Annotated in this window: 50 protein-coding genes and 2 tRNA genes (1 of these 52 cut by a window edge); 36 read left to right on the top strand and 16 right to left on the bottom strand. The window is 62.8% G+C overall.

All coding sequences use genetic code 11. The annotated features are described in order from the left end of the window. On the top strand, positions 1-208 hold the end of the coding sequence (locus B0E55_RS24700; RefSeq protein WP_080910650.1) for an enoyl-CoA hydratase. The gene continues 569 nt to the left of window position 1, outside the view; only the last 208 of its 777 coding nucleotides appear in the window; its start codon lies off the left edge, out of view; it ends in the stop codon at positions 206-208. Between the two features lie 93 nt (positions 209-301). Here the strand turns inward: B0E55_RS24700 and B0E55_RS24705 are convergent, their stop codons facing one another. Then, positions 302-835 (bottom strand): MarR family winged helix-turn-helix transcriptional regulator, encoded by a 534-nt coding sequence (locus tag B0E55_RS24705; RefSeq protein WP_020970065.1) that lies wholly within the window; start codon positions 833-835, stop codon positions 302-304. Positions 836-920: 85 nt separating this feature from the next. On the opposite strand from B0E55_RS24705, the gene mraY reads away from it, so the two are divergent. Beyond that, entirely contained in the window at positions 921-1,997 is a 1,077-nt protein-coding gene (gene mraY / locus B0E55_RS24710; protein ID WP_003941316.1) for a phospho-N-acetylmuramoyl-pentapeptide-transferase, read from the top strand. On the opposite strand, the gene B0E55_RS24715 is transcribed toward mraY, so the two are convergent. Next, the gene (locus B0E55_RS24715) at positions 1,994-3,280 is read right to left on the bottom strand and encodes a multidrug effflux MFS transporter (RefSeq protein ID WP_108912733.1); all 1,287 of its coding nucleotides are present in this window, start codon (positions 3,278-3,280) and stop codon (positions 1,994-1,996) included. The genes mraY and B0E55_RS24715 overlap by 4 nt on opposite strands. A gap of 222 nt (positions 3,281-3,502) precedes the next feature. On the opposite strand from B0E55_RS24715, the gene B0E55_RS24720 reads away from it, so the two are divergent. Together B0E55_RS24720 and dcm are read left to right on the top strand one after the other, a co-directional pair. After that, positions 3,503-3,573: transfer RNA gene (locus B0E55_RS24720), tRNA-Cys, on the top strand. 159 nt (positions 3,574-3,732) lie between these two features. Further along, complete coding sequence (gene dcm / locus B0E55_RS24725) at positions 3,733-5,028, top strand: DNA cytosine methyltransferase (RefSeq protein ID WP_021334279.1); 1,296 nt, start codon at positions 3,733-3,735, stop codon at positions 5,026-5,028. Between the two features lie 82 nt (positions 5,029-5,110). Here dcm and B0E55_RS32495 read toward each other — a convergent pair whose 3' ends face one another. Then, on the bottom strand, positions 5,111-5,236 hold the full coding sequence (locus tag B0E55_RS32495) for a hypothetical protein (protein ID WP_255246884.1): 126 nt from the start codon (positions 5,234-5,236) through the stop codon (positions 5,111-5,113). A gap of 394 nt (positions 5,237-5,630) precedes the next feature. Next, positions 5,631-6,278: a TetR/AcrR family transcriptional regulator gene (locus B0E55_RS24730; RefSeq protein WP_019749202.1), complete on the bottom strand. Its 648-nt coding sequence runs from the start codon at positions 6,276-6,278 to the stop codon at positions 5,631-5,633. Positions 6,279-6,375: 97 nt separating this feature from the next. Here B0E55_RS24730 and B0E55_RS24735 point away from each other — a divergent pair, with 97 nt between their 5' ends. Both B0E55_RS24735 and B0E55_RS24740 read left to right on the top strand, forming a co-directional pair. Further along, positions 6,376-8,166 (top strand): N-acyl-D-amino-acid deacylase family protein, encoded by a 1,791-nt coding sequence (locus B0E55_RS24735; protein WP_020970060.1) that lies wholly within the window; start codon positions 6,376-6,378, stop codon positions 8,164-8,166. Further along, positions 8,163-9,008 (top strand): alpha/beta fold hydrolase, encoded by an 846-nt coding sequence (locus B0E55_RS24740; RefSeq protein WP_019749200.1) that lies wholly within the window; start codon positions 8,163-8,165, stop codon positions 9,006-9,008. The genes B0E55_RS24735 and B0E55_RS24740 overlap by 4 nt, the downstream gene beginning before the upstream one ends. A gap of 85 nt (positions 9,009-9,093) precedes the next feature. Here B0E55_RS24740 and B0E55_RS24745 read toward each other — a convergent pair whose 3' ends face one another. Genes B0E55_RS24745 through B0E55_RS24755 form a run of 3 tightly spaced genes read right to left on the bottom strand, consistent with a single transcriptional unit; the run spans position 9,094 to position 12,192 of the window. Continuing rightward, positions 9,094-10,233, bottom strand: a complete 1,140-nt coding sequence (locus B0E55_RS24745; RefSeq protein WP_070385726.1) for a sulfotransferase family protein — start codon at positions 10,231-10,233, stop codon at positions 9,094-9,096. Positions 10,234-10,240: 7 nt separating this feature from the next. Then, positions 10,241-11,023, bottom strand: a complete 783-nt coding sequence (locus B0E55_RS24750) for an SDR family oxidoreductase (protein WP_007726165.1) — start codon at positions 11,021-11,023, stop codon at positions 10,241-10,243. Between the two features lie 2 nt (positions 11,024-11,025). Next, entirely contained in the window at positions 11,026-12,192 is a 1,167-nt protein-coding gene (locus B0E55_RS24755; RefSeq protein WP_080910651.1) for a hypothetical protein, read from the bottom strand. A gap of 116 nt (positions 12,193-12,308) precedes the next feature. Here B0E55_RS24755 and B0E55_RS24760 point away from each other — a divergent pair, with 116 nt between their 5' ends. The 5 genes from B0E55_RS24760 (at position 12,309) to B0E55_RS24780 (ending at position 17,677) form a co-directional block, all read left to right on the top strand. Further along, positions 12,309-13,244 (top strand): helix-turn-helix domain-containing protein, encoded by a 936-nt coding sequence (locus B0E55_RS24760; protein ID WP_080910652.1) that lies wholly within the window; start codon positions 12,309-12,311, stop codon positions 13,242-13,244. 143 nt (positions 13,245-13,387) lie between these two features. After that, positions 13,388-14,314 carry a sulfate adenylyltransferase subunit CysD gene (gene cysD, locus B0E55_RS24765; RefSeq protein WP_019749195.1) on the top strand — a complete coding sequence of 309 codons (927 nt, stop codon included), beginning with the start codon at positions 13,388-13,390 and terminating at the stop codon, positions 14,312-14,314. Further along, entirely contained in the window at positions 14,314-16,158 is a 1,845-nt protein-coding gene (gene cysC, locus B0E55_RS24770; protein ID WP_019749194.1) for an adenylyl-sulfate kinase, read from the top strand. Before cysD ends, cysC begins: the two co-directional genes overlap by 1 nt. Further along, a complete protein-coding gene (locus B0E55_RS24775; protein ID WP_019749193.1) occupies positions 16,155-17,309 on the top strand; it encodes a 3'(2'),5'-bisphosphate nucleotidase CysQ in 1,155 nt (384 codons plus the stop codon). The genes cysC and B0E55_RS24775 overlap by 4 nt, the downstream gene beginning before the upstream one ends. Then, a complete protein-coding gene (locus B0E55_RS24780; protein WP_007726173.1) occupies positions 17,306-17,677 on the top strand; it encodes a limonene-1,2-epoxide hydrolase family protein in 372 nt (123 codons plus the stop codon). Before B0E55_RS24775 ends, B0E55_RS24780 begins: the two co-directional genes overlap by 4 nt. A gap of 9 nt (positions 17,678-17,686) precedes the next feature. Here B0E55_RS24780 and B0E55_RS24785 read toward each other — a convergent pair whose 3' ends face one another. Together B0E55_RS24785 and B0E55_RS24790 are read right to left on the bottom strand one after the other, a co-directional pair. Beyond that, positions 17,687-18,838: a N(5)-(carboxyethyl)ornithine synthase gene (locus tag B0E55_RS24785; RefSeq protein ID WP_080910653.1), complete on the bottom strand. Its 1,152-nt coding sequence runs from the start codon at positions 18,836-18,838 to the stop codon at positions 17,687-17,689. A 233-nt stretch (positions 18,839-19,071) separates the two neighbouring features. After that, positions 19,072-19,449, bottom strand: coding sequence for a MarR family winged helix-turn-helix transcriptional regulator (locus B0E55_RS24790; protein WP_019749191.1), 378 nt, complete (start codon positions 19,447-19,449; stop codon positions 19,072-19,074). 85 nt (positions 19,450-19,534) lie between these two features. Here B0E55_RS24790 and B0E55_RS24795 point away from each other — a divergent pair, with 85 nt between their 5' ends. Then, positions 19,535-21,064 carry an MFS transporter gene (locus tag B0E55_RS24795; protein ID WP_019749190.1) on the top strand — a complete coding sequence of 510 codons (1,530 nt, stop codon included), beginning with the start codon at positions 19,535-19,537 and terminating at the stop codon, positions 21,062-21,064. 73 nt (positions 21,065-21,137) lie between these two features. Here B0E55_RS24795 and B0E55_RS24800 read toward each other — a convergent pair whose 3' ends face one another. The 4 genes from B0E55_RS24800 to B0E55_RS24815 form a co-directional block, all read right to left on the bottom strand. Next, positions 21,138-23,030, bottom strand: a complete 1,893-nt coding sequence (locus B0E55_RS24800) for an FAD-dependent monooxygenase (RefSeq protein ID WP_080910654.1) — start codon at positions 23,028-23,030, stop codon at positions 21,138-21,140. A gap of 2 nt (positions 23,031-23,032) precedes the next feature. Further along, positions 23,033-24,361 carry an MFS transporter gene (locus tag B0E55_RS24805; RefSeq protein WP_080910655.1) on the bottom strand — a complete coding sequence of 443 codons (1,329 nt, stop codon included), beginning with the start codon at positions 24,359-24,361 and terminating at the stop codon, positions 23,033-23,035. Positions 24,362-24,489: 128 nt separating this feature from the next. After that, complete coding sequence (locus tag B0E55_RS24810; protein ID WP_020908299.1) at positions 24,490-25,416, bottom strand: LysR substrate-binding domain-containing protein; 927 nt, start codon at positions 25,414-25,416, stop codon at positions 24,490-24,492. A gap of 89 nt (positions 25,417-25,505) precedes the next feature. Next, positions 25,506-25,581, bottom strand: a tRNA-Arg gene (locus B0E55_RS24815). Between the two features lie 243 nt (positions 25,582-25,824). Here B0E55_RS24815 and B0E55_RS24820 point away from each other — a divergent pair. Next, positions 25,825-28,194, top strand: a complete 2,370-nt coding sequence (locus B0E55_RS24820; RefSeq protein WP_080910656.1) for a phosphoketolase family protein — start codon at positions 25,825-25,827, stop codon at positions 28,192-28,194. Between the two features lie 38 nt (positions 28,195-28,232). Here the strand turns inward: B0E55_RS24820 and B0E55_RS24825 are convergent, their stop codons facing one another. Then, positions 28,233-28,952, bottom strand: a complete 720-nt coding sequence (locus B0E55_RS24825; RefSeq protein WP_019749185.1) for a DUF305 domain-containing protein — start codon at positions 28,950-28,952, stop codon at positions 28,233-28,235. 4 nt (positions 28,953-28,956) lie between these two features. Further along, positions 28,957-29,784: a DUF3105 domain-containing protein gene (locus B0E55_RS24830; RefSeq protein WP_021334274.1), complete on the bottom strand. Its 828-nt coding sequence runs from the start codon at positions 29,782-29,784 to the stop codon at positions 28,957-28,959. A 216-nt stretch (positions 29,785-30,000) separates the two neighbouring features. Here B0E55_RS24830 and argS point away from each other — a divergent pair, with 216 nt between their 5' ends. From argS to B0E55_RS24940, 22 genes are all read left to right on the top strand, one after another. After that, positions 30,001-31,653: an arginine--tRNA ligase gene (argS, locus tag B0E55_RS24835; RefSeq protein ID WP_080910657.1), complete on the top strand. Its 1,653-nt coding sequence runs from the start codon at positions 30,001-30,003 to the stop codon at positions 31,651-31,653. Next, positions 31,650-33,071, top strand: a complete 1,422-nt coding sequence (gene lysA / locus B0E55_RS24840; protein WP_019749182.1) for a diaminopimelate decarboxylase — start codon at positions 31,650-31,652, stop codon at positions 33,069-33,071. The genes argS and lysA overlap by 4 nt, the downstream gene beginning before the upstream one ends. Beyond that, positions 33,068-34,381 (top strand): homoserine dehydrogenase, encoded by a 1,314-nt coding sequence (locus B0E55_RS24845; RefSeq protein WP_007726192.1) that lies wholly within the window; start codon positions 33,068-33,070, stop codon positions 34,379-34,381. The genes lysA and B0E55_RS24845 overlap by 4 nt, the downstream gene beginning before the upstream one ends. Then, positions 34,378-35,460: a threonine synthase gene (gene thrC / locus B0E55_RS24850; protein WP_003941280.1), complete on the top strand. Its 1,083-nt coding sequence runs from the start codon at positions 34,378-34,380 to the stop codon at positions 35,458-35,460. The genes B0E55_RS24845 and thrC overlap by 4 nt, the downstream gene beginning before the upstream one ends. A gap of 44 nt (positions 35,461-35,504) precedes the next feature. Then, a complete protein-coding gene (gene thrB / locus B0E55_RS24855) occupies positions 35,505-36,449 on the top strand; it encodes a homoserine kinase (RefSeq protein ID WP_007726194.1) in 945 nt (314 codons plus the stop codon). Positions 36,450-36,952: 503 nt separating this feature from the next. Continuing rightward, positions 36,953-39,091, top strand: coding sequence for a transcription termination factor Rho (gene rho / locus B0E55_RS24860; RefSeq protein ID WP_021344853.1), 2,139 nt, complete (start codon positions 36,953-36,955; stop codon positions 39,089-39,091). 225 nt (positions 39,092-39,316) lie between these two features. After that, a complete protein-coding gene (rpmE, locus tag B0E55_RS24865; RefSeq protein ID WP_003941310.1) occupies positions 39,317-39,553 on the top strand; it encodes a 50S ribosomal protein L31 in 237 nt (78 codons plus the stop codon). A 146-nt stretch (positions 39,554-39,699) separates the two neighbouring features. Further along, entirely contained in the window at positions 39,700-40,779 is a 1,080-nt protein-coding gene (gene prfA / locus B0E55_RS24870) for a peptide chain release factor 1 (protein ID WP_003941341.1), read from the top strand. 77 nt (positions 40,780-40,856) lie between these two features. Beyond that, entirely contained in the window at positions 40,857-41,789 is a 933-nt protein-coding gene (gene prmC, locus B0E55_RS24875) for a peptide chain release factor N(5)-glutamine methyltransferase (RefSeq protein WP_019749178.1), read from the top strand. After that, positions 41,786-42,448 (top strand): L-threonylcarbamoyladenylate synthase, encoded by a 663-nt coding sequence (locus B0E55_RS24880; RefSeq protein ID WP_003941345.1) that lies wholly within the window; start codon positions 41,786-41,788, stop codon positions 42,446-42,448. Before prmC ends, B0E55_RS24880 begins: the two co-directional genes overlap by 4 nt. 2 nt (positions 42,449-42,450) lie before the next feature. Continuing rightward, complete coding sequence (gene glyA / locus B0E55_RS24885) at positions 42,451-43,776, top strand: serine hydroxymethyltransferase (RefSeq protein ID WP_080910658.1); 1,326 nt, start codon at positions 42,451-42,453, stop codon at positions 43,774-43,776. Then, positions 43,773-44,960 carry a glycosyltransferase family 4 protein gene (locus B0E55_RS24890; protein ID WP_019749176.1) on the top strand — a complete coding sequence of 396 codons (1,188 nt, stop codon included), beginning with the start codon at positions 43,773-43,775 and terminating at the stop codon, positions 44,958-44,960. Before glyA ends, B0E55_RS24890 begins: the two co-directional genes overlap by 4 nt. A 32-nt stretch (positions 44,961-44,992) precedes the next feature. Next, entirely contained in the window at positions 44,993-45,463 is a 471-nt protein-coding gene (locus tag B0E55_RS24895) for a glycine zipper family protein (protein WP_019749175.1), read from the top strand. A 280-nt stretch (positions 45,464-45,743) separates the two neighbouring features. Next, positions 45,744-46,571 carry a F0F1 ATP synthase subunit A gene (gene atpB / locus B0E55_RS24900; RefSeq protein ID WP_019749174.1) on the top strand — a complete coding sequence of 276 codons (828 nt, stop codon included), beginning with the start codon at positions 45,744-45,746 and terminating at the stop codon, positions 46,569-46,571. A gap of 83 nt (positions 46,572-46,654) precedes the next feature. Continuing rightward, positions 46,655-46,897 carry an ATP synthase F0 subunit C gene (locus B0E55_RS24905; protein ID WP_003941327.1) on the top strand — a complete coding sequence of 81 codons (243 nt, stop codon included), beginning with the start codon at positions 46,655-46,657 and terminating at the stop codon, positions 46,895-46,897. 7 nt (positions 46,898-46,904) lie between these two features. After that, positions 46,905-47,462 (top strand): F0F1 ATP synthase subunit B, encoded by a 558-nt coding sequence (locus B0E55_RS24910; RefSeq protein ID WP_019749173.1) that lies wholly within the window; start codon positions 46,905-46,907, stop codon positions 47,460-47,462. A gap of 5 nt (positions 47,463-47,467) precedes the next feature. Then, positions 47,468-48,292: a F0F1 ATP synthase subunit delta gene (locus tag B0E55_RS24915; protein ID WP_003941304.1), complete on the top strand. Its 825-nt coding sequence runs from the start codon at positions 47,468-47,470 to the stop codon at positions 48,290-48,292. 62 nt (positions 48,293-48,354) lie between these two features. Then, on the top strand, positions 48,355-49,998 hold the full coding sequence (gene atpA, locus B0E55_RS24920; RefSeq protein ID WP_019749171.1) for a F0F1 ATP synthase subunit alpha: 1,644 nt from the start codon (positions 48,355-48,357) through the stop codon (positions 49,996-49,998). 48 nt (positions 49,999-50,046) lie between these two features. Continuing rightward, positions 50,047-51,030, top strand: coding sequence for a F0F1 ATP synthase subunit gamma (locus B0E55_RS24925; RefSeq protein WP_003941320.1), 984 nt, complete (start codon positions 50,047-50,049; stop codon positions 51,028-51,030). A 3-nt stretch (positions 51,031-51,033) separates the two neighbouring features. Then, entirely contained in the window at positions 51,034-52,485 is a 1,452-nt protein-coding gene (gene atpD, locus B0E55_RS24930) for a F0F1 ATP synthase subunit beta (protein WP_003941349.1), read from the top strand. A 6-nt stretch (positions 52,486-52,491) separates the two neighbouring features. Then, complete coding sequence (locus tag B0E55_RS24935) at positions 52,492-52,860, top strand: F0F1 ATP synthase subunit epsilon (RefSeq protein WP_019749170.1); 369 nt, start codon at positions 52,492-52,494, stop codon at positions 52,858-52,860. Positions 52,861-52,909: 49 nt separating this feature from the next. Next, the gene (locus B0E55_RS24940; RefSeq protein WP_029255703.1) at positions 52,910-53,332 is read left to right on the top strand and encodes a DUF2550 domain-containing protein; all 423 of its coding nucleotides are present in this window, start codon (positions 52,910-52,912) and stop codon (positions 53,330-53,332) included. A 10-nt stretch (positions 53,333-53,342) separates the two neighbouring features. Here B0E55_RS24940 and B0E55_RS24945 read toward each other — a convergent pair whose 3' ends face one another. Next, positions 53,343-53,915, bottom strand: a complete 573-nt coding sequence (locus tag B0E55_RS24945; RefSeq protein WP_080910659.1) for a cob(I)yrinic acid a,c-diamide adenosyltransferase — start codon at positions 53,913-53,915, stop codon at positions 53,343-53,345. Positions 53,916-53,969: 54 nt separating this feature from the next. Here B0E55_RS24945 and murA point away from each other — a divergent pair, with 54 nt between their 5' ends. Then, positions 53,970-55,229, top strand: a complete 1,260-nt coding sequence (gene murA / locus B0E55_RS24950; RefSeq protein ID WP_020970048.1) for a UDP-N-acetylglucosamine 1-carboxyvinyltransferase — start codon at positions 53,970-53,972, stop codon at positions 55,227-55,229. Positions 55,230-55,617: the final 388 nt, after the last annotated feature.

Genomic DNA, 55,617 nt, shown 5'->3' on the forward strand with positions numbered 1-55,617 from the left:
ATTGAAGACCGCAACCACCATCGCCGAGATGTCGCTGCCCATCGCGATGATGGCCAAGGAAGCGGTCAACCGTTCCTTCGAGACCACACTCGCCGAGGGCGTCCGCTTCGAGCGTCGGGTGTTCCACTCGACCTTCGCGACGGAGGATCAGAAGGAAGGCATGACCGCGTTCGTGGAGAAGCGGTCCGCCGAGTTCAAGCACCGCTGAAATTCGTTAGCGCTGAACTTTCGAACAGCTGAAACTGCCCTCACACTCGTCGAGAGTGTGAGGGCAGTTTCTTTGTGTGTACGGGTCGTCGGTTCACCACTTGGTGGGCGCGCCGCCGGTGTCGAAGTCACCCGCAGTCTTGCGAAGTTCAGTGAGGATCGTCACCAATTGCTCGAGCTTGTCCTGCTGGAGTCCGGGGTGTGCGAACACTTTGCTGTTGAGCATTTCAGTGGCTTCGAGGGCCAGCGCGCGACCCGCGTCGGAGATCTCGATGAGCGTCGCACGTCGATCGCTGGGATGCGGGACCCGTCTGACCAGCTCCGCTTTCTCCAAGCGGTCGACGGCATTGGTGACGCTGGTGGGGTGAACCTGGAGTCGGGCGCTTGCCTTGGCCATCGGGAGGGCGCCCGACCTGGTGAAGGTGAGAAGCGTCAGCAGTTCGTAGCGGGCGAAGGTCAGCCCGAGAGGCTTGAGTACCTCTTCGACCCGCGCCATCATGATCTGCTGCGCACGCATCACCGACGTGACCGCAGCCATACCGTCGGCGACATCGCTCCAACCGTGCTTCGTCCACTGACGATGCGCCTCTTCGATGGGGTCGAGGGGGAGCGGCGCGGGGGGAGACATAAGTTCGATCATCCCATGCTGGCAAGCGGTCGGGTGCCTTGTCTGATTGTGTGTCGCAGCCGCTTACGTCTGTAGAGTCCCACGGGTGATTTCAATCCTCGTAGCGGGTGGCGTCTCGTTGTTCGTCGCGCTCTTCCTGACTCCGTTTCTCATTCGTGTGCTTTCGCGGCAGGGGCTCGGGCACGAGATTCGGATCGAGGGTCCGCAGAGTCATCAGGGCAAGCGTGGCACCCCGTCGATGGGCGGCATCGCGATCATCGCCGGCATGTGGGCGGGCTACCTGGCGGCACACATCATCGGATTCGGCTCGCGGCTACCGCGGCTGTCTGCATCCGGTTGGCTGGTTCTCGCGCTCGCCACGTCACTGGGAATCGTCGGCTTTCTCGACGACTTCATCAAGATCCGTAAGAAGCGCAATCTCGGGCTCAACAAGACGGCGAAGACCGTCGGTCAGCTCGCGAGCGCCATCATCTTCGGCATTCTCTTCCTGCAGTTCTCCAACAACAACGGAGTCACCCCCGGAAGCCAGTACCTGTCCCATGTGCGAGATATCTCGGTGTTCTCCATGGGTGCCATCGGCTTTGTGGTCTTCTTCTGCATTCTGGTGTTCGCCTGGTCCAACGCCGTCAATTTCACCGACGGTCTCGATGGTCTCGCGGCCGGTTCGATGGGCATGATCCTGGGGACCTACGTCGTCATCGCCGGTTGGCAGTACCGGAACTCGTGTGTCCTCGAGCCTGCCGCCGGTTGCTACGACGTTCGTGACCCCCTGGATCTCGCTATCGTCGCTGCCGCGGCAGGCGGGGCGTGCCTCGGCTTCCTCTGGTGGAATGCCGCCCCGGCTCAGATCTTCATGGGTGACACCGGCTCCTTGGCGCTGGGCGGCCTGGTGGTCGGCCTGTCCGTCACGACGCACACCGAGTTGCTAATGGTCATCATCGGCGCCCTGTTCGTGGCTGAGATCCTGTCGGTGATCATCCAGGTTCTGGTCTTCCGATCGTCCGGCCGACGCGTATTCAAGATGGCCCCGATCCATCATCACTTCGAGTTACTCGGCTGGCCGGAAACCGTCGTGATCGCAAGATTCTGGATCTTCGTCGCGATCTCGTGCGTCCTGGGACTTGCCACCTTCTACAGCGAGTGGTTCTCCGCTGCCGGTTAGACCGATTCACTCTTTCGGGTCGTATCACTCTTTCGGGTCGTAGCCAGAAGAGCGACCAGACCGAGCGACACACACGCCGTCATCGTGACGGCCAGGGCTGTGCTCGTGTTTCCCAGCAGGCCGACGGCCGGCGCGATGGCCGCACCGACGCCGAACTGGAATGCACCGAGCATTGCCGCGGCAGTACCGGCCGCTTCGCCGTGACGAGCGAGCGCCAGTGCCGGGGCGTTGGGAAGAACGAACCCGATGGCACCGGCCATGACCCACAGTGCGATCACGAATCCGGTTAGCCCGCCCAGTTCCAGGACCGCGACGGCAATGACGACGGCCCCGGAGACAACTGCAGCCACGAGGGCCCACTTGGTGATCTGCTGAGGAGTCCAGCGATCGAGCAGTCGGACGTTGACCTGCGAAGCGCCGATCAACGCAATCGCGCCCGCACTGAAGAGCAGTGCGAACTCTTGCTGATTGAGGCCGTACTGATCCTGATAGACAAACGACGCGCCGGAGACATACGCGAACAACGACGCCATGCCGACGCTGGAGACGAGCGTCAGGACCATGAACGTGCGGTCGCCGAGCAGCGAACCGTAGGTGCGGAGAACCGACTTCAATCCGCTCGGGCGACGCTTTTCCTTCGGCAGTGTTTCGGACAGTCCGAAAGCACCGATCATCGCCGTGCCGACGCCGATCAGTGCCAGGACGACGAAGATCCCGCGCCAGTCGAGGGCGACGAGGAGGGCGCCACCGATGCTGGGCGCCAGGATCGGCGCAACGCCGAGCACGAGCATCAGCCGGCTCATCACGACGGCAACGGTGTTACCGCTGTAGAGGTCGCGGACGATCGCCATGGTGACCACTGCCGCGGCCGCCGCGCCCATGCCCTGGAAAACCCGCAGGATGCCGAGGACCGCGATGCTCGGTGCGAAGACCGCCAGCAGCGAAGCCAGGATGTGCACACCGATCCCGGCGAGCAGCGGCTTCTTGCGGCCGAGAGTGTCCGAGAGCGGCCCGACCAACAGCTGTCCGAGTGCGAGGCCGATGAGAGTTCCGGTGATCGTCAGCTGAACCGTTGACGACGAGACCCCGAGATCGGCGCCGATATCCGGCAGCGCGGGCAGGTACATGTCGATGGTGAAGGGCCCGAGCGCAGTCATGGAACCGAGGGCAAGAATCTTCCCGACGCTGGGCTTACGGTCGACACTGCTCATTTCCAGCGGGGCTGCCTCCAAGGGCGGAGCTGCCTTCACGGGCGGGGCAACGGCGGTGTTCTCGGCACTCATGAAACCTTCTGGGTTGTCTGGGTCTGGCGAACTGCTCGGTCGTTCGGGCGAAATTCGTATGATCTGCGCCCGCCGAGGGAGTCAGCATCGAGACTGACCGATTTGTTCCCGAAGGGCTCGCAGTTTTCCCAGAGACTGGAACGGCGGGTGGGATCGCACTCGAATCATGCTGAGCGGAACTGTGGTTCGACGCCGTGACTCAGGGCAGAGTTACTCACTGACGCGGGTGTGGCTGAGTGGCTAGGCACCGGCCTGCAAAGCCGTTCACACGGGTTCGAGTCCCGTCATCCGCTCGTGTCGGAGACCGGCAGGCATACCGCCTGCCGGTCTTCCTTGTGAGGTCCCGGTTCACGGGGTCGGCTGCGATAGTCTGGGCTGCCGGAGCGAGCGGACCACATGAATGAGGCACTGAATTGATTTCGGGACAGGACCTGCGATCACGGCGCTTGGACGTGGGGATCAGTCAGTTCCAGTTCGCCCGTCAAGCGGGAGTCTCGTCAGCCGTCGTCTCCGCGTGGGAACTCGACAAGGCGTATCCGAAGCCACCGGCGGAACGAGCAGTTCTCACGGCCCTCTCCGCGCTGGAAGCGGCCAAGCGTGAGGGTACGTACGCGGCCCCCCGGAAGCGATCGAGCGGCAGTACCCGTGCGCGTCGAGTGACACCGGTCAACGACCCCGCCTCGGTGGCCAGGCGTGCCGTCGCGGGGGCAGGAAGCGGCGGCCCCACCGTATTGACAGCGTTCTCGGGTTGTGGCGGTATGGCCGAAGGCTTTCGGATGGCGGGGTTTTCGGTGGAGGGATACATCGAAGTCGTGCCGGAGGCGCGTGCGACCTTCGATCGGAACTTCCCCGGCGCGAGGTGCCTCGGCGAGGACATTCGGGCGATCGACGAAGCCCGGGTGAAAGATCTTCTGGCACAAGTGGACATCGATGTGTTGGCTGGGGGACCGCCGTGTCAGGGGTTCAGCCTCGCCGGCCGGCGAGACCGCGACGATCCGCGCAACCATCTCTTCCGGAACCTGCTGCAGCTCGCCGAATTGGTGAAGCCGAAGGTCTTGGTGATGGAAAACGTGCGACTGCTGCTCAGCATGAAGGACCCGGACGGTGGGATGGTCGTCGACCGGATTCTCGGCGAGATGGCTGCATGCGGCTACGACGCGTCGGTCAACACGGTCAATGCGCAGGATTACGGCGTCCCGCAGTTCCGGGAACGAGTGTTCATCGTGGCGACCCGCCGCGACAGTAGTATCGGGCCGCTGCGTTTTCCGCCGAAGACTCACGGCGTGAATGGTGTTGCACCGCTGAGGACTTTTCGCGATGCCACCGTCGACCTGGCCCCGCTGGAATCCGGGCAGGCTTGCGAGACGGACCCGCTGCACTGGGCCGTCGAGCATCCCGAGCACGTCTTGCGGTGGCTGCGTGATGTACCAGAAGGAATGTCGGCGCACGACAACGAAGATCCGGCCATGCGACCGTCGTCCGGGTACAACACGACGTACAAGCGCCTCCGGTGGGACGAGCCGGCGTCCACGGTCGGAACCACTTTCGGGATGATCTCGGCTTCACGCAACGTGCATCCGAAACACACGCGATCGTTGACCGTTCGAGAAGCTGCTCGCCTCCAGACCTTTCCCGACGACTACGTCTTCGAGGGTAAGTGGGGAGCGGTGCGCACGATGATCGGCAATGCGGTGCCGCCGCAGCTGGCGTCGGTACTGGCAGGAGAGATCAAGAAGGCACTCGGCTGAGATAGAGCACCTACGGAAAATGGGGCCGACAATGTCGGCCCCATTTCGAGTTACGCCCTGGCAGGGGTGTGGTGCAAGCGAATCAGCTGAGGTTGAGCTTGGCGATCAACGGCTGGACGACCTTGATGATGTCGATGACGGCGCTGAGGGTGTTGATGGAACCCATGTTTCGGTCCTCCGTGTCGTATGTACAGGTTTGTATGTACAAGGTTGTGTCTGCGTGGTGTTTCTGTACGACCTTGTGTCGCAGACACAAGTTAGCAAACTGGACGCTTGTTTTGGTCGAAATGACCACTTTGCGCTGAAGTTGCTGAAAAGTTCACGGATTGTTCAGGAGCGGAAACAAAAAACAGGCCGGACTCCCCGAAGTCCGGCCTGTCGATGACGCTTTGCGATCAGCTGAATGCCGAAAGTGCGCTGATGAGGCCGATGCCCGCAACTGCGACCTTGAGGACACTCAAGACGTCTTCGAGCTTGACACCCTCGGGCAATACGTTTTCGACAGACTCCATGTTGGATCCTTCATGTGTTGGGGTCGTGGTCCAGCGCCACTGCAAGCAAGATACCCAATCGTGACCACCTGTGAAACCCCGGCGCGAAGATCACAGTTTTGTTGCGCCGGACTCACTGGCCGTCGCAGCCATGGTGGCCGCCACTATTTGTTCCACGCTGATGCCCGCCGCCGGTAGGCAGTGGTAGAAAATTCGTTCGCAGAGGTCGACCATCTCGCCTCGTTCGAGGGTCGGCTCGTCGATCCAGTTGACGACTATTTCCTCCATGAATGCCTGCCACCCGGCGATGGTCGCCTCGACGGTCGCATTCGATTCGATGCCCAGATTTGTGAGCGCGGCGACGATCCATGTGGTGAACGTTCGGCGCATCCCGCGATAGATCGTGCGCATCCGGACGTCGCCACTGCCGGCCATCCGCATCACGGCGAGGTAAATGGTGGGGTGCTCGATAACGGCATCGACGAAAGTTTCGATACCTGAACGCAGCTGGGACGTGATCGGTAGTTCGGGATCCGGTCGCATTCGATCTTCGAGATCGGCCGAGGCAGCCTCGAGGATGGCGTTCTGGAAACCCTTCTTGTTCTTGAAGTAGTGAAACAGCAGTGGCGGCGAGACACCGGCCTCGGCTGCGACGCGATCCATCGACAGTTGGTCGAAAGGCTCGGTCCGCAACATGTGTACTGCTACCTCGAGGATTTGCCTCTGACGGTCTTCGGGGGAGCGGGGGACTGCGGCCATTCCGACATCTTATGTATTGGTTCGGAAGGTTCATTGACTTTTACTCAACGCTGTCTATAACGTGAGGTAACACATACGTGAGGCGAGGAGTCCGACAGTGTCTGCTTTCGACATCGTGGTCAACGACGGGTTGTGGTTCGACGGGACGGGGGCTCCTGGTCTGCGTCGAAATCTCGGAATTCGAGACGGCGTGGTCGCGGAGGTGTCCACGACGCGCCTGGAGATCGGGCCGGACACCGAGGTGATCGACGCGGCCGGCAAGTGGGTTCTCCCGGGCTTTGTCGACGTCCACACGCACTACGACGCCGAAGCCTTGGTCAGTCCAGGCCTTCCGGAATCGGTTCGCCACGGCGTCACTACGGTCGTGCTCGGCAATTGCTCACTGTCGACGGTGTATTCGACCCCGCGTGAAATCGCTGACCTGTTCAGCCGGGTCGAAGCAGTTCCCCACGACGCGGTGCTGCGCATCCTCGAAGCGAACAAGACCTGGACCGGTCCCGCGGCCTACACCGCCGCACTCGAAGCCCTTCCCCTCGGACCCAATGTCGCGGCATTCATCGGCCACTCCGACATCCGCACGCACGTACTCGGATTGGGGCGCGGCACCGACAAGAAGGTCAAGCCGACCCGCTCGGAACTCGGCCGGATGGGCTCGATGCTCGAGGACGCCATCGATGCGGGGATGCTAGGCCTGTCGTCGATGACCAATGCCCTCGACAAGATCGACGGCGACGAATACCGTTCTCGCTCTTTGCCGTCGACGTATGCACGGTGGAAAGAGTTCCGATTCCTCAACCGCATCCTTCGCGATCGCGGAAAGATCTTGCAGAGCGCTCCGACCATCAACCTGCATCCGAACGTCGCGGCGTTCTTCGCCGAAAGCTCCGCCATCGGACGCAAGAAGCCGCTCAAGACGTCGCTGCTCTCCGGTGCGGATTCGAAGGCCTACCCGGTGATCGTGTACTTCATGCTCGCTGCGGCCCCACTGCTCAATCGCTTCGCGAAGACCGATTTCAAGTGGCAGCACCTTCCGGTTCCCTTCACCGTCTACGCGGATGGAATTGACCTCGTCGTGTTCGAGGAGTTCGGTGCCGGCGCCGCCGCTTTGCATCTCAAGGACCAGGTGGAGCGCAACGAACTGCTCCAGGACGAGTCGTACCGTCGCGCATTCCGTAAGGACTACGACAACAAGTTCTCACCCCGCATCTGGCATCGCAATTTCTACGATGCGGTCATCGTGGGATGCCCGGACGAGACGTTGATCGGCAAGAACTTCGGTCAGGTCGGTGACATCCGCGGAGTGCACCCGGTGGACGCGTACCTCGACCTGGTGGTGAAGTACGGGCGAGATCTTCGCTGGCGCACCACCATTGCCAATCACCGGCCCAAGTTCGCGAAGAAACTCGCCGCGAGTTCCGGTGTGCAGATGGGCTTCGGCGATGCCGGCGCACATCTGCGCAACATGGCGTTCTACAACTACCCGGTGCGACTCCTCAAGCGCGTCAAGGACGCTCAGAGTGACCGCAAGCCGTTCCTCACCATCGAGCGCGCAATCCACCGCCTGACCGGTGAACTGGCGGACTGGTACGGCATCGACGCCGGACATCTACGCCAGGGCGACCGCGCGGACTTCGTTGTCATCGATCCAGCCGGGCTCGACGAGTCGGTCGACGGCTTGTTCGAGGCAACCGTTCCCGAGTACGGCGGGATCAGTCGAATGGTCAACCGCAGCGACGATGCGGCCGTCGCGACAGTGATCAACGGCCGACTCGTCTACCGCGAAGGTGAATTCGCCCCGGGATTCGGCATCGAAAAGACAGGCCAGTTCCTGCGCGCAGGTGAAAAGGCTCCGATTACACGGGCCGCGAAGACTAGCGTGGCGCTATGACTACGCCGGCGGATCGCCTCACCTCGTACTCCCGGTCCGGGCTGACTTTCGACGTACGCGACGAAGGACCGGCAGACGGTCCGGTCGTGGTCCTCCTGCACGGATTTCCGCAGGATTCCCGCTCATGGGATCATCTCGCGCCGTTACTGCACGCCCGCGGCTTCCGCACCGTGGCGCCGGACCAGCGAGGGTACTCACCCGGTGCCCGGCCGAAAGCGCGCTGGGCCTACCGCGGGTCCGAACTCGCCGCCGACACTGTCGCGCTGATCGACACACTCGGTGTGGGGAAGGTGCACCTGGTCGGCCACGACTGGGGTGCCGCGGTCGCGTGGCAGGTGGCTGCCGAACGGCCGGATTTGCTCGATACCGTTACCACGGTGTCGGTTCCGCACCCGCTGGCCTTCATCAAGGCGATGGTGACCAGCACTCAGGGACTGAAATCGTGGTACATGGGGGCGTTCCAATTACCCTTCGTTCCTGAGAAGATTCTGGCCTCGTCATCGCTGGGCGAGAAGTTCCTGGTTTCGAGTGGGCAGACGCCGGAGAATGCGCGGCGCGATCTGAACGCCATGCTCGCTCCCGGCAGACTGCGCGGCGGTCTGAACTGGTACCGCGCGATGTGGATGACCAAGCCGAACCCGGCAGCTGCCCGGGTCACCGTGCCGACCCTGCACGTCTGGAGTGACGGCGACGCCGCCATCGGGCCCAAGGGTTCTGCCCTCACTCCCGCGTTTGTCGACGGTCCGTATCGGTTCGAAGTTCTCCGGGGTGTGAGCCACTGGATTCCCGACGAGGCGCCGACGGAGTTGGACCGGTTGCTCGGCGAGCATTTCAGCAGCTGACCGAGTTGCGTACTGAAGCCCCCGCCGTCCGGCGGGGGCTTCAGTCGTCAGCAAGGTCGTCAGCGAGGTCGTAGACCAACGGTGGTCAGCGAGTTCCGAATCGCTCCTCCACCTGTTCCTTCGTCAGGCCGAACTCCTCGAGCGTGTACTTGTGCGACGGTTTGCGAGCACCCGAGCGGCTTTCCTCGTGCATGGCCTCCATCGACTGCTGGGCGGTAGATGTCAACGGGATGTCGAAGTGCGTGTAGATGTTCTCGACGGTTCCCAGTGGATCGGTGACGAAGTCCTGATAGTCGACGTCGATGAACTGCGCGGGATTGTGGTGTGCGCGTGCACTGTCGAACTGCTCGAGCCCCCTGGCCCACAGTTCGAGCTGACTTTCGCCGATCACCTTGTCGGTGAACGTGTTCGACCAACCCTCTGTCGCCTGGGCGGCCAGGCTGCATACCGACGGAATGATCGTCGTAGGGGAGCGGTGAGTCTGGATGACGAGAGCGTCGGGGTACGCCTCCATCAATTCGTCGAGCGCAAACAGGTGGCTCGGGTTCTTGAGGACCCACCGTCGATCCTGATCGGGCAGACCGATCAGCTGCAGGTTCTTCTTGTGTCGTGCATAGGCGTTCGACCACTCCTGGTCCTTCAGCCATGTGGAGTACGTGGGTAGATTCGCCAGGCACTCGTACGACACGGACTTGAAGGTCTGACGCAAGAGTTGCCAACATTCTTCGACTTCGCTGGCCGACATGTAGTGCACGCCCATGAATTCGGGATGCTCGACGTGGTGTTGACCGAATGTCTCCTCGATCTTGGCGAAGACCGGGTTCGATTCCCACGTATCGCGAGGCGGGCGAGGCTGAGGGAACTCGGTCAGCCACATCTCGAGGCCCTGGTGAGCCGGGTCGACCGTGAGGAGGCGGTGCAAGGCAGTGGTGCCCGTGCGTGGCAATCCGGTGACGAAGATCGGCCGCTCGATCTTGACGTCGGCGTGTTCCGGATGCTCCTTCCACGCCGATTCGCTGAGCAGACGGGCCACCAGGGCGCCGCGAAGGAATACCCGAGAGATCTTGCTGCCGAAGGGCGTCAGATCCTCGTCGCGGTCGTAAGACTCGAGGAGGACCGACAGAGCCTCGGTGTAATCGTCGACGCCGAAGTCCGTCAGGCCGGTCATCCGCGTCGCCGAGGCATGGAGATCCTCGACGGTGCCGACGTGAGTGCGTTCAGTCATGGTGCTCCTAGTGATGGAATTCGCCGCAGTTGACGTCGATGCATTGGCCGGTGATCGCGCTGGCCATCGGAGACGCCAGGAAGATCGCCGCATCGGATACTTCATCCGTCGTCGGCAGGCGCTTGAGGTCGGTGTTCGACGCAGTGTGCTCGTAGATCTGCTCGACAGTCATGCCGAACTTCTCCGCCTGGTGCGCGAAGTATCCCTTGAGGGTGTCGCCCCAGATATAGCCGGGTGCAATCGAATTGACACGAATTCCCTGCGGGCCGAGTTCGGTGGCCAGGGACTGCGACATGGCGAGCAGGGCCGACTTCGCCATCTTGTAGCTGCCGTAACGCTCTTGCGAATGCCGCAACACCATCGAATTGATGTTCACCACGGAGCCGTCCGACTCGGCAAGTGCCGGCGTGAACAGCTGAGTCAGGCGCAACGCCCCGAGAACGGTCAGTTCGATGCTGTCGCGGATGTGCTGGTAATCGGTGCGAGCCAACGGTTTCATCGACGGAATCGAGAATGCATTGTTGATCAGAGTGTCGACTTTGCCGTAGGCGGCAATGGACTCGGCCACCAGATTCTCGGCGGAAGCCTGGTCGGTGATGTCGGTGGCAACGGTGACGGCGCGCCCACCGGCATCGACTATTTCCTTCGCAACGTCGTCGAGTCGCGATTGCGTACGTGCTGCGAGAACAAGACTCGCGCCGGCCGACGCACATCGAAGGGCCAGAGCGCGGCCGAGTGCCGGGCCGACTCCGGAGATGACTACTACACGGTCTTCGAGCAAGGCGGTCATGATTACCCCAGCATTCGGTTGTCGATGGCGGCCTGGCGCTGGGCAATGCGCGCTGCCCAGTCCTCGGCGGTGATGGTGTTGGTGTCGAAATGCGGCAGGTGCTTCGCAATATCTGCGACGGCGACGATTTCGACGGCGGGACCGTCCTGCGGCGTCAGCTCGCGGGACACGCGCTGCCAACGGAACTGCAGAATGCCGCGCGGATGTCCGACGGTTTCGACCCAGTTGGTGACACCGGGGTTCTTCTCGCTGACCACCATTCGGACCATCCCGTCCGGATCGGCCTGTGCCTGGCCGTTGTTGAGGGAGGTCTGATGATTGACGTAGTCCAGTGAGATGTACCAGAGGCTCCCCAGTTGGAAGCCGAGATACGGTGCGTCGGAGGCGGGAACGGTGATGATCATCGCCTGCTCGTCGGTGAGTTCGTAATGTCCCACCGACGAGTACTGCGTTGCCAGCCCGCCCGGTGTCAGGCGTGGTTCGGTCATGGTGTTGACCGTGAGCTTGAGGTAGAACCACTCCGGGAACTGGAGCCACGTCTTGACCCGCGTGACCAGTGCCTTCCCAGCCCGGGCGTAACGCTTCTCGGTCTCTTCGGCGGTGAGAGGTGGCGGCGCGATCCCGATCGAATCGGTGCGCTCGATGCGGATCACGCCGCGCTGCTGACTCCAGTCGCTGTAGACCTCGCGAACGACCAGCTGCGAGGATCCGGGCGCCAGGGTGTAGTAGTTGGCTCGTCCGTCGGCGGGGCCGGGGCCGAACCAAGCGACGAAGTTGCCGTCGTCGTCTATCTCCAGCTCGCGGTCGTCGAAGGCGATTTCGCTGCCGGGAACGTTCGAGTTGGTGTAGTTCCCACTCAACACCTGGAAGCTGAGATCGGCTGTGGTGCCGCGCTTTCCGGTGACCTTGTATTCCTTGTCGTCGTTGATACGGGCGCCGAAGTAGAGGGTGTCCGGGTTGTCGAGACCCATCTTGGTGAATGGTCCGGTGCCCTGGATGAAACTCGGATGGGTCTTTTCGCTGGCCCAGGCGGCATGCGTCGTCGCGATGATTCCGCCGGCCAGATATTGGTATCCCTCCAGTAGATCCTGTTCGGATCTGATGTGCGGCGCAGTCTCGATCAATTTCTCGGCTTCGGCGATCGCCTCGGCAAACGGGTCCGTCAGCACGCTGGCTCCTCACAGTTCCGACTATGTCGCCGGTCCAGAGCGTCGTGGTACAAATATGTACCTATTTGGTAGATGTTGGGTATTTCGACAATAGAACGCGTTCTAGGGAGTGGTCAATGGGTGGACCGGAGAAGACGCCTGAAGAGGGACGCCCGCGGGGGAGGCAATCGCCTCCCACCGAACGGGTGGTTCAGGTGCTCGACTACCTCGTCGGCCGCCCTGATCAGCGGTTCGGGCTGTCGGAACTGGCCCGCGCGCTCGAGATCAGCAAGCCCACCTGCCTGGGAATCCTCACGGCGCTGGCTGATCGTGGATACCTGACTCGGGACGAGGTGTCGAAGACCTATGGGCTCGGTCCGGCCTTGATCGCGGCCGGACGTGCAGCTCAGCGAGGATTTGCCGTCGGACCCATTGCCCGCACCCATCTGGAGAAAGTGAGCACGGAGTTCGGAACGACGTGCACGGCGTCCGGTGTGATCGGTGATCAGATCAGCGTTCTCGAAGTGACCGGACCGATCGGAGCGCGTCGCGCTGCCAAGGTCGGTCAGGTGTACCCGTTCGCACCACCGGTCGGACTGATGTACGTCCTCTGGGGTTCGGATCACGACATGGACAGTTGGCTGAGCAAAGAGCCGAGCCTGCCGGTGCGCTTTGATCGCGAGCGTCTGTGGAACGTGGTCCGCGAGTGTCGCGCTGCGGGGTATCTGGTCGAGAGTCTGGATCCCGTCGGGCAGCGACTGCACACGCTGATGGCGGGCGTTGCGACGCACGATCTTCCGCCGGAGGTGCGTGAACTGCTCGGGGAGATGGTGTCGAGCCTGGGCGAGAGGGTGTATCTCGGGCGCGACATCAGCTCTGACGACGAGCATCCCGTCAGTCTCATTGCGGCCCCGACCTACGACGCCGAAGGGCATCAGGCCCTTGTGCTAACACTTTATGTGGGCGGGGCGATCACCGGCGCCGAGATCGAGCGAAGGGCCGCGGCGTTGGTTGCGGCGGCGGATGCGGTGACGGCGGAAGTTGGTGGCCGGAGTCCGGTTCGCGGTTTGTGACGTCTGATTGCCGGTCATTGACCTTTGGGTAGAACGAGTTCTATTCTGTGATTGCGTTCAATTTAGAACCAGTCCGGTACATAAATGTACCGATGCGGAAATGGTGTTCCGCACGGAGTACGTGATGCTCAGGAGCGAAAGACATGGCAACACTCCAGACCCCGCCCGCCTACGAGTTGTCGCATTTGCGGGCACTCGAAGCGGAGGCGGTCCATATTTTCCGCGAAGTCGCAGCGACTTTCGAAAAGCCGGTCCTCCTGTTCTCCGGAGGTAAGGATTCCGTCGTGATGCTGCACGTAGCGGCCAAGGCATTCTGGCCTGCTCCATTGCCGTTCGCCGTGATGCACGTCGACACTGGTCACAATTTCGACGAGGTGATCGAGTTCCGCGACCGCACGGTCGATCGCTTCAACCTGCGTCTTGTCGTCTCCAGTGTGCAGGACGACATCGACGCCGGACGCGTCATCGAGGACACCGGAGTCGGTTCCAGTCGCAATCGCCTGCAGACGCACGCGTTGCTGCGCGGAATTCGCGACAACAAGTTCGACGCCGTGTTCGGTGGTGCTCGCCGAGACGAGGAGAAGGCGCGCGCCAAAGAGAGGGTGTTCAGCTTCCGGGACGAGTTCGGGCAGTGGGATCCCAAGGTGCAGCGACCTGAACTGTGGAACCTGTACAACGGCAAACACCGTAAGGGTGAACACATTCGGATCTTCCCGCTCTCCAACTGGACAGAGCTCGACATCTGGCAGTACATCGAGAAGGAACGGATCGACCTTCCCGGCATCTACTACGCCCATCGTCGCGAAGTCGTTCCGCGCGACGGAATGTTGTTGGCACGCACCCGCTTCCTCGAGCTTCGCGCCGGCGAGGAGTCCTACGAGGCGTTGGTGCGCTTCCGTACGGTCGGCGACGCAACGTGTACCGGATGCGTCGAATCGTCGGCCGAAACACCGGCCGCTGTCGTGGAAGAAGTTGCGGCGAGCCGTATCACGGAGCGTGGCGCAACCAGAGCTGATGACCGGATTTCCGAAGCTGGCATGGAAGATCGTAAGAAAGAGGGGTACTTCTGATGCCGCAACTGCTGAGAGTCGCTACAGCGGGGAGTGTCGACGACGGGAAATCAACACTCATCGGCCGGTTGCTCTACGACTCCAAGTCGATCTTCGAGGACCAACTCGAGGCCGTGGAGCGGAGCAGTCGAGAACGCGGCGACGAGTACGCCAACCTCGCGCTACTGACCGACGGATTGCGCGCCGAGCGTGAACAGGGCATCACGATCGACGTCGCCCACCGGTATTTCGCGACCCCACACCGGAAGTTCATCATCGCGGACACACCCGGGCACGAGCAGTACACCCGCAACATGGTGACCGGCGCTTCGACGGCCGACCTTGCCCTGATCCTGGTGGACGCACGCAAAGGTGTGCTCGAACAGACGCGACGGCACGCTTTCTTGTCGACTCTCCTGGGGATACCCCACCTCGTGCTGTGTGTGAACAAAATGGACCTCGTGGGCTGGTCTCAGGAACGGTTCGAGGAGATCAAGGAAGAATTCCGGCAATTCGCGATCAAACTGGACGTCCACGATCTGACGTTCATTCCGGTGTCGGCGCTGTTGGGGGATAACATCGTTGCCCGGACCGAGAACATGTCCTGGTACGACGGGCCTTCTCTGCTGCACCATCTCGAGCAGGTGCACATCGCTTCGGATCGCAACTTGATCGACGCGCGTTTCCCGGTGCAGTACGTGATCCGTCCGCAGAAGCAAACGGATGCCGACCTCCACGATTTCCGGGGATACGCCGGAACGGTGGCCAGTGGCGTCTTCAAGCCCGGCGATGAAATCGTGGCATTGCCTTCAGGATTCACCTCGACGGTGAAGGCAGTCCACGGGCCGGGCGGTGACGTGATCGACGAGGCGTTTGCGCCCTCGGCCGTATGCATCGAGCTGGCCGACGATCTCGACGTCAGCCGAGGGGACCAATTGTGTCGGCTCAACAACCGGCCGCAGGTCGGGCAGGAAATTGATGCGATGGTCTGTTGGTTGACTGAACAGACCACCCTGTCGGAGAACAACCGCTACTCGTTGCTGCACACCACGCGCTCCACGAAAGCGCAGATCGTCAAGCTCGACTATCGCCTGGACGTCAATTCTCTGCACCGCGACGAGAAGGCAGAATCTCTGTCCCTCAACGAGATCGGTCGCATCTCGATCAAAACGCAGCAGCCGTTGATGTTCGATCCCTACCGCCGCAACCGCGTGACAGGCAGCTTCATCCTCGTGGACGAGACCACGGGCAATACCGTCGCAGCCGGAATGATCAACGGTCCGACACTCAAGGAATCGCGCGTCGTCTGGCACAGTGCGGAGGTTTCTCGCGAGGAACGTGCGACTGCCGGCGCCACCGTCTGGCTCACCGGTCTCTCGGCCTCGGGCAAGTCGACGATCGCCGTGGAACTCGAACGCCGCTTGGTGGCCGCGGGTATCCCCGCGTACCGCCTCGACGGCGACAACCTCCGGCACGGATTGAACGCGGATCTGGGATTCAGTGCCGAGGACCGAGCCGAGAACGTCCGCCGAGTCGGCTCGGTGGCGCAGCTGTTCGCTGATTCAGGTGCAGTGGCAGTGGCCTGCCTGATCAGCCCGTACCGCGAAGATCGTGATCGAGTGCGGGCGGCGCACGAGGCCGCCGGGCTGAAGTTCGTCGAGGTTTACGTCGACACCCCGATCGAGCAATGTGAAGCCCGAGACCCCAAGGGGATGTACGCCAAGGCCAGGGCCGGGGAAATCAAGGGTTTCACCGGAGTCGACGATCCGTACGAGGCTCCAGCCAGTGCCGAGCTGGTGATCAGACCCGAAGACGGAACGCCTACCGAACTTGCGCTGCGAATTATGGAAGTGTTGGACCGGTGAGCGAATCCACACACAGCAGAATCGCCGACGAGGCACTCGCGGCGGAATTGGCGCAGGCCGCTGGTGCGATCCTCCTGGGGATCCGAGCCGAGGGCCTGGGTGTCGACGACGGTCGTGAGCTAGGTCGCCGGGGCGACAAGGCCGCCGATTCCTACATCCTCGACCGGTTGGCCGCCGAGCGGCCGGAGGATTCCGTGCTCTCGGAGGAGTCTGCCGATGATCGCAATCGTCTGGACGCATCCCGGGTTTGGATCATCGATCCGCTGGACGGCTCCAAGGAATACGGCTTGCCGGATCACGCGGATTGGGCAGTGCACGTGGCGCTTTGGGAGCGCGGTAGCGGAATTACCGCAGCCGCGGTTGCTCAGCCGGCGCTCGGAGCGGTGTACTCCAGTGGCGACGAGGCCGATTCGGTTCCCGCGAATTCGCCGCTCCGCGTAGTAGTCAGCGGATCGCGACCACCCGCATTCACCGAAGCGGTGGCAGCCGAACTCGGCGCCGACGTGGTGCACATGGGATCGGCCGGCGCCAAGGCGATGGCGGTGGTGCGAGGCGAGGTCGACGCCTACCTGCACGCCGGTGGGCAGTGGGAATGGGATTCGGCTGCACCCGTCGGCGTCGCACAGGCGGCCGGGCTGCATTGCAGCCGCATCGACGGTTCACCGCTGCTCTACAACGAATCTCATCCCTACCTTCCGGATCTCGTGATCTGCCGACCGGAGTTGGCTGAGTCGATCCTGGGTGCAATTGCCAAGCACTCCACGGAGTCTGCGGTCAGTGGGCGCGTCGCCATGGCGCGTGAATACGTGAACGCATTGCTCACTCACGACGCAACGAAGGTCCGATTCGCCGCTGACGCCTGGCGAGTCGAGAACGGTCAGCGAACCGGTGACACCGGCGCTTTCATCAGCAACGAGCTCGAACAGGGGCAGCAATATCGCGGAATCGTGGCGATACGTGAACTCGCGCTGCGTGAGTGGGGCGAGAGCGTCGTCGCGCGGTATCTGCTCGACCTCGGAACACCTGGCCAGGCACCGGCCGTCACAGTTTTCGTCACCGAGTACTTCGGGATACCGGCAGGCGAGATCGAAAGCATCCTGGCAATCATCGAACCCTACGAAAACGATTCGAAAGAGGCTGGAACACAATGACATCGGATAAGCTGATCACCGATTTCTGTGCGCTGTGGGCGGACGCCGATGTTGCAAAGATCGTCGACTACTTCACCGATGACGTCGTTTATCACAACATTCCGATGGAGCCCGTGGTCGGTCGCGAGGCCGTCCGGGCGTTCATCGAGCAGTTTGTCGGTGCCTTCGGCAACATCGACTTTCAGATCAAGCGTCAGGTCGCGGACGGCAACACCGTCATGAACGAGCGCGTCGACGTCTTCACCATCAACGGCGCCGAGGTAGCGCTCCCGGTCATGGGGGTATTCGAAGTCGAGGACGGAAAGATCAAAGCCTGGCGCGACTATTTCGACATGGCACCGATCAACGCGGCAGCCGGCCAGGCCTGATCGGGGCGCCTATTCCGCGATGACAGCGTGCGGGTAGTCCGCCGAACGGTGCTGGAAACGCGTAATGGCGGGATTCACGATGACGCCGTCACGGATTTCGATGGCGCGGTCGACGGTCTCGTCTGCCTTCCAGGCCGTCTCTCCTGCCATCACAGTGGGCAGGTAGGGAAGAAGTGATTCGCTGATCTCCCACGACGCGGAGTTCCACAGGTACGACGGGCTGTGATCGACGCCGTAGTAAGTGATGTTGTCGCCGACGATGAAGGTCGGATCCGCGAACGAGGTTGGACGAGCCCAGCTGAACCCCATGCCTTCGTCGCACGAGACGTCGACGATGAGGCTTCCGGGTTGGAAGTCCATGAGATCTTCCTCGGTCAGGAACGTCAGCGGGGCATCCGTGTTCTGCAGTACGCAGTTGACGACGATGTCGTGCTCGGCCAGGAAGCCCGGTACCGGCACGCTGTGGTTGTCGAGCATGACATGGCTGCCGCGGACGTCGCCGTTGTTGTTGTCGAACGAGACCATTCGCGCCGAGTGGATGGGGGAGCTGACGGCGGTGACGCCGCGCTGAGTCAGTACGTCCACTTCGTGGATACCGTGCGCCTTGAGTGCAGTGACAGCGCCGCGTGCAGTGGCACCGAAACCGATCACGGCAGCAGTGAGACGGCGGCCGTAGTCTCCGGTGGAACCGATCAACTGCAGGGCGTGCAGTACCGAGCAATAGCCGGCCAACTCGTTGTTCTTGTGGAACACATGCAGATTGAACGATCCGTCGCTGTGCCAGAAGTTCATCGCTTCGAAGGCGATGAGAGTCAGTTTCTTGTCGATCGCGATTTGTGTCAGCTCGGTGTCCTGGACACAGTGCGGCCAGCCCCAGAGAACCTGACCCGACCGTAGTTCGGCGAGGTCACGCACCAACGGCTTCGGTAGCAGAACCACATCGGTTTCCGCCAAAATCTGCTTGCGCGTGCGGATTCCGGCCACCAGACGCGAGAGGTAGTCGTCGGAGTAGCCGAAGGGGTGGCCGTAACCCTCTTCGAGGTAGATCCGAGAACGTAGGTCGGCATCGATGCGATCGAAATGCGCAGGATGGATCGGCAACCGGCGTTCTGCCGGTTTGCTCGACTGTCCGATGACTCCAAGGGTGCGTGCGTTGTTCAATTGTGTATCTCTCGATAGGAGCAGGTAGAGATGTCAGGCAGGCGCCTGAGGGACTAGCAGAAGCCGCAGGAACGCTGGCAGATTGCCTCGGCCAGGATCGCGTGAAGGCGTGCCGGCTGCGCTGCTGTCGATCGCCGACGGCAACAGAAAGGCGCGCCGGTATGTGCTCAGTCTAGTCCTGAACGGTCCTCGCCCGGCGGCCGGGCGAGGTGCGGTGCTGCTCCGACGTAGGGCTACTGCTCGCGCAGGCGTGAATCCAGCACGGCCAGTTGAATTTTGCTGGCATCCGTGTGTACTTGACGACCTTTGTCGGTGACGTCGATGAAGACTCCGCGCCGGTCAGCCTCGCACAGTGCTCGCTGAACCAGTCCGGCCTTCTCGAGGCGGGCGACGCTGCGGGAGAGCGCACTGGGACTCAGGTACATCTCCGAAGCCAGATCCTGCATCCGTGGACGCTCACACGAGGTGTCCATGAGTCGGTCGAGGGCCTCGAAGTCGCTCATACTCAGGCCGTGCGCCGACTGCATCTGGCGATCGAGTTCGCATGCGATGTCGTTGTAGCTGGTCGACAACGAGCGCCAGGTGTTGCGCAATTCCGATTCCGACGTCACGACCGCATTCTAGTTGAAGACTCGATTACGTGCAATTGCATTAAATGCTTGTGCATTAAGTGCATGTGCATCTATTCTCGCTGACGTGACTTGCACAGACTCGACACTCAAACCATTCGATTCGCCGGAATCCCCGGGTTCTACGGAATCCACGGATCCGGCCACAGGAGAGGGCTGGTCCCTCAAGCTGTGGGGCATCCTCGCGGTGCTCTGCCTCGTGTTGTTCCTCGACGGTCTCGATGTGTCGATGGTGGGCGTCGCTCTACCGTCCATCGGCAATGAACTGGGCCTGTCCACTACTTCGCTGCAGTGGATCATCAACGGCTACGTCCTCGGATTCGGCGGCTTGTTGCTACTCGGTGGACGTACCGCCGATCTTCTCGGGCGCAGGAAGGTCTTCCTGATCGCGCTGACCGTGTTCGCAATCGCTTCGCTGGTCGGTGGCCTTGTCGACAACGGAACACTGCTGATCGCATCACGATTCGTGAAGGGACTGGCGGCGGCCTTCACTGCGCCGACTGCAATGTCCATTCTCACCACGACGTTCAAAGAGGGCCCGGCCCGTAACCGTGCGCTGTCCGTGTTCTCCGTGTTCGGCGCCAGTGGTTACTCGTCGGGCCTGATCCTGGGTGGGCTGTTGACCAGTGCCGGTTGGCGATTCACGTTCCTGATGCCGGTTCCGTTTGCCGTCATCGCGCTGATCGGTGGGTACTTCCTCATTCCGCGGGACCGTCCCGCAGATACCGGGGGACACGACCTCGTCGGCGCCGTCACCCTGGTGACGGGAATGCTTCTCACGGTCTACACGATGGTCTCGGCTCCGACCCGTGGGTGGGCACACCCGATGACGCTGGGTTCGTTCGCCGTCGCAGCCGTGCTTCTGGCGACGTTCTTTTTCGTCGAGAAGAAGGTGGCTCATCCACTTGTGCGACTTGGGCTTCTGCGCGTCGGCACCATCGTTCGTGCGAATCTGGCCATCATCGCGCTCTTCGGTTCCTACCTGAGCTTCCAGTTCATGATGACGATCTTCCTGCAGTCGGCCCTCGGCTGGTCGCCGCTGAAGATGGCGATGGCACTGCTCCCCGCGGGCATCATCGTCGCCTTCGGATCACCGTTCGTCGGACGGTTGGTCGACCTGTACGGCAGTGCCAAGCTCATCATCGCGGCACTGACCTCGCTCAGCGTCGGGTACCTCTGGTTCCTCTTCGCGGGCAGCGATTCACCGTCGTACGTCGTGGCGATTCTGCCGAGCGTCATCCTGCTCGGACTCGGATTCGCGTTGGGGTACACCTCGATCATGGCCCAGGCCACCTCCGGCGTCGACGATTCGGAGCAGGGTTTGGCGTCCGGGCTGGTGAACACGTCCGCTCAGGTCGGTGCGGCGCTCGTGCTCGCTCTCACTACCGCCCTCGTGACCGCCGGATCGCACACCGCATCCGGTGCCGGTACCGCCGGATTCGAACAGTTCCATCCCGGACTGATCCTGGTTACCGGAGTCGCGCTGGTGGGCTTGGCGATCACCGTCTCGCCGCTGGTACGTGGAAGGTCGCTGCGGGGAAGATCCGTGCGTGAAAGGCGCGCTGAGGAAGAAAAGGAATTGGCCGAGGTCAACTGAATACTTGCTTCATCCGCGAATGCGCTCGGCCGCGTAGGAGACAATCCTGCGCGGCCGAGTTGCTGTGTCTGAACTATCGGGTGGCAGATTTCGGGGCTGCGTCTTTCGGGGCTGCGTCTTTCAGGGCTGCGTCGAAACTCGTCGACGTAGCTTGCGAACCGAGAATCAAGGCAAGGCGCACCAACATGGCTTCGCGGTCGGACGGATCAGCCTGATCCAGTGCATTCGACAGTGCCAACCAGACGTGCTCGCGGTGGCCCTCGTCGTCGATCACCGCAGTTGTCGCCGACTGTGCCGTATCGAAGTGCGTCGGCGCAGTGCCGGCGGTGAGGTGCTTGGCCACGTCGTTCAATTGCGTGGGATCGCTGATGCGGCAGAGCGCCAATCCGTCGGGCCGAATCACGAAGATCTCGCCGACACGAGCACCGAGGGCAGATGCGAGATTGCCTTCGGCATCGCGAATCGTGGAGTCGTTAGTTCCCGCGGTGATCACCCGTACGGTTTCCGGTGCAAGGGCCTGAGCGAGAATCTCGGCTTGCGTGTCGAGTTCGGATACCAGCTCAGCTGACAGTCCGAAAGCCAGCAGGCCGAATCCAGTACCGCGCAGACTGTTCAAGGAGGTTTTCGAACCGTCCGCCGAGACCTGGACGACTCTGTCTTCCAGCGGATCCCCGGGCAGTACGCCCTCGGTGCCCGCAGCTGTGGGCCACGTCAGCGGCGAGAGACGGGCGTGCGTTGCACTCGACTGGCGCGGGTTGATGAGGTGCGCGAATTCGCTTCGCTTGGTGGCGAGTTCGAGTACGGCGTCGCGGGTGGTCCGGTATCCATGACTGCCGGGCGACATGATGAGCGTCGACTTGCCTGCATTGTCGACGTTCTGCTGCCACGCGCTGCGACGTTCCTTCGAATACGCGTCGAGGATGGCGGTATCGGCAGCTCCGTTGATGACGGCCGCCAGTTGCCACACCAGGGTCTCGGCATCTTCCATGCCAGAGTTGAGGCCACGAACACCGAAGATCGGAACGAGATGCGCGGCGTCGCCGGCAAAGAGCACACGGCCGTGAGTGAAATCTTCCAGGGCGAGTGCATGGGCGCGGTAGAAGCCGAACCATTCCAGGGTCCAGGGGATGTCGCTCTCGAGCCATTCGAGGTGACGCGTGATGCGGTCACGGATGCGATCTTCTTGCGTCTCCGCCTCCGGATCGTCCGACGCGTCGAGCTGGTAGTCGATGCGCCAGATGTCCCGTGGTTGGCGGTGCATGATGATCGTGGAGCCCGGGTTGCTGGGTGCGTCGAACCACACCAGACGCTCGGCCGGGAGTTTCGATTCCCAATGAATGTCGGCAATGACGTAGTTGCCCTCGTAGCTGTTGCCCTGCAAGCGGATTCCGCTGAGTTCGCGCATCTTGCTGCGTCCACCGTCGGCAGCCACGACCCACGCCGCACGCAGTTCGCGGGTTCCGAACGCGGTGTCGACGGTCAGAGTTACCTCGTCGTCACCGCCGGAGATGCCGGCGATCGACGACGACCAGTGGAAGTTCACCAGTGGGTGGGCGAGCAACTTGTCGGTCATGATCTGTTCGAACTCGGATTGCGAGACGTTGACCATGGGTCCGCGCGCGTCGTGCTCGGCGGATGCCATCCGGAACTGCAGTACTTCCTGATCGCGGTAGTAACTCCGACCACCCACCCACGGTAGAACGATGTCTTCGAGTTCGGCGCCGAAACCAAGGCGTTCGGCAACTTCGAGGCTGTGCCGTGACACGCAGATCGCGCGACTGCCGAACGAGACCTGATCGGCCGCTTCGAGAATCGTGACGGCAATGCCGCGCTGCGCCAAGCCCATGGCTACGCCCATGCCGACTGGGCCGGCTCCGGCGATCACGACGGGAAGTGCGTCGGCCGAAGGCGCCATGGAAGCGAAGTCCTCGGGGGCGTACTTCTTCGGATGAAAGTAGGTCGACATGGTCACGAGGCTTTCTGTGCGGCAGTGTTTTTCGGGATCAGTTGAGGTTCCGGGAGTAGCAGGATGGAAACCAAGCTGATCACGGCAATGATCACGAAGTAAACGGTGATGGCGAACGAGGTGTCGAAGGCGGCGTAGAGCGCGGTGGCGATCATCGGGGCCAGACCGCCGCCGAGGATTGCGCCGATCTGGTAGCCGAGTGACGCTCCGCTGTAGCGGATGTGTGAGGGGAACAATTCGGCGAACAGTGCCGCTTGTGGGCCGGCGCAGCAGCCGAGCGTGAAGCCGAGGGCGATCATCGATACGAGCATCACCGGGACGATCGCTGTGTCGATCAGCGGAAAGAACACCGCTGCCGCCACTACCAGGGTGATCGAACTGCGGATGTAGACGGTCCGGCGTCCGAGAGTGTCCGACTTGTGAGCGCTGAAAGCCATTCCCGCCATCCAGAACGGGCAGGATGCGATGAGGAGGAAGAGCATCGTGGTCTTGCTGAAGCCGAGTTCGGTCTCGCCGTATTTGAGCACGTAAACCATGTACGCGTACGCAATTCCGTTGGTGGCAATGAAGGTTCCACCGGCGAGGAGCACTGTCTTCCAGTGTCTGGTGAGAACCTCGAGAATCGGCATGGACTCCGCCGGTGCTTCGGACTTCGAAGCGGTGAACTCGTCACTTTCCTCGAGGCCGAGACGGATCCACATCGCAACGCCCACAAGAACTGCGCTGAGCAGGAACGGGATTCGCCATTCCCAGGAGTTGAATGCATCGTCGTCCATGAAGGCGGCGAGGGGGAGATAGACGAGATTGGCCACCAGTACGCCTGCGGGAACACCGATTTGTGGTGCGCTGCCGTACAGCCCCTTCTTGCCCTCCGGTGCGTTTTCGGTGGCGACCAGAACTGCGCCGCCCCACTCGCCGCCGACACCGAGTCCCTGAACGAATCGCAAGGTCACCAGGAGTATGGGGGCGAAGACGCCGATGGCGGCGTAGTTGGGTAGCAGGCCGATGGCAACGGTGGCGCAGCCCATCAGCATCAACGAGGTGACCAACATGGATTTGCGTCCGATGCGGTCGCCGAAGTGGCCCATCACGATTCCGCCGATGGGACGCGCGACGAATCCGACGGCGAGGGTGGCGAAGGCGGCCAGGGTGCCGGCCAGATCGGACGTGCCGGGGAAGAACTGCTTGCCGAGCACGAGCGCGGCGGCGGTGCCGTAGATGAAGAAGTCGTACCACTCGATGGCGGTGCCGACAAAGCTGCCGAGGGCGGCCTTGCGCGCCTTGACCGTCGCGGCGGTGCGCGTAGCGGTCGGTGAGGCGATGGAGGTCATGAAGTGCCTTTCGAGATGAATGTGGCTTGAGGAAACAATGACGTGCGCCACAACAATTGAAAAGCGAAAGAATTGGAGGTTCTTGCACGGAAAATCCGTGGAATCAGCTCCGCTGCCTGGTAGTGGGACTATTGGGCAGGTTCCGAGGGTGAAACGAATTCTATGAAAGCGCGTGCGACGCGGCTGAGGCGAGTGTTCTGGTGCCACGCGAGAACTACGTGCACCGACGGCACGACAGGGGAAGCGATGGTCTTGACGACTACCTCGAGCCCCTCGTACGTGACGTCCATCTTGGGGCGCTGGAGCAACAGCGTCCAGCCGAGTCCGCGTCCGACAAATGCCCGCGCCGTCTCGAAGTTCGCGGTTCTGTATGCAACCTTCGGGATGAATCCGCCTGCGCGGCAGACGTCGAGCGCGTGTTTGGTGCTCGGCGGCGCGTCGAGGAGAACCATCGGGTGTTCCGCGAGATCCGGAAGATGGATCGGTCGCTCGGACCGCGCGAGTGGGTGTTCTGCACCCAGGACGATCAAGGGTTCGCGGATGGCCAACGGAACTGTGCGCAATTGTGGAGACAGGTCCAGGTCGTAAGCGATCGCGAGGTCCAACTCGCCGTTCTCGAGATGTGTCTGGAGCCGATTCTGAGTGTCCTCGCGGAACTCCACCTGCGCGTCGGGATTCTCACGGGTGAACCCGGCGATCATCGACGGCAATACCGTCGGCCCCAGAGCGGGATAGCAACCGATCGCGATGGGCCCCGACACGCTTCCGCCGGTTCCGAGCGCATCGGATTCGAGCTCCCCGGCTTGCTGAAGTAGCGCCCGGGCGCGCACCAGAACGGATTCACCGGTGCGGGTCAGTTGAATGCCGAATGAGCGACGGCGAACGCACAGTTGAACTTTGAGCGCGCGTTCGAGTTCGGTGAGCGACGCGGACAGGGCGGAGGGGGAGAGGTGCAAGCGCTCGGCCGCGGCGCTGATCGTCCCGGTCTCGGCTACCGCGACAAACGCAGCCAGCTGACGCATCGTGTACGTGGGAGCAGGATCGATGCGAGGCATGAGATCGACAGTAGTCGGATAGATTGCCCTGAATATTTTGGTGCGGCACCGTGGAGAAGTCGACGATCAATCGCTGACCTGCGTCTTCGTGGTGCCCCCGGCAGGATTCGAACCTGCGACCTTTCGCTCCGGAGGCGAACGCTCTATCCCCTGAGCTACGGGGGCGCACCGAACTTTCGGTGTGCCGATTGGGCTGCGTTAGCGTAGCGCATCACGGGGGGCCAAGACCAAACCGGCACCCGTCTCGGCATGGCGTCGTCGCGGGAGGCAGTCGAGGATGCGGCCGGGGACCATGGTCGTCGAATCATCTGTACCGACTGACTCGGATGCTTTTTACGCCTAGGCTCGGCTCTGAGCACAGGCTCGGGCGGACTGCTCGGGCACCCTCGTGAGGTACGGGAGTCGTTGATGACCGATCACCACTATTCCGAAGACCAGCTCGCGCTCGACCTGAAGTGGTGGGCAGCGGCCAACTACCTGACCGTTGCGCAGATCTATCTGAAAGACAACACGCTTCTGCGGGAACCGTTGCGAGCCGAGCACATCAAGCCTCGACTGCTCGGACACTGGGGGACCAGCCCTGGCCTGTCGATGATCTACACGCTCCTCAATCGGCACATCGTCGCCACTGATGCTGACTGGCTGTACGTCACGGGCCCGGGGCACGGCGGCCCGGCGCTGGTCGCGTCGACGTATCTCGAGGGAACGTATTCGGAGATCTATCCGGAAGTCTCGGACGACGCCGAGGGTATCCACCGGATGTGTCGGCGATTCTCGGCTCCCGGCGGAGTGCCCAGCCATGTGAGTGTGCAGACACCCGGAAGCATCCACGAAGGCGGCGAGCTCGGCTACGCCCTTGCACATGCGGCCGGCGCTGCCTTCGATCATCCGAACCTCGTGGTGGCCTGTGTGATCGGCGACGGCGAAGCGGAGACCGGGCCGTTGTCCGGCTCGTGGAAGCTCCCGGCGTTCCTCAATCCACGACGCGACGGCGCGGTGTTGCCGATCCTGCACGTGAACGGCGCCAAGATCGCGGGCCCGACCGTGTACGGGCGCAGCAGCGACGAGGACATTCAGGCCTACCTCGGCGGCCAGGGGTGGGCGCCGATCGTCGTCTCCGGTGACGACCCCGACGTCGTGTTTCCTCAGTTGTATCAAGCGATCTCGCAGGCACACGAGAAGATCCGCGAGATGCAGGGTGCCGCACGCCGCGGCGACGAGTGGACGGGTTCGTGGCCGGCAATAGTCTTGCGGACGCCGAAAGGATGGACCGGTCCGCACATCGTCGACGGAATCTTGGTCGAGGGCACACATCGTGCGCACCAGGTGCCGTTGTCCGGCGTGCGAACCAACGAATCGCATCTGCGGCAACTCGAAGAGTGGATGCGGTCGTACCGTCCGGACGAGTTGTTCGACGCCAACGGATCACTGGCCGCGGAACTGGCGGCGCTCTCGCCGGCGGGGGACAAACGCATGGGGAGCACTCCCTACGCGAACGGTGGGCGACTTCGCGTCGATCTCCCGATGCCGCCGCTCGAAAAGTACGCGCTTCCCATCCAATCCCCGGGTTCGACCTTCCACGAGACGACACGAGTTCTCGGCGAGCTTCTGCGCGACATCTACGCCGCCACGGAAACCGAGGACAGCGGCGGGATCTTCCGACTCTTCTGTCCGGACGAGACGTCGAGCAATCGCCTCGGCGCCGTGTTCGAGACAACCGACCGCTGCTGGCAACTGCCGATCACCGACTACGACGACGGGCTGTCCGCGGACGGTCGTGTCATGGAGGTCCTCAGCGAGCACCTTTGCGAAGGTTGGCTCGAGGGCTATCTGTTGTCCGGTCGACACGGGATGTTCGCGAGCTACGAAGCATTTGCGATGGTGAGCGTGTCGATGCTCATCCAGCACGCCAAGTGGCTCCAACATGCCGTCGACCTGCCGTGGCGGGCGTCCGTCGCTTCGCTCAACGTGCTGTTGACCAGTACGTGCTGGCGCAACGATCACAACGGATTCAGTCATCAGGGCCCCGGCATGATCGACGCCGTTATTCCCTTGGCCCCCAGTGTGATCCGCGTGTGGCTACCGCCGGACTCCAACACCTTGCTCTCGATCTCGGATCACTGCCTGCGTAGCACCGACCACGTCAACCTGATAGTCGTGGACAAGCAACCGCACCTGCAATACCTCACGCTCGAGCAGGCGCACGAGCACTGCGCGGCGGGAGCTTCGGTGTGGGAATGGGCCGGAACCGAGGCTCGCGGACAGGAACCGGACGTGGTCCTGGCCGCTGCGGGAGATGTGCCGACGCAGGAGATCCTGGCTGCTGCACAGTTGCTGCGCGATCACACACCCGAACTGATCACCCGCGTCGTCAACGTCGTAGATCTGATGGCCCTGCTGACCCCCACCGAACATCCCCACGGATTTGGGGAGCGGGTCTTCCTCGATCTGTTCACCGCGCAGACCGACGTCGTGTTCGCATTCCACGGATACTCGCGTGCGGTGCACGAACTGATTCACGGGCGTCCGAGTCCCGAACGCTTCCACGTTCGCGGATTCAGTGAACAGGGAACAACCACAACACCGTTCGACATGGTTGTCCTCAACAAGATGAGCCGCTACCACCTGGTGATCGAGGCGCTACGACGCTCCAAGCGTCGGCCGGCCGGGGCGTCCGAGTTGGCGGAGTTCTGCCGCACACAGCTCGAAAAGCACTCGCGTTACATCGTCGAGCACCTCGAAGACATGCCGGAGGTAGAAAACTGGACCTGGTCCTGAAATTCAGGACCAGGCCCAGTTGGGTCTGAGTTCTCAGTTCAGTTCATGGGCAGCGGCACTGCGCCGCGAGCTGCCAACATGTCGGTCATCAGCTTGGACTCGCTCTGCTGCGTGTTGACCATCGTCTGCGCCAGGCTGCGCACCGGACCCTCGGTGGCGTCGGCAGCTGCGTACTCCATCATCGGAAGCCCACCTTCGTGGTGACGAAGCATCAACTGCAGGAACAAGGTGTCGAGTTGCAGGCCTTCCGCCGCGCGGAGAGCCGCGAGGTCCTCGGGGGACGCCATGCCGGGCATGGTGTCGACCGGGCCGGAATGAGCCATGTCCATCGTGGCCGAAGTCCCGTGCGATCCGTGGCCGGAGCCCGAATCCGACGACATCCACTCCATGTACGGCCCCACCTTGGACAGCGGCTGATCCCACATGGTCAGCCACGCCTGCATTTGACCGAGCTGGTTCTGCTGCGTGGTCAAGATGTCGAACGCCAGCGTGCGCACATCGTTGTCGGTGGACTTCGTCAGGGCGATGGACGCCATGTCGACGGCCTGGCTGTGGTGCACGCTCATGTCCTGAGCGAAGCCCACGTCCACCGAATCCGATGCCGGAACGGTCAGTGACGACTTCGCATCGGGTCCGAGGAGGTTGGTCAGTGCGCCGAGGGCAAAACCGACGGCGATCGCGCCGATCAGACCGATGATCAGCAGTGCGGTGCGCTGACTCGGCTTCGAAGGCTGATCGGTGGTCTCTGAACTATTCACCGGACTATCCACCGGCGGGAATCTGCTCGTCGGTGGCCGGGGTAGCGCCCGTGCCGTCCATCTGGATGGCGTCGGCGCCCGGAGGCGTCGGATCGAACGGCGACGTCGACGGGGTGAACAGCGGGTTGGTGCAGCTCGCTCCGACCTCGGGGTAGACGTTCGGGTTCTGGTTCAACGCGGTGATGAACTGATCGATGCGATCGTCGTCGGCCTTGTCGATCTCGAGGCGATGGCCCCACGACTGCAGAGAAATGGGGCTGCTCTGGCCGGGGAACGGCGACATCAGCATGTAGGACTTGCCGTTGACGCGTCCGGCGAGGCTGTCGATCTGGTCCTGGTCGACGAGATCGGGGTTGTACGTGATCCAGATGGCGCCGTGCTCGAGCGAGTGGACGGCGTTCTCGGTGCGAATCGGGTCGGCGTACACGGTTCCGGTGCAGTTCGCCCAGGTGGCGTCGTGCGGGCCACCGAACGGCGGGGTCTGGTCGTACGCCACGCGCTGAGTGGAATCGACGTGCTGGCCGGCCGGGTACTCGATCTTGAGGACGCCGTCGATCTTGTCGGACGGATCCTTGTTCTCGGAGCTGTACTTGTACGGCTCGAGGGCCTGCCGCTCCTCGACCTTGGGCCACAGATTGATACCGAGCACGGCGATGAGTGCGAGCACAGCCACACCGGCGCCGATCGACAGCCAGGGGATCTGGCGGGGAGCGGGGACGCCGCCCTTGCCCTTCTTGGCCGGCCGACTGTTCTTGTTGGCGGCCTTGATGGCCTTGGCTGATTTGGCCCCGGAGTTCTTGTTGGGACCGCGACTATCGGAACCGCTTGGCATCGATTGGGCTCTTTCGGTGTGTGGGCTTGAGGTGTGGCGCGCCCGCGCATGAAGGTACGCGGTGGTAGCTCGGGCATTACCACTGTACTTTCCGAGTCTGAGGGCAAACTTTGAGAGTGGCGTGCGACACGCCACAGCGGCCCCGCGCACGTTCATGGAGAGCGAGGCGTGAGGCGAGTCTCCACTTCCGGTGTGCAGGCAATAGGATGAATACCTGTGACTCCAGCTGACCTTGCCGAACTGCTCCGCGGAACCGCAGCGAGCGTCCTTGCCGATCGTGGCCTCGACGTATCCGTGCTGCCCGAAACCCTTACCGTCGAGCGACCACGCAACCCCGAGTACGGCGATTACGCCACCAACATTGCCATGCAGGTAGCCAAGAAGGTCGGCACCAATCCCCGCGAGCTGGCGGGCTGGATCGCCGAAGCCCTCACCGCTGCCGACGGAATCGAATCCGCCGAGATCGCCGGACCCGGCTTCCTCAACATCCGGCTGGACAAGGACGCCCAGGGCGCGATCGTCGTGTCGGTTCTCGAAGCCGGCGCGTCGTACGGCTCGGGTGACTCCCTCGCCGGCAAGAAGATCAACCTCGAGTTCGTCTCGGCCAACCCCACCGGACCGATTCACCTCGGTGGAACCCGTTGGGCTGCAGTCGGAGACGCGCTCGGACGCATTCTGTCCGCGCAGGGTGGATTGGTCACACGTGAGTACTACTTCAACGATCACGGTGCCCAGATCGACCGCTTCTCGCGTTCACTGATCGCTGCAGCGAAGGGTGAACCTGCTCCGGAAGACGGTTACGCCGGTGCATACATCGCCGACATCGCCGCCTCGGTTCTGAAGCAGCGTCCCGACGTCATGGAGCTGCCCGCCGACGAGCAGCAGGAAACCTTCCGCGCCATCGGCGTCGAATTGATGTTCACGCACATCAAGCAGACCCTCCACGACTTCGGCGTCGACTTCGACGTCTACTTCCACGAGAACTCGCTCTTCGAATCCGGTGCGGTCGAGAAGGCCGTCGAATCCCTCAAGGGTTCGGGCAACCTCTTCCACGAAGACGGTGCGTGGTGGCTCAAGAGCACCGACTACGGCGACGACAAGGACCGCGTCGTCATCAAGAGCGACGGCAACGCCGCCTACATCGCCGGTGACATCGCCTACTTCCAGAACAAGCGCGCCCGCGGGTTCGACCTCTGCATCTACATGCTCGGCGCCGACCATCACGGATACATCGGCCGTCTCAAGGCTGCCGCGGCCGCATTCGGCGACGATCCGGACACCGTCGAGGTGCTGATCGGCCAGATGGTCAACCTCGTCAAGGACGGCACTGCCGTCAAGATGAGCAAGCGCGCAGGCACCGTCATCACCCTCGACGACCTGGTCGAGGCAATCGGCGTCGACGCCTCGCGTTACGTCATGATCCGCTCGTCGGTCGACTCGAGCATCGACATCGATCTCGACCTGTGGACCAAGACCAGCAGCGAGAACCCCGTCTACTACGTCCAGTACGCGCATGCACGCCTCTCGGCGATCGCTCGCAACGCCGCGGACCTCGGTCTGTCCGCCGACGCGAGCAACCTCGCCCTGCTCACCGTCGAGCAGGAGGGTGACCTCATCCGCACGATCGGCGAGTACCCACGCGTCGTGTCGAGCGCGGCGAATCTGCGTGAGCCGCACCGTATTGCCCGCTACCTCGAAGAACTCGCGGGTGCGTACCACCGCTTCTACGGCGCGTGCCGCATCCTTCCGCAAGGCGACGAAGACGCCACCGACGTGCACCGCGCGCGTCTGGCTCTCTGCGCCGCCACCCGACAGGTCCTGGCCAACGGCCTCGAACTGCTCGGCGTCACCGCACCGGAGCAAATGTGAACGCGCACCCCGCCGGCCCCAAGCATGCCGAGCAGTTGCAGGCCCCCGGCTTGCCCGACCGTCCTGCCAGCCCCGAAGCCTTCGGTGAACTCTCACCGCAGGTGTGGCCGCGCAACGCTTCTCGCGGCGACGACGGTGAAGTGACCCTCGCGGGTGTCAAGGTCGGTGAACTTGCCGAGAAGTACGGCACCCCGCTGTTCGTCATCGACGAGGACGACTTCCGCTCGCGTTGCCGCGACATGGCCCGCGCCTTCGGCCCGGATGCCAAGGTGCACTACGCATCCAAGGCATTCCTCTGTGGCGAGATCGCACGCTGGGTCGCCGACGAAGGCCTCTCGCTCGACGTCTGCTCCGGCGGCGAACTGGCGATCGCGTTGCACGCGGACTTCCCGGCCGAGCGAATTGCCATGCACGGCAACAACAAGTCAGTCGCCGAACTGGCCGCTGGTGTCGCCGCGGGCGTCGGACACGTCGTGCTCGACTCGGCGATCGAGATCGACCGACTCGATCGTGTCGCCGGTGAGGCCGGTGTCGTTCAGGACGTGTTGATCCGACTGACCGTCGGCGTCGAAGCGCATACCCACGAATTCATCTCCACCGCACACGAGGACCAGAAGTTCGGTTTCTCGCTGGCCGGGGGAGCGGCGATCGACGCGGTCCGTCGCGTCTTCGCTGCCGACAACTTGCGACTGGTCGGCCTGCACAGCCACATCGGTTCGCAGATCTTCGACGTCGACGGTTTCGAGGTGGCAGCGCACCGCGTGATCGGTTTGCTCCGCGACGTCGTCACCGAGTTCGGAGTCGAGAAGACCAAGCAGATTTCGATCATCGACCTCGGCGGCGGCATGGGGATCTCGTACATCCCCTCCGACGACCCGCCGCCCGTCGACGAACTGGCAGCAAAGCTCGGCCACATCGTGCGCAACGAGTCCGCCCTGGCCGGATTGCCGGAGCCGACGCTTGCCGTCGAACCCGGCCGCGCCATCGCCGGACCTGGCACGGTGACGCTCTACGAGGTCGGCACCATCAAGGACGTCACGGTGGGTAGTTCGCTGACACGCCGCTACATCAGCGTCGACGGCGGGATGAGCGACAACATCCGCACGTCCCTCTACGGTGCGGAGTACGAAGCCAAGTTGGTTTCGCGAACTTCCGAGGCTGATCCCGTCGTTGCACGTATCGTCGGTAAGCACTGCGAGTCCGGTGACGTGGTCATTCGGGACACCTGGATGCCCGAGGACGTCGGGCCCGGTGATTTACTAGCGGTAGCAGCGACCGGTGCATACTGCTATTCGATGTCGAGCAGGTACAACCTGCTCACCCGCCCAGCCGTGGTGGCGGTGCGTGACGGAGTCTCACGCGTGATTCTGCGGAGGGAAACAGTGGAAGATCTGCTCAGCTTGGAGGTATCGCAGTGACGAGCGAATCGGCGCATCGCGCTATCGGTGTGGCCGTTCTCGGCCTCGGCAACGTCGGGAGCGAGGTCGTCCGGATCATTCGTGAGCAGGCCGAGGAACTCGAAGCTCGCGTCGGCGCCCCGTTGGAACTGCGGGGAGTTGCCGTCCGCCGTATCGGCTCGGACCGCGGAATTCCCGAGGAACTGCAGACGACGGACGCCGAGTCCCTGGTCGGTCGTGACGACGTCGACATCGTGGTCGAGGTGATCGGCGGAATCGAGCTCCCTCGCAAGCTGATTCTCTCTTCCCTCAACTCCGGTAAGTCGGTCGTGACCGCCAACAAGGCGCTGCTCGCGGACCACACCGGTGAATTGGCGGAGGCTGCAGAGGCCAACTCTGTCGACCTGTACTTCGAGGCCGCTGTTGCCGGTGCGATCCCCGTGATCCGCCCGCTCACACAGTCGTTGGCCGGAGACCGTGTCAACAAGGTCGCCGGAATCGTGAACGGCACCACCAACTTCATCCTCTCCGCGATGGACGAGACCGGCGCCGACTACGAAGAGACCCTCGCCGAAGCCGGACGCCTCGGATACGCGGAAGCCGACCCGACCGCGGACGTCGAAGGCTACGACGCCGCGGCGAAGGCTGCGATCCTCGCGTCGATCGCGTTCCACACCCGCGTCACTGCCGCGGACGTGTACCGCGAAGGAATCTCCACGATCACCTCCGCCGACCTGGCGTCGGCGAAGGCACTCGACTGCACGATCAAGTTGCTCTCGATCTGCGAGCGCATCGTCACGCCCAAGGGCAAGGAGCGGATTTCCGCTCGCGTGTACCCGGCGCTGGTTCCGCTCAGCCATCCGCTGGCCTCGGTCAACGGCGCGTTCAACGCCGTTGTCGTGGAAGCAGAGAACGCCGGCCGGCTCATGTTCTACGGCCAGGGCGCAGGCGGCGCCCCCACCGCTTCCGCGGTGATGGGTGACCTGGTGATGGCGGCGCGCAACAAGGTTCACGGCGGCCGCGGCCCCCGCGAGTCCAAGTACGCCAAGCTCAAGGTCGCCCCGATGGGCGACATCCTCACGCGCTACTACGTGAACATGGAGGTCGCGGACAAGGAAGGTGTGCTGTCCGCAGTCGCCGCCGAGTTCGCCAAGCACGGCGTGAGCATCTCCGTCGTCCGCCAGGAGGGCGCCGGCGCCGGCGCGCGTCTGGTGGTCGTCACTCATGTAGCAACCGACGCGGCTCTCTCCGAGACCGTGGCGGCCCTCAACGAACTCGAATTCGTCACCGCTGTGACCAGCGTGCTGCGACTGGAAGGCACTGAACAATGACCGGCATCGTCAACCCCGTCCACAAGGCATGGCCGGGTCTCATCGAGGCATACCGGGACCGTCTCGCGATCGGTGACAACTGGAAGACCGTCACCCTGCGCGAAGGCGGCACCCCGCTCCTGCCGGCCGGCCACCTCTCCGAGATCACCGGCTGCGACGTCTACCTCAAGGTCGAGGGTCTCAACCCCACCGGTTCCTTCAAGGACCGCGGCATGACGATGGCCGTCACCGACGCCTTGGCCCGTGGCCAGCGCGCAGTTCTGTGCGCGTCCACCGGCAACACCTCCGCCTCGGCCGCGGCGTATGCAGCCAAGGCAGGCATGACCTGCGCCGTGCTCATCCCGCAGGGCAAGATCGCCATGGGCAAGCTTGCACAGGCAGTCATGCACGGCGCCAAGATCATTCAGGTCCAGGGCAACTTCGACGACTGCCTCGAGCTGGCACGCAAGACCACGGCGGAATTCCCCACCATCGGTCTGGTCAACTCCGTCAACCCGGTGCGCATCGAAGGTCAGAAGACCGCGGCATTCGAGATCATGGACGTGCTCGGCAAGGCTCCCGACGTGCACGCTCTCCCGGTCGGAAACGCAGGAAACATCACCGCGTACTGGCGCGGATACTCCGAGTACTACGCGGACGGTCTGACCACGGTCAAGCCCCGCATGCTCGGCGTCCAGGCAGCCGGTGCGGCTCCGCTGGTCAACGGCGCACCCGTCAAGGACCCCGAAACCATCGCTACCGCAATCCGAATCGGTTCCCCCGCTTCCTGGAACGGCGCTGTCGCCGCGAAGGAAGAGTCGAACGGTGCATTCCGTGCCGCCACCGACGAGAAGATCCTCGAGGCTTACCGTCTGATCGCCGCCACCGAGGGCGTCTTCGTCGAACCGGCGTCGGCAGCCAGTGTCGCCGGCCTGCTCGCCGCACGTGCAGAGGGCTGGCTCGAGCCGGGCCTGACCGTCGTGTGCACGGTGACCGGTAACGGTCTCAAGGATCCTGACACGGCTTTGAAGGGTATGCCGAACGTCGAGCCGATCGGTGTCGATCCCGTTGCCGTCGCGGCTGCCCTCGAGCTTGCATAGTGTCCGTGGATTCATCGACCACTCCGCGGAATCCGGTGTCTGACATGACTATAACCCTGCCTATCGGCCTTTCGGTGACTGCTCGCGTCCCGGCCTCGAGTGCAAACTTGGGGCCGGGGTTCGACACCCTCGGTCTGGCGTTGGGGTTGTACGACGAAATCGTGGTCACCACAACGGATTCGGGCCTTCAGATTCGCGTCGAAGGTGAAGGCGCTGCCGACGTACCTTGGGGTCCTTCGCATCTCGTGGTTCGCGCTATCGAGCGCGGTCTCGAAGCGGCCGGGGTGTGGGCCAGTGGCCTGGACGTGTTGTGCCGCAACGCGATCCCGCACTCGCGCGGGTTGGGATCCTCGGCTTCTGCGGCTGTCGGCGGATTGGCAGCAGCCAACGGTCTGGCGCGCGCACTCGATGCCGAGATCGGCTTGACGGAAGAGCAGTTGGTTCAGCTCTCGTCCGAGTTCGAAGGTCACCCGGACAACGCGTCTGCCAGTGTTCTCGGTGGCGCAGTCGTCTCGTGGAGTTGCCCACCGGCCGTCGAAGGCGACGAGCCGATCTACTCCGCGGCGAAACTCGATGTCCATCCCGACATCCGTGCTGTGGCACTGGTTCCCGAGGAGCGGTCGTCCACCGCACACACTCGTGGCCTCCTGCCCGAATTGGTTCCGCACCAGGATGCCTCGTTCAACGCGAGCCGCAGCGCGCTGGCTGTCGTTGCGCTCACTGCTCGGCCCGATCTGTTGATGGCAGCCACCGAGGATCGCCTGCATCAGGCGCAGCGCGCACCCGCACTGCCGCTCACGACGCGATGGATCGGGATCCTGCGCGAGGCGGGCATTGCCGCGACCGTTTCGGGAGCAGGCCCCACCGTGTTGGCGCTCAGCACAGAGCCTTTCCCCGTCGAGCTCGCCGAAGCGGCGCGGGCAGACGGACTACGTGTGCTCGAATTGGACATCGCCGACGGCGTCGAAGTATCCACGACGACGGTCTGATCCCTGCCTTGGTCCTGGTGATCGCCCACTACCGATCGGTAGTGAACTGACACACCCAGTCGTCCAAATTCTTGCCGGACTCAGGTTTGGACGCTATCCTGGGCTATGTCCGTACATCGTGCGCGTCAGTCGCCGGTGCATCACCAGGGGGCAAAACTCCTTCCCAATCGGGGTCCACAGTCCTTGGCATGATTCTCGCAGGCATGATCCTCACGCTTGTACCTTCTCCGAAGGTTTGAATCCTCCGCGGATCGAACACTCAGAGGTTCCATATCTCTGGGGTTCAACACACGGGGGAGTGAATCGTCGACGAAGGCGCGTTGGGCAGGTTTGCGAGCGCATGAAAAGTTTGAGGCGAGAGTTTCCGACAATCATGTGACGGCGGACAAGCCGGCAGTTCTGGACAGCAACCACGTACGGCACCACCGAGTTCGGTATTCAATCGAACTGCGGGACGAACCCTCGACTTTGCGCAGTGCGAGTGAGGGAAGGAAAGGACCTCCGTGACCGATACGGACCTCATCGCCACTTCTGCACCCGCCGGGTCGGAATCAGGCGACAATTCTCAGGCGTCATCTTCAGCATCGAACGGTGCGGTGGCGACCTCCACGAAGCGTGCCGAAACGCGCCGTGGTGCCGGACTTTCCGGCATGGTGCTCACCGAACTCCGCACTCTTGCGGGTGAACTGGGCATCAAAGGCACTTCCGGCATGCGCAAGGGCGACCTGATCGCAGCCATCAAGGAGCGCCAGGGCGGCAGCGCAAAGGCTGCACCCGCACAGAGCGAACTCACTCTCGACGACGCACCCGTTGCGCGCACTCGTGCCAAGAGCACCCGCGCCGCACGCACCGAAACCCCCGCAGCCGAAACGGCTCCCGCGGCAGAATCCGCTCCTGCCGAGGCAGCGCCTGCGCGTACCGAATCCGCCGAGGATTCCGATCAGAGCGCACCCCGTCGTGGACGTCAGCGTCGCGGCGCCGCTCGTCGTGCAGGTTCACCCGACCAGGGTGAACTGAGCATCGAGCAGGACACTCCTTCGGCAAAGTCCGACGCGGACACCTCGAAGGCCGCCGATACCTCGAAGGTCGCCGAGACCGCCAAGGCTGAGGCTCCGGCCGAGCGTCCTGCGCGCACCGAGGGCAAGTCCGACGCTGATCAGGCTCCCGCCGAGCAGGGCAACGAGCGTCCCCGCCGCGAGCGCAACCGGGACAATCAGGGCCAGCGAGACAACCAGGGCCAGCGCGAGAACCAGGGCAACCGGGGCAACCAGGATCGCCAGGATCGCCAGGACCGTCAGGATCGCGGCAACCAGAACAACGCCGGCCAGAACAACGCCGGTCCGCGTACGGACAACCGCAACAACGGACCGGACGACGACGAAGAGGGTGGACGCGGACGCCGCGGACGCCGTTTCCGCGAGCGCCGTGGCCGTGGTCGCGACCGCGGTGAGGGTGGCGCACCCAACGATTCGCGCGAGACCGAAATCCGCGAGGACGACGTCCTTCAGCCGGTCGCCGGCATCCTCGACGTCCTCGACAATTACGCCTTCGTGCGTACATCCGGGTACCTCGCCGGTCCCAACGACGTCTACGTCTCCATGAACCTGATCCGCAAGAACGGCCTTCGCCGTGGCGACGCCATCACCGGTGCCGTCCGCGTCTCGCGTGACGGTGAGCAGGGCAGCCAGCGTCAGAAGTTCAACCCGCTGGTCCGCATCGACACGGTCAACGGCGGCGACGTCGAGGCCGCGAAGAAGCGCCCCGAGTTCAACAAGCTCACGCCGCTGTACCCGAACCAGCGTCTGCGCCTCGAGACCGAGCAGCACATTCTCACCACGCGTGTCATCGACCTGGTGATGCCCATCGGTAAGGGCCAGCGCGCCCTCATCGTGAGCCCGCCCAAGGCCGGTAAGACCAGCGTGTTGCAGGCGATCGCGAATGCCGTCGCCACCAACAATCCTGAGTGCTACCTGATGGTCATCCTCGTGGACGAGCGTCCCGAGGAAGTGACCGACATGCAGCGCAGCGTGAAGGGTGAGGTCATTTCCTCCACCTTCGACCGCCCGCCGGGAGATCACACCGCAGTTGCCGAGCTGGCAATCGAGCGTGCGAAGCGCCTGGTCGAGATGGGTAAGGACGTCGTCGTACTGCTCGACTCCATCACGCGTCTGGGTCGTGCGTACAACAACTCCTCGCCGGCGTCCGGACGCATCCTCTCCGGTGGTGTCGACTCGACGGCGCTCTACCCGCCGAAGCGTTTCCTCGGCGCTGCCCGCAACATCGAGAACGGCGGATCGCTCACCATCATCGCCACGGCGATGGTCGAGACCGGATCCACCGGCGACACCGTGATCTTCGAAGAGTTCAAGGGCACCGGCAACGCCGAACTCAAGCTCGATCGCAAGATCGCCGAACGCCGCGTGTTCCCGGCCGTGGACGTCAACCCGTCCAGCACGCGTAAGGACGAGCTGCTCCTGAGCCCGGACGAAGCTGCTGTGCTGCACAAGCTCCGCCGCGTCCTGTCCGGTCTGGACTCGCATCAGGCCATCGATCTGCTGATCGATCGACTGAAGAAGAGCAAGAACAACCTCGAGTTCCTGATGCAGGTCTCCAAGACCGCACCGGGTGCGATCGACGACTGATCGACTCGACGTCAAAGGCCCACAACCAGCTGGTTGTGGGCCTTTTGCGTGGGCGGAACAAAACCGAGGGGCAGTGCGTTGACAACTTCGTACAGCCACCCCGAGGCGTGCGAGACGCGGATTATCTGGTGAGGTACCGCATCTGGCATACTGAACGGCCGAGTCCGGTTCCGGTTCACGATGTCGATTGGCGACGTCGACCCGGCGACCATTGAAAGGGACACCATGAAGGCAGGAATCCACCCAACCTACGTAGCGACCACCGTCGTCTGCGGTTGCGGTAACACGTTCGAGACCCACAGCACCAAGGAGTCCGGACGCATCAACGTCGAGGTTTGCTCGCAGTGCCACCCGTTCTACACGGGCAAGCAGAAGATTCTCGACACCGGTGGACGCGTCGCTCGCTTCGAGGCTCGCTACGGCAAGCGCGCAGACAGCAAGGTCCCGGCCACCGAGTCCTAGCTGTTCCGCCGACGCCCGATCTGCCATGCGCAGATCGGGCGTCGGCTTTTTTGTGCCTGCACTCGGTTTGCGCGTTTCCCGGGTCCCGGCGTCGAAATACCTTCAAGCGCGCACCGTAGGAATCGAAACTCAGAGCGGAGCGAACCATGGCAGGCGCAACCCAGCCCTCGGCCATCGACGACATCTTGGCGGAGCACGCCGGTCTCGAAGCGCAGATGTCCGATCCGGCGCTGCACAACGACCCTGCCGCTGCCAGGCGCGTCGGTAAGCGGTTCTCCGAGCTCTCGCCGATCATGTCGACGTACAACAAGCTCACGGCTGCGCAGGACGATCTGGAAGCTGCGCGCGAACTCGCCGCCGACGATTCCAGCTTCGCCGCCGAGATCCCCGATCTCGAAGCCGAGGTCGCGCAGCTCGAGCAGACGCTGACCGATCAGTTGGCGCCGCGTGATCCGCATGACGGCGACGACATCGTCCTCGAAGTGAAGTCCGGTGAGGGCGGCGAAGAATCCGCGCTCTTCGCCTCGGACCTGGCCCGCATGTACGTCCGCTACGCGGAACGGCACGGCTGGCGCGTCGAGATCCTCGACGCGACGGTCTCCGATCTCGGCGGATACAAGGAAGCCACGCTGTCGATCAAGAGCAAGTCAGATACCCCGGACGGAGTGTGGGCGAGGCTCAAGTTCGAGGGCGGGGTTCACCGCGTCCAGCGAGTGCCCGTCACCGAATCCCAGGGACGCGTACACACTTCGGCCGCCGGCGTTCTGGTCTACCCGGAGCCCGAAGAGGTCGAGCAAGTCCAGATCGACGAGAGTGACCTGCGTATCGACGTCTACCGTTCGTCCGGCAAGGGCGGTCAGGGCGTCAACACCACGGACTCCGCGGTCCGAATCACGCACCTTCCGACCGGCATCGTCGTCACCTGCCAGAACGAGCGCTCGCAGCTCCAGAACAAGGCGCGTGCCATGCAGGTGCTTGCAGCCCGTTTGCAGGTAGTCGCCGAGGAAGCCGCGGACGCAGAAGCGTCGGCAGGTCGCCAGAGTCAGGTTCGGACGGTGGACCGTTCGGAGCGCATCCGCACCTACAACTTCCCTGAGAACCGCATCACCGATCACCGCATCGGATTCAAGTCGCACAACCTCGACGCAGTGCTCGACGGTGAGCTCGACGCACTTCTCGACGCATTGGGCAAGGCGGACCGAGAGGCGCGTCTCGCGGCCGAGTAGATGCAGACCATGACTGACCTCCGTCCCGCCGGGAACTCGGTGAACCGCGTGTCGGTCGAGCGTGGCAGGCTGTACCCGTGAGTCGACTTCCACTTCGTTTGGCGCTGATCGAAGCTGCAAAACAGCTCGACGCCGCAGGTGTGCCCAGCCCACGCACCGACGCCGAGTTGTTGGCATCCCACCTGCTCGGCGTCGAACGCACGCGTCTCGGGCTGATTCCGTTGGTCGATCCTGAGGTCATCGCGGCGTTCGACGAGTTGGTGGCGCAACGCGTGAAGCGGATTCCGTTGCAGCACATCATCGGAGTCGCATCGATGGGCAACATCGACGTCGCTGTCGGTCCGGGTGTCTTCATTCCGCGGCCCGAAACCGAATTGCTCATGGGTTGGGCGCTCTCGTTCCTCGAAGGTTGCGGAAGCAAGCCGCCGGTAGTTCTGGACCTGTGCACGGGATCGGGTGTACTCGCGCTGTCCATCGCCGAGGCCCGTCCAGACGCCGTCGTTCACGCCGTGGAGAAAGAGCCCGCCGCGTTGGCGTGGGCGCGTCGTAATGCTGCCGACCGCGAGGCCGCCGGTGATACACCGATCCATCTGCATCAGGGCGATGTCACCGATCGGAACCTGTTGCCAGGGCTCGAGGGCGGCGTCGATCTGGTCGTGTCCAATCCGCCGTACATCCCCGAAGGCGCGCAATTGCAGCCTGAGGTCATGGATTACGACCCGCACACCGCGTTGTTCGGTGGCGCCGACGGTCTGTCCGTCATCAAACCCATGATCAGCAACATCGCGCGGTGGCTTCGAATCGGCGGCGCGGCAGGCATCGAGCACGACGACACCAACGGCGACGGCGTCGCTGCGCTGTTCTCGGCGCGCCGGGTGTTCGGCGACGTTGCGCAGCATCCCGATCTTGCCGGTCGTCCGCGTTTCGTCGTCGCCAGACGTGTCGCCACCGACGTCGAAGCGCAGCGGAATCGAACGCCCGAAGTGCAGAGTGAAAGGATGGCTGAGTGAGCACCGTGTACGACTGCAGTCAGACAGATTCCCGAACCGCAGGCTTGGCCGCCGCGAAGAACGCGCTCAAGGCCGGCCGACTCGTAGTTCTCCCTACCGACACCCTTTACGGACTCGCCGCGGACGCGTTCGACAGCGAAGCTGTCACGAGTCTGTTGCGTGCCAAGGGACGCGGGCGAGACATGCCCGTCCCGGTACTGGTCGGATCGTGGAACACCATCGACGGGCTCGTCTACAGCGTGCGCCCCCAGGCCCGGGATCTGATCCGCGCGTTCTGGCCCGGCGGACTGAGCTTGGTCGTCGAGCAGGCGCCTTCACTTGCCTGGGACCTCGGTGATACCCGCGGAACCGTCATGCTCCGCATGCCCCTGCACCCGGTTGCCCTCGAACTGTTGCGCGATGTCGGACCGCTTGCCGTCTCGAGCGCCAACATTTCGGGGCGTCCGCCGGCAACTACCGTCGAGGAAGCCCGAGATCAGCTCGGCGGATCTGCCAGCGTGTACCTCGACGGAGGCAAGGCCGAACACGCCGTTGCTTCCACGATCGTCGACCTGACCGGCAATTCACCGCGTATCTTGCGAGTGGGTGCCGTCTCGGCAGAATCCATCGCCGAGGTATTGGGCACCAGTCCGGAAAGCCTCGTAGAGGGAGTTTCGTAACGATGGTCGGCGCCGGCGGCGAGCGCGCGGGGGAATCCACGTATTGGGGACCGGATTTCGGTGAGCTTGCCACGGCGGACCCCGAGATCGCGGCTGTTGCGCTGGCCGAACTCGAGCGTCAGCGCGGCGGGCTTCAACTCATCGCAAGCGAGAACTTCACCAGCCCCTCGGTACTGGCTGCCTTGGGTTCGACCCTGAGCAACAAGTACGCCGAGGGCTATCCGGGTCGGCGTTACTACGGCGGGTGCGAGTACGTCGACGTAGCCGAGAATCTGGCGATCGACCGGGCAAAGGCACTGTTCGGCGCCGAGCACGTCAACGTCCAGCCGCATTCGGGGGCCACCGCGAATCTCGCGGTGTACGCCGCATTCGCCAAGCCCGGCGACACCGTATTGGCGATGAGTCTGCCGCACGGTGGGCATCTGACTCACGGGTCTCGGGTCAGCTTTTCGGGGCAGTGGTTCACCACCGTTCCCTATCACGTCGATTCGGCCACCGAATTGATCGACTACGACGAGGTTCGCACCCTGGCTCTGGCGCACAAGCCGAAAATCATCGTCGCCGGCGCGACCGCGTACTCCCGAACCATCGACTTCGCAGCCTTCCGGTCGATCGCGGACGAGGTTGGTGCGATCCTGTGGGTCGATGCCGCCCACTTCATCGGACTCGTGGCAGGCCGGGCGATACCGTCGTGTGTTCCGTATGCCGACGTGGTCTCCGCGACGACGCACAAGGTCCTCAGAGGTCCGCGCGGCGGAATGATCTTGTGCCGCAGCGAGCATGCCTCGGCTGTCGATCGCGCGGTGTTCCCCTTCATTCAAGGCGGCCCGATGATGCATGCGATCGCTGCGAAGGCGGTTGCCTTCAAAGAAGCGTCGACGCCGGAATATCGTTGGTATGCACAGGAAGTGGTTGCCAATGCGTCGGCGCTCGCGCAGTCGTTGGAAGCTCGCGGCCTGCGCACCGTGTCCGGTGGAACCGACACGCATCTGGCGCTTCTCGATCTGCGCGCAAGCGGTGTCACCGGCGTCGACGCCGAGCGTAGGTGCGGACTGGCTTCGATCACGCTCAACAAGAACGCGATTCCGTTCGATCCGCAGTCGCCGGCCGTCACGTCCGGAATCCGCGTCGGATCCGCGGCCGTGACGACCCAGGGATTCAACACGTCCGACATGAGCGTCGTGGGGGAGTTGATCGCGCGTGCAGTCGTAGCGGATCCAGCCACCACGTCAGGGGAGGCCGAGTTGGCATCCGTTGCCGACGGCGTTCGCGAACTGGTACGGGCAAAGCCTGCCTATCCCCGCCAGACGGGTGATCTCGCGCAGTGATCACTTCGTACGAGGCGACCACGTATCTGGCACAGGGCGGCGGGGGAGCGGGTGTTCCCATCCGTGAACTGTTGCTCGTGCTGTGTACGGCGGCGGTAGTGACATACCTGGCGACTGGCGCAGTCCGGTTGTTGGCGCTGCGGTTCGGCGCCGTCGCCATACCGCGTGATCGGGACGTTCACGTCGAGCCGATTCCGCGCCTCGGTGGCGTCGGAATGTATATCGGCATGGTTGTCGGTCTGCTGTTCGCGCAGCAATTACCGGCGCTCACAAGAGGTTTCGGCTTCGGTAGTCCGGATGTGCACGCTGCGCTCGTCGCGGGCGCCGTCATCGTCCTCGTGGGCGTGATCGACGACAGGTGGGGTCTCGACGCTCTCACCAAGTTCGTGGGTCAGGTGACTGCTGCCGGAGTTCTCGTGGTGATGGGCGTCAGTTGGTTCATCATCTACAACCCGTTCGGTGGTGACGGTGGGTCCACGATCATCCTCGATCAGATTCAATCGGGACTGTTCACGGTGGCTATCGCCGTGGCGACCATCAACGCGATGAACTTCGTCGACGGTCTCGACGGATTGGCCGCCGGTTTGGGCCTCATCGCGGCCTTGGCGATCCTCATCTTCTCGATCGGTCTGCTCCACGATCAGGGCGGCGACGCGAGTGTCTACCCGCCGGCGATGATCGCGGCGGCCTTGGCAGGCGCTTGTCTCGGTTTTCTTCCGCACAACTTCAATCCAGCGCGCATCTTCATGGGCGATTCCGGGTCGATGTTGATCGGTCTCATGCTTGCCGCGATCTCCACCAGTGCATCCGGTCGTATTCCGCTCACTGCTTACGGAACCCGCGACCTGGTCGGCCTCCTCGCGCCGTTGTTGCTGGTCGGTGCTGTGATGTTCATCCCGATGCTGGACATGCTCCTGGCCGTGATCCGCCGGACTAAAGCGGGCGTCAGTCCGTTCAGTCCGGACAAGATGCACCTGCATCATCGCCTCCTGCAAATCGGACACACGCACCGACGGGTTGTGCTGGTCATCTACCTGTGGGTCAGCGTCCTGGCGTTCGGTGCCGTCGGATCCTCGCTGCTCAATCGACAGCTGGTTGTCGTACTGGTTGCGGCCGGGTTGGTCATTGCCTTGTTCTTCACCGCGGTGCCGTCCCTGATCGATCGCAAGCAACAGCGTCGCTAGCCAAGTTTCCCGATCCATTACCCTTGGGCATCGTGACGAACACGCCGCAGCCTGTACCTGCCTCGCAACCCATCCCTGATTCGACCGCCGCCATGAAGTCGGCCGTGAAGTGGGGTGTGATGGGGCTGATCGCGCTGGCCGTGGTCGGCGCGCTCCTGGGCGGGCTCTTCGCCGGCAAGGAAGGCGTCTACGGAGCCCTGATAGGCGCAGCCGTCGGCGGCGGGTTCATCCTGTTCACGGCGCTGGGCGTGCTGCTCACAGCGAAGTTGCCTGCGCTCACGGCTGGTGCAGTTCTTCTCGGCACGTGGCTGCTGAAGATGATTCTCGCGATGGTTGTTCTCTTTGTCCTCTCGGACATGGATTTCTACAACAAGACCGCTCTCGTCCTGGTCATCATCATGTCGCTGGTCGTCGTGCTCGGTGCGGAGACATACGGCGTTCTCGGAACCAAAACTCCGTACGTCGATCCCACTCCCAGCAGCAACGTCGACGACGACGAGTAGTACTACAAGAGGTAACTAATCGGACTTCCAGGTACCCCATCTACACAATGTCGTAGATGACTTGATAAGGTTCGGTTCAAGCGAGAGCAATGGTGGGCCGAGTAACACTCAGCCGACGATGCCATGTGCTCGCAGGTGGTCGAAATTCTGACCACTGAGTCGACGAGAGTCGCCGACACCGACAGACGCCAGGCCCCTCTAGGGTTCTCCAGCTGCTGACGAATGCGCGAGTCGAACTTGTCGACTTGTAGATCGTCAATGTCCGATCGAACCGCAGTCAATGATGGCTGCGGACCGACTACGGGAGAGAACGCTGAGCGTCACCACCCTGGCCGCGGATGAATTCCATGCGCCGTCACTAGACGATTTTTTCCCGCCCTCCGTGTTGATTCACGCGGGCCCCTTCGAGCTCGACCGTCTGATGCTGATTCGTCTGCTGATGTCGGTGCTGGTCGCAGCCTTCTTCGTGATCGCGATGCGCAGCCCTCGATTGGTTCCCCGTGGGATGCAGAACGCCGCTGAGCTTGCGCTCGACTTCGTTCGTATCAACATCGCCGAGGAGATCCTGGGCAAGGAACAGGGCAAGCGCTTCCTGCCGGTCATCACGACGATCTTCTTCATCGTGGTCGCCAGCAACATGGCCAGCATCATTCCTTTCCTGAACATCTCGCCGAACGCACGAATCGGTATGCCCCTGGTACTCGCGGCGCTCGCCTACATCGTGTTCAACTACGTCGGAATCAAGAAGTACGGCTTCTTCAAGTACGTCAAGAGCAGCATCGTCGTTCCCGGCGTTCCGCTGCCCCTGCACTTCTTGTTGGTGCCCATCGAGTTCATCTCGACCTTCATCCTGCGCCCGTTCACGCTGATGGTTCGTCTCATGGCCAACATGTTGGCCGGCCACATCCTGCTGGTGCTGTTCTTCAGCGCGACGAACTACTTCTTCTTCGTGTCCGGCGGATTCCAGGCGATCTTCGGCGTTCCGTCGATCATCGCCGGTATCGCATTCACGTTCTTCGAGCTGCTGGTCATCTTCCTGCAGGCTTACGTGTTCGCGTTGCTGACCGCGGTGTACATCGAATTGGCGCTCCACGCCGACGAGCACTGACCTTTTACCTCTTCACCAGCTACACCAAGAACTGAGCCTCTTGCCGAATCCGGCAGAGGTCAACAGAAAGGGAATGGAACACCATGAGCATCGCTTACCTCGCTCAGGAAGTTGTCGAGACCAAGTCGCGCGGCTACGGAGCCATCGGCTACGGCCTCGCAGCAATCGGCCCCGGCATCGGCGTGGGCATCGTTGTGGGCAAGGCAATCGAAGGCATGGTCCGCCAGCCCGAGATGGCCGGCCAGGTTCGTACCACCATGTTCCTCGGTATTGCATTCACCGAGGCCCTCGCATTGATCGGCCTTGTCGCCGGTTTCATTTTCTAAGACAGACATGGGAGCCACCTTCGCAGTGCTCGCGGCAACAGAGGAGACACACAATCCTCTCTTGCCCGAGACATACGACATCGTGTGGTCCGCGGTTGCGCTCGTCGTAGTCGGTTTTGTCTTCTGGAAGCTCGTTCTTCCGAAGTTCCAGAAGGTCTTGGCCGAACGCACCGAGCAGATCGAGGGCGGCATCAAGAAGGCCGAAGACGCACAGGCAGAGGCAGCGGCCGCGCTCGAGCAGTACCGCGCGCAGCTCGCCGAAGCTCGTACCGAGGCAGCGCAGATCCGTGAGGAAGCGCGTACCCAGGGTCAGCAGATCATCGCTGACATGAAGGTTCAGGCGCAGGACGAGAGCGACCGCATCGTGGCCGCAGGCCACAGCCAGCTCGTCGCCCAGCGTCAGCAGATCGTCGCTGAGCTCCGCTCGGATCTCGGCAAGACCGCTGTAGACCTGGCCGAGAAGGTCATCGGGGAGTCTCTCGCCGACGACGTGAAGCGCGCCGGAACGGTTGATCGTTTCCTCAACGAGCTCGACACCGTCAGCGCTGATTCAGCCAGGAAGTGAGCAACATGTACGCAGCGAGCCGTGAAGCCTTGGCGCAGACTCGTTCTGCGCTGAGCAGTGCCCTGGGCGCCGTCTCTGCAGGAGCCGCAACTGCTGCTTCTGCTCAGGCTGGGTCCGAGCTCTTCTCGGTGGTCGAGGTACTCGACGGCCAGCGCGCTCTTCGCAGCGCGCTGGCTGACGCTTCGGCACCGGCCGCTGGTCGCCAGGCTTTGGCAGAGCAGTTGTTCTCCGGAAAGGTCGGCGCCGAGGCGCTCGCCACCGTGAAGGCAGCTGCAGGCCAGGACTGGTCTGCGGCCCGCGACTTGGTCAACTCGCTCGAACTGCTCGGACGCGAAGCTCTGCTCCGCGCCGCAGCCGATCAGAGCCAGTTGGACACCGTTGAGGACGAGCTCTTCCGTCTCGGTCGCATCGTGGCAGGGGATCCCAGCCTGGAGCAGACGCTCTCGGATCTGTCGGTTCCCGCAGCCCGCAAGCGTGAGTTCCTCTCCCGCTTGCTCTACGGCAAGGTCACTGCGGTCACCGAGGCACTCGCCGGACAGGCCGTCGGCCGGTTGAAGTCTGCACCCGCAGACACTTTCGATCAGCTGTCGAATCTTGCCGCAGCGCAGCGCGATACCACCGTTGCTCACGTTCGCAGCGCCTCGGCGTTGAGCTCGGAGCAGTCGGATCGCTTGGCCAGCACTCTTACCCGCACCTACGGGAAGCCGGTAGCAGTACACGTCGAGGTTGATCCAGAACTCCTCAGCGGCTTGGTCGTCCGGGTGGGCGACGAGGTTATCGACGGCAGCGCAGCGGGTCGACTCGCAGCACTGCGGAAGAACCTCAAGTAGTCCTTCAGCCGAACACATACTCCAGATCTTTTCGAAGACCAGACACCGAGAGCAGGAAAAACATGGCGGAGCTGACGATCTCCTCCGACGAGATCCGTAGCGCGATCGACAACTACACCGCGAGCTACTCCCCGGAGGCCTCCCGTGAGGAGGTCGGCACAGTGACCGACACCAGTGACGGCATTGCGCACGTCTCTGGCCTGCCTTCGGCTATGTCCAACGAGCTGTTGGAGTTCCCCGGTGGAATCGTCGGCGTCGCGCTCAACCTGGATGCCACCGAAATCGGTGCCGTCATCCTTGGCGATTACCAGAACATTCAAGAAGGCCAGGAAGTAAAGCGCACGGGCGACGTTCTGTCGGTTCCCGTCGGCGATGCTTTCCTCGGCCGCGTCATCGACCCGCTGGGTGCGCCTATCGACGGCCTCGGCGAGATCGAGAGCACCGAGAATCGTGCACTCGAGCTCCAGGCCGCTTCGGTGCTCGAGCGCCAGCCGGTCGAAGAGCCGCTCCAGACCGGTATCAAGGCTATCGACGCCATGACCCCGATCGGCCGCGGCCAGCGCCAGCTCATCATCGGCGACCGCAAGACCGGCAAGACCGCGGTCTGCATCGACGCCATCCTGAACCAGAAGGCCAACTGGGATTCCGGCGATGTCAACAAGCAGGTGCGCTGCATCTACGTTGCCATCGGTCAGAAGGGTTCCACCATCGCGGGCGTCAAGGCTGCCCTCGAGGAGAAGGGCGCGATGGAGTACACCACCATCGTTGCTGCTCCGGCCTCTGATTCCGCAGGCTTCAAGTGGCTCGCACCGTACACCGGCTCGGCCATCGGCCAGCACTGGATGTACCAGGGCAAGCACGTTCTGGTCGTGTTCGACGACCTGACCAAGCAGGCAGAGGCGTACCGCGCCATCTCGCTGCTGCTGCGTCGCCCGCCGGGACGCGAGGCTTACCCCGGTGACGTCTTCTACTTGCACTCCCGTCTGCTGGAGCGTTCGGCGAAGCTGTCCGACGCACTCGGCGGCGGCTCGCTGACGGCTCTGCCGATCATCGAGACCAAGGCGAATGACGTCTCGGCGTACATCCCGACCAACGTCATCTCCATCACCGACGGTCAGGTGTTCCTCGAGTCCGACCTGTTCAACAAGGGCGTTCGCCCCGCGATCAACGTCGGTATCTCGGTCTCCCGCGTCGGTGGCGCTGCACAGACCAAGGGCATGAAGAAGGTTTCCGGTTCGCTGCGTCTGGAACTGGCTCAGTTCCGTGAGCTCGAAGCGTTCTCCGCTTTCGCATCCGACCTCGACGCTGCCTCCAAGGCTCAGCTCGAGCGCGGTGCCCGTCTGGTCGAGCTGCTCAAGCAGGATCAGTACAGCCCGATCCCTGTCGAGGACCAGATCGTCTCGATCTACCTCGCCGGCGAAGGCATCTTCGACAGCGTTCCGATCGGTGACGTCCGTCGCTTCGAGAAGGAACTGCTCGAAGACCTCAAGCACTCGGCTGCTGGCGTCTACTCCAGCATCAACGGCGGTAAGGCACTCGATGCCGACAACGCTGCTGCGCTGATCGCTGCAACGAACAAGTTCAAGGAAGGCTTCATCGCATCCGACGGAAGCCGGGTCGTGAACGAGGCCGAGGCTGACGCTTTGGGCGCCGACGAGGTCGAGAACGAGCAGATCAACGTCAAGCGCAAGACCGTCAGCAAGTGACGTACGCGCCCATGACACTGCGAATTCCGAAGGGAGAGTGATTGATCGATGGCGAGCATTCTCGAATTGCGGTCTCGTATCAAGTCGGTCAACTCGACCAAGAAGATCACCAAGGCACAGGAACTGATCGCGACTTCGCGTATCACCAAGGCTCAGATTCGCGTCGCCGCGTCCAAGCCGTATGCCGAGGAGATCACGAAGGTACTCACCGAATTGGCGAGTGCGTCTGCTTCGCTCGATCACCCGTTGCTCAACGAGCGCCCGGAGCCCAAGCGGGCTGCGGTCCTCGTTGTCACCAGTGACCGCGGCATGTGTGGTGGCTACAACTCCAACGTCCTCAAGCAGGCAGAAGAGCTCATGGCTCTCCTCCGCAGCGAGGGCAAGGAGCCGGTCGTGTACGTGCTCGGTTCCAAGGGACTCGGCTACTACACGTTCCGCGGCCGCGACATCGGTGCTGCGTGGACGGGCTTCTCGCAGGATCCGGGTTACTCGGATGCAGCGAAGGCCAGCCGCCACCTGGTGGAGCTGTTCATGGCTGGTTCGGGTAACCAGGTTGCCGCTCCGAACGGTGAAGGCACGATCGAGGGCGTCGACGAACTCCATATCGTCTACACCCGCTTCGTGTCGATGCTGACGCAGACTCCCGAGGTTCGCCGTATGGCTCCTCTCGAGGTCTTCGTGTCGGAAGAGCGCATCGAACTCGGTGACGACATGCTGACCAACGGCCACGACGACGACCATGACAATGGCCCCGTCGCGGACTTCAGCTTCGAGCCCGAGCCCGAGAAGCTTCTCGGTGCTCTTCTCCCGAAGTACGTCAGCACTCGTATCTTCTCGTCGCTTCTCGATGCTGCGGCATCGGAGTCGGCAGCCCGTCGTACCGCCATGAAGGCCGCGACGGACAACGCAAACGAACTGGTGAACACGTTGAGCCGTCAGGCCAACCAGGCTCGCCAGGCCCAGATCACCCAGGAAATCAGCGAGATCGTCGGCGGCGCCAACGCGCTCGCCTCGAGCGCAGGAAGTGACTAGCACATGACCGCAGCAGTAACCGAAAACAACGGGGCAGGTTCGGCTTCGGCCGTAGCCGGCCGCGTCGTGCGGGTCATCGGTCCCGTCGTGGACGTTGAATTCCCGCGTGGCGCTGTTCCTGAACTGTTCAACGCCCTGAACGCCGAGATCACGCTTCCCTCGGTCGCCAAGACGCTGACGCTCGAGGTTGCACAGCACCTCGGTGACAACCTGGTCCGCACCGTCTCCATGCAGCCCACCGACGGCCTCGTCCGCGGCACTGCAGTGACCGACTCGGGCAAGCCGATCTCGGTTCCCGTCGGTGACGTCGTCAAGGGCCACGTGTTCAACGCCCTGGGCGATTGCCTCGACACCCCCGGCCTCGGCCGCGACGGCGAGCAGTGGGGCATCCACCGCAAGCCACCAGCCTTCGATCAGCTCGAAGGTAAGACCGAGATCCTCGAGACCGGCATCAAGGTCATCGACCTTCTCACCCCGTACGTCAAGGGTGGAAAGATCGGCCTGTTCGGTGGCGCCGGCGTCGGCAAGACCGTTCTGATCCAGGAAATGATCACGCGTATCGCTCGCGAGTTCTCGGGCACCTCGGTGTTCGCAGGCGTCGGTGAGCGTACCCGTGAGGGCACCGACCTCCACCTCGAAATGGAAGAGATGGGCGTCCTCCAGGACACCGCCCTTGTCTTCGGCCAGATGGACGAGCCGCCCGGAACGCGTATGCGCGTCGCCCTGTCCGCACTGACGATGGCGGAGTACTTCCGCGACGTTCAGGGCCAGGACGTCCTGTTGTTCATCGACAACATCTTCCGCTTCACGCAGGCAGGTTCCGAGGTTTCCACCCTCCTCGGCCGTATGCCTTCGGCAGTGGGCTACCAGCCCACGCTGGCGGACGAGATGGGTGAGCTCCAGGAGCGCATCACCTCGACCCGCGGTCGCTCGATCACCTCGCTGCAGGCTATTTACGTGCCCGCCGACGACTACACCGACCCCGCGCCGGCTACGACGTTCGCGCACCTCGATGCCACCACCGAGCTCTCGCGCCCGATTTCGCAGATGGGTATCTACCCCGCTGTGGATCCGCTGAGCTCGACCTCCCGCATCCTGGAGCCCGGCATCGTCGGTGCCGAGCACTTCCGTGTTGCCAACGAGGTCAAGCGCATCCTGCAGAAGTACAAGGAACTGCAGGACATCATCGCCATCCTCGGTATGGACGAGCTTCAGGAAGAGGACAAGGTCCTCGTCGGCCGCGCCCGTCGTATCCAGAAGTTCCTCGGCCAGAACTTCATCGTTGCCGAGAAGTTCACCGGTGAGCCCGGCTCCGTCGTGCCGCTCCGCGACACGATCGAAGCCTTCGACCGCGTCTGCAAGGGCGAGTTCGATCACCTGCCCGAGCAGGCATTCAACAGCTGCGGTGGACTCGACGACGTCGAAGCTGCAGCCAAGAAGATGGCCGGGAAGTAGTCCACGATGGCTGAGATGACCGTAGAACTCGTTGCCGTCGAGCAGCGCTTGTGGTCTGGTTCGGCGACGCTGGTCAGCGCTCAGACCACTGAGGGCGAAATCGGCATCATGCCCGGGCATGAGCCGGTCCTCGGCCAGCTGATCGAGGGCGGAACCGTGTCGATCACCCCGGTCGACGGCGAGCGTATCGTTGCTGCAGTACACGGAGGGTTCCTCTCCGTCACTGCGACGACGGTGACGATTCTTGCCGAGTCCGCGGACATGGCACAGGACATCGACGTCGAGGCAGCCAAGGCTGTCTTGGCCGAGAACTCGGGCGACCTCGAAGCGATTGCGGTCGCCAAGGGTCAGCTCCGGGCCGTCGAGCGCGCGTAAGTTACTCGAGTAAAGCCGCGACGGGAGCCGACGAACAGTGACATTCGGAATGACTGTGTTGATCATTCTGGTTGTGCTGCTCGCGGTTCTCGTCGCGGCTTTTCTGTATCGTCTGCTGGTTCTACGTCGCGGCGGTACCGCTGCACTGCTTCGTGTTCTGCCATCCCCGGGGGACAGCGGGTGGCGTCACGGAATCATTCGCTACGGCGAAAGCACCTTCGTCTTTTTCAAACTGTCGAGTCTGCGGCCGGGCCCGGACTCCAGGATTGATCGTCAAGGAATCGAGGTCGAGAGCCGTCGCTCTCCCTCAGGTACCGAATTCGACATCATGAGCGACGATATCGTCGTGGTCAAGGTCAACGACGGATCGTCGGCCTACGAAATCGCCTTGGACAGTGGAGCATTGACAGCTTTCCTGTCCTGGGTCGAATCGCGGCCGGACGGGCGCGCCCGTAGGCGACGCACCGCCTGACCGGTCCCGCTCAAGCCCCGGCGCCGGGCTTCCAGAGCACATCGCCTTCAGGATTTGCCACTCTTCCCATGATGAAGAGCAGATCCGACAATCTGTTGAGATATTTCGCGGGGAGGACGCTGGTGTCTTCCGGGTTCGCATCGATGGCGGACCAGGCCGCACGCTCCGCACGCCGCGAGACGGTTCTTGCTACGTGAAGCAGGGCGCCCAGGGCAGTTCCGCCGGGCAGAATGAACGAATTCAACGGTGCCAGTTGCTCATTGAGCTCATCGCACCATCCTTCGAGTCGATCGACATAGGCCTGAGTCACTCGCAGCGGTGGGTACTTCGGGTTCTCGACGATGGGGGTGGACAGGTCGGCCCCCGCGTCGAAGAGGTCGTTCTGGATCTGGCGCAGCATCGCGAGCAGATTCTCCGGGGGTGTGCCGAGGGCAACGGCCACACCGATCGCCGCGTTGGTCTCGTCGCAATCCGCGTAGGCGATCAGACGCGGATCGTTCTTGGAGACTCGCGAAAAATCACTGAGGCCGGTGGTCCCGTCGTCGCCGGTCCGGGTGTAGATCTTCGTCAGGTGAACAGACATAGGGCTACGGTACCGGCGCGGTGCCGACGAGGTTGTGGCTCTAGGCTGTGAACCGTGAGTGAGCACTTTCTTGTGACCGGGGGTAACCGCCTCGAAGGTGAAGTACTGGTGGGAGGGGCCAAGAACAGTGTGTTGAAGCTGATGGCCGCTGCGCTGTTGGCCGAAGGCACCACTGTGGTGACCAACTGCCCGGACATTCTCGACGTGCCGCTGATGGCGGACGTCTTGCGAGGGCTGGGCTGCGAGGTCGAACTCGAAGACTCCGAAGTGCGGATCACGACGCCGGCCGAGCCGAAATATCACGCTGATTTTGACGCGGTCAAGCAGTTTCGGGCGTCGGTGTGTGTGCTTGGTCCGCTGGTCGCGCGTTGTCGACGCGCTGTTGTCGCACTTCCTGGCGGCGATGCGATCGGTTCGAGGCCACTCGACATGCACCAATCCGGGCTCCGCCTGTTGGGCGCGCGTAGCGAAATCGAACACGGATGTGTCGTTGCCGAGGCAGACGACCTTCACGGCGCGAACATTCGCCTGGTCTTCCCGTCTGTGGGTGCAACCGAGAACATCTTGATGGCAGCAGTGCTCGCCCGAGGTGAAACGGTGATCGACAACGCTGCACGTGAGCCCGAGATCGTGGATCTCTGCAACATGCTCAACGAAATGGGCGCCAAGGTATCGGGCGGCGGAAGTTCGACGCTCACCATTCAAGGCGTCCGCAAGTTGGAACCGACTACGCACCGCGTCATCGGTGACCGGATCGTTGCCGCAACATGGGGTGTCGCTGCCTCCATGACCAGGGGTGACGTCCGAGTTCGCGGGGTGAACCACAAGCATCTCGGGTTGGTCCTCGACAAGCTTCGGACAGCCGGCGCGGAGGTGACTCCCGAGGTAGACGGTTTCCGTGTCATCCAGCGTGAACGGCCCAAAGCAGTCAATTTCGCGACATTGCCTTACCCCGGATTCCCGACCGACCTGCAGCCGATGGCAATCGGTTTGGCGGCGGTTGCCGAGGGCACGTCGATGATCACCGAGAACGTATTCGAATCGCGTTTCCGATTTGTCGAGGAAATGATCCGACTCGGCGCCGACGCTCGTACCGACGGTCACCATGCTGTGATCCGCGGAGTTCCAGTGCTGTCGAGTGCGCCGGTGTGGTCTTCGGACATTCGGGCAGGCGCCGGGCTCGTGCTTGCCGGGTTGGTCGCGGACGGAACCACCGAAGTCCACGACATCTTCCACATCGACCGTGGGTACCCGCGATTCGTCGAGAATCTCCGTGGACTCGGGGGAGTGATCGAGAGGGTGAGCTCCGAATAGGTTCGGTGCTCGGCGTCACACTCGGGCCTATTCGCGATTGGCGGAAAGGCTCAACTGTCTGACCTGGCCTTGGCTAGTGAATCGGTGTTGTGACCAGGCGATTTGTGAATTGATTGAAGGTTCGCGTAACTTATTCCAAGTCAGAGCGACACGGACACCGACTCCCGCCTTCACGGCGAGTGACACGAGGTTGTACGAAGTGCCTGGCGAACACAATCCAGTTTTTCTTCACGGGGTTCCGGTTTGCGCCGGTGACCTGGTTGGGATAGGCTGGAAAAGTTGCCCCGGAGCGGCGGCCATAGGGTCGTGGTGATGGTGTGTGCGTGTTCTTTGAGAACTCAACAGTGTGTCGATGAATGTCAGTGCCAAATTTTTTTGGTACTTCACA

Source organism: Rhodococcus sp. 66b, from assembly GCF_002076325.1.
GTDB lineage: Bacteria > Actinomycetota > Actinomycetes > Mycobacteriales > Mycobacteriaceae > Rhodococcus_F > Rhodococcus_F erythropolis.

What these genes read in the sequence shown, in the direction of transcription:
- B0E55_RS24705 (WP_020970065.1), bottom strand. Translation starts at nt 835, where the DNA reads ATGTCTCCCCCCGCGCCGCTCCCCCTCGACCCCATCGAAGAGGCGCAT.
- B0E55_RS24715 (WP_108912733.1), bottom strand. Translation starts at nt 3,280, where the DNA reads ATGAGTGCCGAGAACACCGCCGTTGCCCCGCCCGTGAAGGCAGCTCCG.
- B0E55_RS24730 (WP_019749202.1), bottom strand. Translation starts at nt 6,278, where the DNA reads ATGGCCGCAGTCCCCCGCTCCCCCGAAGACCGTCAGAGGCAAATCCTC.
- B0E55_RS24740 (WP_019749200.1), top strand. Translation starts at nt 8,163, where the DNA reads ATGACTACGCCGGCGGATCGCCTCACCTCGTACTCCCGGTCCGGGCTG.
- B0E55_RS24745 (WP_070385726.1), bottom strand. Translation starts at nt 10,233, where the DNA reads ATGACTGAACGCACTCACGTCGGCACCGTCGAGGATCTCCATGCCTCG.
- B0E55_RS24750 (WP_007726165.1), bottom strand. Translation starts at nt 11,023, where the DNA reads ATGACCGCCTTGCTCGAAGACCGTGTAGTAGTCATCTCCGGAGTCGGC.
- B0E55_RS24760 (WP_080910652.1), top strand. Translation starts at nt 12,309, where the DNA reads ATGGGTGGACCGGAGAAGACGCCTGAAGAGGGACGCCCGCGGGGGAGG.
- cysD (WP_019749195.1), top strand. Translation starts at nt 13,388, where the DNA reads ATGGCAACACTCCAGACCCCGCCCGCCTACGAGTTGTCGCATTTGCGG.
- cysC (WP_019749194.1), top strand. Translation starts at nt 14,314, where the DNA reads ATGCCGCAACTGCTGAGAGTCGCTACAGCGGGGAGTGTCGACGACGGG.
- B0E55_RS24780 (WP_007726173.1), top strand. Translation starts at nt 17,306, where the DNA reads ATGACATCGGATAAGCTGATCACCGATTTCTGTGCGCTGTGGGCGGAC.
- B0E55_RS24800 (WP_080910654.1), bottom strand. Translation starts at nt 23,030, where the DNA reads ATGTCGACCTACTTTCATCCGAAGAAGTACGCCCCCGAGGACTTCGCT.
- B0E55_RS24805 (WP_080910655.1), bottom strand. Translation starts at nt 24,361, where the DNA reads ATGACCTCCATCGCCTCACCGACCGCTACGCGCACCGCCGCGACGGTC.
- B0E55_RS24810 (WP_020908299.1), bottom strand. Translation starts at nt 25,416, where the DNA reads ATGCCTCGCATCGATCCTGCTCCCACGTACACGATGCGTCAGCTGGCT.
- B0E55_RS24820 (WP_080910656.1), top strand. Translation starts at nt 25,825, where the DNA reads ATGACCGATCACCACTATTCCGAAGACCAGCTCGCGCTCGACCTGAAG.
- B0E55_RS24830 (WP_021334274.1), bottom strand. Translation starts at nt 29,784, where the DNA reads ATGCCAAGCGGTTCCGATAGTCGCGGTCCCAACAAGAACTCCGGGGCC.
- thrC (WP_003941280.1), top strand. Translation starts at nt 34,378, where the DNA reads ATGACCGGCATCGTCAACCCCGTCCACAAGGCATGGCCGGGTCTCATC.
- thrB (WP_007726194.1), top strand. Translation starts at nt 35,505, where the DNA reads ATGACTATAACCCTGCCTATCGGCCTTTCGGTGACTGCTCGCGTCCCG.
- rpmE (WP_003941310.1), top strand. Translation starts at nt 39,317, where the DNA reads ATGAAGGCAGGAATCCACCCAACCTACGTAGCGACCACCGTCGTCTGC.
- prfA (WP_003941341.1), top strand. Translation starts at nt 39,700, where the DNA reads ATGGCAGGCGCAACCCAGCCCTCGGCCATCGACGACATCTTGGCGGAG.
- glyA (WP_080910658.1), top strand. Translation starts at nt 42,451, where the DNA reads ATGGTCGGCGCCGGCGGCGAGCGCGCGGGGGAATCCACGTATTGGGGA.
- atpB (WP_019749174.1), top strand. Translation starts at nt 45,744, where the DNA reads ATGATGGCTGCGGACCGACTACGGGAGAGAACGCTGAGCGTCACCACC.
- B0E55_RS24905 (WP_003941327.1), top strand. Translation starts at nt 46,655, where the DNA reads ATGAGCATCGCTTACCTCGCTCAGGAAGTTGTCGAGACCAAGTCGCGC.
- B0E55_RS24910 (WP_019749173.1), top strand. Translation starts at nt 46,905, where the DNA reads ATGGGAGCCACCTTCGCAGTGCTCGCGGCAACAGAGGAGACACACAAT.
- B0E55_RS24915 (WP_003941304.1), top strand. Translation starts at nt 47,468, where the DNA reads ATGTACGCAGCGAGCCGTGAAGCCTTGGCGCAGACTCGTTCTGCGCTG.
- atpA (WP_019749171.1), top strand. Translation starts at nt 48,355, where the DNA reads ATGGCGGAGCTGACGATCTCCTCCGACGAGATCCGTAGCGCGATCGAC.
- B0E55_RS24925 (WP_003941320.1), top strand. Translation starts at nt 50,047, where the DNA reads ATGGCGAGCATTCTCGAATTGCGGTCTCGTATCAAGTCGGTCAACTCG.
- atpD (WP_003941349.1), top strand. Translation starts at nt 51,034, where the DNA reads ATGACCGCAGCAGTAACCGAAAACAACGGGGCAGGTTCGGCTTCGGCC.
- B0E55_RS24935 (WP_019749170.1), top strand. Translation starts at nt 52,492, where the DNA reads ATGGCTGAGATGACCGTAGAACTCGTTGCCGTCGAGCAGCGCTTGTGG.
- B0E55_RS24940 (WP_029255703.1), top strand. Translation starts at nt 52,910, where the DNA reads ATGACTGTGTTGATCATTCTGGTTGTGCTGCTCGCGGTTCTCGTCGCG.
- B0E55_RS24945 (WP_080910659.1), bottom strand. Translation starts at nt 53,915, where the DNA reads ATGTCTGTTCACCTGACGAAGATCTACACCCGGACCGGCGACGACGGG.